Genomic DNA, 55,832 nt, shown 5'->3' on the forward strand with positions numbered 1-55,832 from the left:
AGGCCTGCCCACGACGCCACGCCATCGAAGCCTCCAGCCCAAGCTGGACACCTACGAATCACACCACCTCGCGCCGCAGCCAATCACAAGCCGATTCCAGCCAGGGCTACTCGGGTCTAGAGCAGATCGCGGGAGGCCGTGAACGACCGGATGCGTGAATCTGCTCTGCCATCAAGGAACTACAGCGGATTGGCGTTCAAGTTTGAACGCAATCCGCTGTAGAGCGGATCGCCGGTGGCCGTGAACGACCGAAGGCGTGAATCTGCTCGGAAAATAAGGAGCACCAGCGGATGGGCGTTCAGACAGGAACGCAATCCGCTGAAGCCCTCCCGTGGCCCCGGCCATCCGATACATCCGGGGCGAGGTCACTCGCCTCGCCGCACAGGAGGGGGCGGGCTAGCCCAGCCGCCGCCTGGCCTCGGTCGCCAGCCGGTCCGCCCGTTCGTTCATCGGGTCGCCGGCATGGCCGCGGACCCAGCGCCACTCCACCTGATGCGGCTTGGCCGCGGCCAGCAGGCGCTGCCACAGCTCCATGTTCGCGACTGGGTCCTTCGCGGCGTTGCGCCAGTTGTTGCGGACCCAGCCATTGATCCAGCGGCTGATGCCGTTGCGGACATATTCGCTGTCCGTGTGCAGCACCACCTTGCAGGGCCGCTTCAGCGCCTCCAGCGCGCTGATCGCCGCCATCAGCTCCATCCGGTTGTTGGTGGTCGCCGGATCGCCGCCCGAAAGCTCCTTCTCGACATCGCCGTATTTCAGGACCGCGGCCCAGCCGCCCGGCCCGGGATTCGGCTTGCAGCCGCCATCCGTCCAGATCTCGACCATCTGCGTCGTCTCAGAGGCCAAGGGAGGCAGGCCCCTCGGCGCGGGCGAAGAAGCGCAGCTTGCGCAAGTATTCCAACGGGTCCTTGCGCGTCACCAGCGCGCCGGCCGGCGTCGCGGTCCAGTCATACAGCCGGGTCAGCAGGAAGCGGATCGAAGCACCCCGGCAGAGCACCGGCAGGGCCTTCCGTTCGGCCTCGGAGAGGGGGCGGAGGCGCTGATAGGCCGAGAGCAGCGCATGCGCCTTGGTCACGTTGTAGGACCCGTCCGGTTCGAAGCACCAGGCATTCAGGCAGACCGCGATGTCATAGGCCAGCAGGTCGGTGCAGGCGAAGTAGAAGTCGATGAGGCCGGAGACGCGCGGCTTCCCCTCCGGCCCGTCCAGGAAGAAGACGTTGTCGGGGAAAAGGTCGGCATGGATCTGGCCGGTGGGCAGCGCGCCGGGCACCGGCCAGGTGGCGAGAATGCCGGCCAGCGCCCCGTCCAGTTCCGCGACCAGGCCGGGCTGCACCGCATCGCCGCCCGGTCGGCACCGGTCCAGCAGCGGCCCCCAGGCGGCCGGGCCCAGCCCGTTCGGCCGGACCTCATGGAAATCCGCGCCCGCCAGATGCAGCCGCGCCAGCGCGGCACCGAGCGGCGCGCAATGCTCCGGCCGCACCCGGCGTGGCCAGACGCCGGCCAGGAAGGTGCAGATCGCCGCCGGCCGGCCGGCGAGCGTCCGCAGCGCCTGCCCGTCCCGCGCCTTGACGGGCAGCGGGCAGTCGATGCCGCGTGCCGCGAGGTGCTCCATCAGGCCGAGGAACCAGGGCAGCTCGCGCGGATCGACCCGCTTCTCATAGAGGGTCAGGATGAAATCGCCGGCCTCGGTCTGCAGCGCGTAGTTGGAATTCTCCACGCCCTCGGCGATGCCGCGGAAGGCCCGCAGCGCGCCGAGCGGATAGGCGGCGAGGAAGGCGCGCAGCGCCTCATCCGTGACTTCGGTATAGACGGCCATGCGGGGCTTCTAACGCGGTCCGGCGCGCTCGCCCATGGGTTGCCTCGGCCCGCCGGCCAATGGCCGGGCCCATGGTCTCCCCGGCGCACTCAGGCCTGCAGCCCCGCCGGCAGCTTGAAGGTGATCCGCTCCTCGGCGACGATCACTTCCTCGATCGCCACTTCGAAGCGCTCACGCAGCCGGGCCAGCACCTCCTCCACCAGCACCTCCGGCGCGCTGGCGCCGGCGGTGATGCCGATGGTGGACAGGCCGGTGGCCAGGGCGAGATCGAGGTCGCGGCCGCGCTGGACCATCACCGCCTTCGGGCAGCCGGCGCGCTCCGCCACCTCCACCAGCCGCAGGGAGTTGGAGGAGTTGGGCGCGCCCACCACCACCATCAGCTCCGCCCGCGGGGCGATGGCCTTCACCGCCGCCTGGCGGTTGGTGGTGGCGTAGCAGATATCCTCCTTCGCCGGCGCGTGGATGTCCGGGAAGCGCTCGCGCAGCGCCGCCACGATGCCGGCGGTGTCGTCCACCGAGAGGGTGGTCTGGGTGATGAAGGCGAGCGGCACGCCCTCCGGCACCGGCACGGTGCGGGCATGCGCCTCGTCCTCCACCAGGGTGACGGTGCCCGCGGGCAACTGGCCCATGGTGCCGACCACCTCCGGATGGCCCGCATGGCCGATCAGCAGGATGTGGCGGCCGCGGCCGAAATGCTGCTCGGCCTCCCGGTGCACCTTGCTGACCAGGGGGCAGGTGGCATCCAGGTAGAAGAGCTTGCGGCGGGTTGCCTCGGCCGGGACGGATTTCGGCACCCCATGGGCGCTGAACACCACCGGCGCGTCGTCCGGCACCTCGTCCAGTTCCTCGACGAAGACCGCGCCCTGCCGTTCCAGGCTTTCGACGACGAAGCGGTTGTGCACGATCTCATGCCGGACATACACAGGCGCGCCATAGCGGCGAATCGCCTCCTCGACGATCTTGATGGCGCGGTCCACGCCCGCGCAGAAGCCGCGGGGGCCGGCCATCAGGACATTCAGGCGGGGCTTGCCGCTGCCGGCTGCGCTGGGGCGGACGGGGGTGATCTGGTCCATGGGTCGGGTTCGCTCGCGGGCCGCGGGTTGCCGTGCCGTGAGGCCGGCGGGCAGGGTGCCCCAGGGGTGTATACCTGGGGGGCACACTAGCCGCCGGGGCTTTGGGCTCAAGGGGGAAGATAGGGATGGGTTGGAGGTTTGTCCTGGCCGCGCTGCCGCTGCTCACGCTCATGGGTTGCGGCAACACTGGCGATACGCGGCTGCCGGTTGCCTGCCCGCGCCCCAGCCTGCTGGCGGAGGGGGCCGACCTGACCCGCTATCGCCCCGGCCCGGTGCGGGACCTGACCGCGCTGGAATGGGATGCGCGCCTCACCGGCATCAGCGGCGGCTGCAATCCCGGCCGCGGCAACCGCAGCATCGATGTCACGCTCTCGGCCGCCTTCACGGTGGAGCGCGGGGCGGGCGCGGAGGGGCGGGTGGTGGACCTGCCCTGGTTCGTCGCGGTGGTGGATGCGGAGAGCGAGCGCATCCTGGCCCGGCAGAATTTCGTCGAGCGCGTGACCTTCGCGCGCAACGAGATGCGCGTGACGGTCGACAGCGTGCCGGTCAGCCTGTCCCTGCCGGTCGGGGAGACCCGGCGCGCCGGCGACTACCGGATCTTCGTCTCCTTCCAACTGGATGAGGAGGACCTCGCGCTCAACCGCCGGCGCGGGCCGCGCTGAGACCCTTCCCAGGAAGGGCCGACCTGCGGCCGGGTCTGGCGGGTGCTGCCCCGCAGCAGTTGCATGGGCGGGCCGGTCCGGGCTAGACGGGGATACCCGCTGATCCCGCGCGGGAGAGAGGGGCTGCCCTGGCGACAGGCCGGCCTCCGCCGAAGGCGCAACCGGCCCCCGGAAACGCTCAGGCAGAAGGGCCGCGCGGGGAAGGGGCCTCTGGAAAGCCCACCGGCCTTTGCGGTTGCCGCAAGGCCCTGGCACCGACGGAGTAAGGCCCCGGCGACCGGGCGCCGAATCTCTCAGGTCACCGGACAGAGGGGGGCCACGGACTAGCAACTCGCGCCGCGGCATCGCGGCTGGGGGACCCGTGGCCGAATCCGAATCGCTTCTCGAAACCCCGCTCGGGGCCCTGCATCGCAGCCTCGGCGGGCGCATGGTGCCCTTCGCCGGCTATGCCATGCCGGTGCAGTACCCGGCCGGCATCATGGCCGAGCACCTGCACTGCCGCAGCGCGGCAGCACTCTTCGACGTCTCCCATATGGGACAGGCGGAGATCCTGGGCGCCGAGGGGGCGGAGGATGCCGCGGCGGCGCTGGAGCGCGTCACGCCCGCCGATATCCGCGCGCTGAAGCCCGGCCGGCAGCGCTACGGCCTGCTGATGACGCCCGAGGGCGGCATCTTCGACGACTTCATGGTGGCCAATCTCGGCGACCGGCTGTTCCTGGTGGTGAATGCCAGCCGCAAGCACCTGGACTTCCCGCTGATCGAGGCCGCCCTGCCGGCCGGCGTCACGCTGCGCCCGCTGCCGGACCGGGCGCTGCTGGCGCTGCAGGGCCCGGGCGTCGAGGCGGCGATCGCCCCGCTCGCCCCGGCGCTCGCGGCGCTCTCCTTCATGGGCGTGGCGCGGGCCGAGATCGCCGGCATCCCGGTGCTTGCCTCCCGCTCCGGCTACACCGGGGAGGACGGGTTCGAGATCAGCGTCGCCGCCGAACAGGCCGAGGCGCTGGCGAAGGCCCTGCTGGCCCTGCCGGGCGTGCAGCCCGCCGGGCTCGGCGCGCGCGATTCGCTGCGGCTGGAGGCGGGGCTCTGCCTCTACGGCCAGGACATCGACGAGACGACGAGCCCGGTCGAGGCGGCGCTCACCTGGGCCATCGGCAAGCGCCGTCGCATGGACTGGGACTTCCCCGGCGCCGGGCGGGTGCGGGAGGAGCTGGCGAACGGACCGAAGCGGCTGCGCGTCGGCCTGAAGCCGGAAGGCCGCCAGCCCGCCCGCGCCCATACCCCGATCCAGGCCGCCGACGGCACGCCGATCGGCGAGGTCACCTCCGGCGGCTTCGGCCCCTCCCTCAATGGCCCCATGGCCATGGGCTATGTCGCCCGCCCCCATGCCGGGGACGGCACGGCGCTGGAACTGCTGGTGCGCGGCAAGGCGCTGCCGGCCCGCGTCGCCGCCACCCCCTTCGTCCCCCACCGCTACAAGCGCTGACCCAGGAGCCGCTCCCATGCCCGAGCTGAGGTTCACCAAGGATCATGAGTGGGTCCGCCAGGACGGCGATGCCGCGGTGATCGGCATCACCGACCATGCGCAGAACGCGCTGGGCGACGTGGTCTTCGTCGACCTGCCGGAGGTCGGCCGGGAGGTCGCGGCCGGCGAGGCCTGCGCCGTGGTGGAGAGCGTGAAGGCCGCCTCCGACGTCTATGCCCCGATTGCGGGCCGGATCGTCGAGGTGAACAGCGCCCTCACGGAGGATCCCGGCCTGATCAACCGCGAGCCGAGCGGCGAGGGCTGGTTCTTCAAGTTGGAGCCGAAGGACCCGGCCGAGATCGCCGCGCTCATGGACGACGCGGCCTATGCCCGCTTCGTGGAGAGCCAGGCATGAGCGCGTCCGATCACGGAGGTGCAGGGGACCGGAGCCTGAATCGGCCGCGCCCGGACGGCGCCCTTGCCGAGCTTGCGGCGCTGGAGGACCACGCGGAATTCGCCCGCCGGCATATCGGGCCGGGCCCGGACGACATCGCCGAGATGCTGAAGGTGGTGGGCGCCGAGAGCCTTGAGGCCATGGCGGCGCGCACCGTGCCTGCGGCCATCGCGGGGGCCGACCTCTCGGCCCTGCCGCCGCCGGCGACCGAGGCGGAGGTCATCGCCGAATTGCGCGCGCTGTCCGAGAGGAACATCCGGAAGAAGTCGCTCATCGGCCTCGGCTATCACGGCACCCACACGCCGCCGGTCATCCTGCGCAACGTGCTGGAGAATCCGGGCTGGTACACCGCCTACACGCCCTATCAGGCGGAGATCGCCCAGGGACGGCTGGAGGCGCTGGTCAACTTCCAGACCATGGTGAGCGAGCTGGCCGGCCTGGCGGTCGCCAATGCCTCGCTGCTCGATGAGGGCACCGCGGCGGCCGAGGCCGTCGCGCTGGCGCATGCCGCGCACAAGGCCAAGGGCGACACGCTGCTGGTCGCGGCCGACCTGCATCCGCAGACGCTGGCCGTGGTGCGGGTGCGGGCCGAGCCCGTCGGCATCAAGGTCCTGGTCGTTCCGCCGACAGAGATCGCGGCGCGGGCCGGCGCGGAGAAACCCTTCGCCGTGCTGCTGCAATATCCGGGCACGACCGGCGAGGTGCGCGACCTCGCGCCCGAGATCGCGGCGGCGCATGCCGCCGGCGCCCTCGCCATCGTCGCGGCCGACCCTCTCAGCCTCTGCCTGCTGACCCCGCCGGGCGAGATGGGCGCCGATGTGGTGGTGGGCTCCACCCAGCGCTTCGGCGTGCCGCTCGGCTATGGCGGCCCGCATGCCGGCTACATCGCGGTGAAGGACGCGCTGAAGCGACTGCTGCCGGGGCGTCTGGTCGGCGTCTCGGTCGATGCGGCGGGCAGCCCGGCCATGCGCCTCGCCCTGCAGACGCGCGAGCAGCATATCCGGCGGGAGAAGGCGACCTCCAACATCTGCACCGCGCAGGTGCTGCTGGCCGTCATGGCCAGCATGTACGCCGTGTGGCATGGGCCGGAGGGGCTGCGGCGCATCGCCCGGCGCGTCTCGCTGCAGGCGCGGCTGCTGGCGGCGGCGGCGAAGCGCGGCGGCTTCGCGCTGCGGCACGAGGCCTTCTTCGACACCATAGCGATCGAGGCGGGCGACCGGGCCGAGGCGCTGGTGGAGCGCGCCCTGGCCCGCGGCTTCAACCTGCGGCGCGAGGCCGGGCTGGTCTGCATCGCGCTCGATGAGACCGTCACGCGGGACGACCTGGCTTCCCTCGCCAGCCTGCTGGGCGGCGGTGCGCTGGACGGGCTGGCACCGGCGGGCGGCCCGCCCGAGGCGCTGGCGCGGACGAGCCCCTTCTGCACGGCCGAGGTGTTCAACAGCCACCACAGCGAGCACGCCATGCTCCGCTACCTGAGGCGGCTGGAGGACAAGGACGTCGCGCTGAACCGCAGCATGATCCCGCTGGGGTCCTGCACGATGAAGCTGAACGCGACGGCGGAGATGATCCCCGTCACCTTCCCGGGCTTCGCGGACATCCACCCCTTCGCGCCGGCGGACCAGGCGACCGGCTACCTGGAGATGATCAAGCGTCTTGAGGGCTGGCTCTGCGCCGTCACCGGCTTCGCCGCCGTCTCCCTGCAGCCCAATGCCGGCAGCCAGGGCGAGTATGCCGGGCTGCTGGCGATCCGCGCCTTCCACCGCGCGCGGGGCGAGGGGCATCGCGACATCTGCCTGATCCCGTCCTCGGCGCATGGCACCAACCCGGCCAGCGCGGTGATGGCGGGGATGAAGGTGGTGGTCGTCGGCTGCGACCGCGACGGCAATGTGGACCTGGCGGACCTGAAGGCGAAGGCGGAGCAGGTCTCGGGCAGGCTGGCGGCGCTGATGGTCACCTACCCCAGCACGCATGGCGTGTTCGAGGAGGAGATCCGCGAGATCTGCGGAACGATCCATGCGCATGGCGGCCAGGTCTATATGGACGGCGCCAACATGAACGCGCAGGTCGGCCTGACCAGCCCGGCCGCGATCGGCGCCGATGTCTGCCACCTGAACCTGCACAAGACCTTCTGCATCCCGCATGGCGGCGGCGGCCCGGGCGTCGGTCCGATCGGCGTCGCCGCCCACCTGGCGCCGCACCTGCCGAACCACCCGCTGCACCCCGAGGCCGGGCCGGCGACGGGCTATGGCCCGGTCTCGGCCGCGCCCTTCGGCAGCGCCGCCATCCTGCCCATCTCCTATGCCTATATCCGCATGATGGGCGCGGAGGGCCTGACGCGGGCGACCCAGGTGGCGATCCTCAACGCCAACTACGTGGCGAAGCGGCTGGAGGCGCACTACCCCGTGCTGTATCGCGGCGCGCGCGGCATGGTGGCGCATGAATGCATCCTCGACTGCCGCGGCTTCCAGCAGGGCGGCGGCGTGCTGGTCGAGGACATCGCCAAGCGGCTGCAGGACTACGGCTACCACGCCCCCACCATGTCCTGGCCGGTGGCGGGCACGCTGATGGTGGAGCCGACCGAGAGCGAGCCGAAGGAGGAGCTGGACCGCTTCTGCGACGCCATGATCGCCATCCGCGCCGAGATCCGGGCGGTGGAGCAGGGCCGCGCCGACAAGGCGGACAACCCGCTGAAGAACGCCCCGCACACCGCGGCCGAGGTGATGGCGGCGGAGTGGAAGCACCCCTACAGCCGGGAGGAAGCCGCCTTCCCGCTGCCCTTCGTCCGCGCGCACAAATACTGGCCGCCGGTCAAGCGCGTGGACAATGTCCATGGCGACCGCAACCTGGTCTGCACCTGCGCGCCGCTGGAGGAATATGCGGAGCGGATGCAGCTTCAGGCGGCGGAGTGACCGGAGCAGGATCGCCCGAGGCCGCCCCGGCCGAAGGGCGTGAATCCTGCGATCAGACATCAGCAGGATCGCCCGAGGCCGCCCCGGCCGAAGGGCGAGACTCCTGCGATCAGACATCAGCAGGATCGCCCGGGGCCGCTCCGGCCGAAGGGCGAGACTCCTGCGATCAGACATCCTGGCCGCGGGGTCCGCTGCCCGAGGGGGAGAGGCCCTGGAAGGTCCTCTCCCGCCGCGAGGTGGTGCGCAACCGCCACCTGAACCTGGATGCCGAAGTGGTCGAGACGCGCAGCGGCGCGGTGCTCGACCCCTACTGGGTCATGTCCTATCCGGACTGGGTGCTGGTGGTGGCGCTGACGCCGGATGACCGGCTGGTGCTGGTCCGGCAATGGCGCCAGGGCGCCAGGACCTGGGTGCTGGAGCCACCCGGCGGCGTGATGGACGAGGGCGAGGCCGATCCCTGCGCCACCGCGGAACGCGAACTGCGGGAGGAGACCGGCTATGTCGCCGCGACGCTGCGGTTGGTCGGCTCCATCTGGTCCGACCCGGCGCACAACACCAACCGCATCCATATCGTGCTGGCGGAGGGTGCGACGGATACCGGCGCGCATGACCGCGAGGCGGGGGAGGAGCTGGAAACCGTGATCATGCCCCTCGCCGAGGCGCTGGCGGGGGTCGCGCGCGGTCTCTTCGTCCATGCCATGCATCTCGGCGGCCTGCTGCTGGGGCTGCAGGCCGCCGGCAGGATCCGGTTCTGAGCCGCTACTCCGCCGCCGCGGCGGCGGCGCGTTCCGGCGCCAGCCGGAAGCCCTCATAGCCCCTGGCCGCGATCTCGTCGCACCTCTCGCGGTAGGCGCCGACGCCGCCGATATAGGGCATGAAGACCCGCGGCTTGCCCGGGATGTTGGCGCCCATGTACCAGGAGGCGGCGGTGGGGTAGAGCGTGCGCTGCGCGACCTCGCTGCCATGCGCCACCCAGGCTTCCTGTGCCTCCTCGGTCGCCTCGACGCAGCCCTGGCCGCGCGCCTTCATGTGGCCCAGCAGGTCGCTGATCCAGTCCACATGCTGCTCGATCGAGACGATCATGTTCGACAGCACGGAGGGGCTGCCGGGCCCGGTGATCATGAACAGGTTGGGGAAGCCGGCAACCATCAGGCCGAGATAGCTGCGCGGCCCGTGCTCCCATTCCTGCGACAGCCTGCGCCCGTCGCGGCCCTGGAAGTCGATCTTCAGCAGGGCGCCGGTCATGGCGTCGAAGCCGGTGGCGAAGACGATGGCGTCGAACTCATGCTCGGCGTCGCTGGTGCGGATGCCGGTCGCGGTGATGGTCTCGATCGGCGTCCTGCGCAGGTTGACCAGCGCCACGTTCGGGCGGTTGTAGGTCTCGTAGTAGTCGGTATCGACGCAGATGCGCTTGGTGCCGATCGGGTGGTCCTTCGGCGCCAGTGCCTCGGCCGTCACCGGGTCCTTCACGGTGCTGCGGATCTTGTTGCGCACGAACTCCGCCGCGGTGTCGTTCGAGGCCTTGTTGAGGATCAGGTCGTGATAGGCGCCCATGAAGGCGGTGCCGCCATTCGCCCAGCGCCGCTCGTACTCCGCCAGGCGCTCCGCCTCGCTCACCTCGATCGCGGATTGCGGGTTGATGTCGTAGAGGATGCCGGTGCGCATGCTGCGCGCCTTGAGGCGCTTGGCGCGGTAGTCCGACTTCCAGGACTGCTCATAGGCTTCGTCCATCGGCGCGTTGCGCGACGGGATGGAGAAATTCGGCGTGCGCTGGAAGACGGTGACCTGCGCGGCCTCCGCCGCGATCACCGGGATGGCCTGGATCGCCGAGGACCCCGTGCCGATCACCGCGACGCGCTTGCCCGAGAAATCCACCTTGTGATGCGGCCAGTAGCCGGTGTGGTAGGTCTCGCCCCGGAAGGCGCTGATGCCCGGGATGTCGGGCAGGCGGGCGGCGGAGAGGCAGCCGGTCGCCATGATGCAGAAGCGGGCGGTGACCACATCGCCCTTGTCGGTGGTCACGGTCCAGCGGTCGGCCGCCTCGTCGTATGCCGCGCTCTCGACGCGGGTCTCGAAATGGATGTCGCGGCGCAGGTCGTAGCGGTCCGCCACATGGTTGGCATAGCGCAGGATTTCCGGCTGGGCGGCGAAGCGCTCGGACCACGTCCACTCCTGCTGCAGCGCCTCGTCGAAGGAGAAGCTGTACTGCATGCTCTCCACGTCGCAGCGCGCGCCGGGATAGCGGTTCCAGTACCAGGTGCCCCCCACGCCGTCCGCGGCCTCGATGATCCGGGCCGAGAGGCCGAGGCCCCGCAGCCGGTGCAGCATGTACATGCCACCGAAGCCGGCGCCGACGATGATGGCATCCAGGCTGGCGGGCAGCGTCTTGGTCTCGGGCATTCCTGGCCTCCGGGCCGCTTTGGGCCTTTGATTGATTGCAAGCTATCTATATCCGCACATGGGCAGGGGGCGGCTGTCAATGCCGATCTGGGTCGTTCGACCGCCCTCCGCCGGGGGCGCGCCGTGCGGAACCCGGCCGGGGGGCGCCTGCCTCGCCTGAATCGCCCGGGCGGGCGGCGCGGCGGTGCCGGCGCGCATCCTCCGCACGGCATGGGCGCGCGGAGGACGGATCGCCGGGCGTCCCTGGCGCGCCGGTTCAGATCCCCGGCGCTGGCGCATCCTCAGCCGCCGGACCGCCCCGGCAGGCGCAGCGCCAGTCCCGCCGGGCAGGCGGTTCCAGGTTTGTCCGGCAGGCAAAGATTGCAGTCTTCTTTTGCGGGCCTGAAGATTTTTCCATCTTTCTTGCGGCATGACGCATTTGGTCTTTTTATCGAACCGTTACACCGAATGCTCATTTGCCGGCCGCAGTCCAAATCAGGAGGGTTTGGGCCTCCCATCGAAACAGTTCCGAGATCGGTCCGGCATGCTGAGTTCCTACAGACCCAACCGGGAAGGCCGGCCTTTCACGGCATGGGCCGATAGGGTGCTCTGGCCCGGCCGCAGCCTGGCCTGGTCGCCCCAGGCCTGGCGCTGGCCTCTGCTGGCCATCATCGCCATCCTCTTCCTGCTGGACGTCCGGCCCGGGCAGCCCTGGGATGGCGACGGGGAACTCTTCATCCTCAACGCCCTGAACATCCTCCAGGGCCAGGGTTACGCCGCCACGGGCTATGTGGTGAACCCGTCGAATGCCATCCACCCCGCATCCTACCCCCCTGGCCTGCCGCTCATCCTGGCACCGGTGATCGGGGCGTTCGGCCTTGATTACGCCGCGATCAAGACGGTCCTCGCCGCCTGTTACCTGCTGACGATCGCCCTGGTCGCGGAAGTCTCGGCTGCGCGGCTCGGCGAGGGCTGGGCTCTTGGCGCGGTTGCGATCCTCGGCATGAATCCCTTTGCCTGGCAGTTCAAGGACGTCGTCTTCTCCGAGTTCCCCTTCATGCTGTTCGCCTATTCCGGCCTCTTCGCCTTCGAAAGGCTGGATGCGGCGACCCTGGACGGGCCGTCTGCCCGGCCCGCCCCCTGGTTATGGGCCGCAGCGAGCGGACTCGCGCTCGGCGCGGCCTATGAGGTGCGGGCGATCGGCGTCGTGCTCTTCGCTGCGGTGGGGCTGATCTGCCTCCTGCGATTTTCCCGGCTGCGCTTCTACGGCCTTCTCGTCCTGCTGCTGGCGGCGGCGGAGAGCGCCCTGATCAGCCGGATGTTCCCGGCCGATCTCGGGACCTATGTATCCTATTTCGAACACGCCTCCGGCGATCTGGTCGGCACCATCGCGCGCAGGGTCATCGTGAACTGCCGGGCCTATGCGAGCGCGGCGGCGGAGCTGCTCCGTGGCGGTGGCGGGCATTGGACGCCTGTCCAGGTCCTGCTCGTCGCTGCGGTGCTGGCCTGCTCCGCGCTCGGCGTTGCGCAGGCGCTGCGACGGCGGCCGACAGTGTTCGAAGCCTTCCTCCTGATCTATGTCGGCACGCTGCTGCTCTATCCCATCTCCCTGGAGCCGGCGCGCTATGCCTTGCCGGTCCTGCCGCTGGTCGTGGTCTATTTCCTGCTGGGCGTGCAGGGCTGGGCACGGCCGCGGCTCGGCCTTGCGGTGAAGGCAGCCGCGGTGGCCGCGGCCGTGGTGCTGCTCTACATGCCCCAGTTCCCGGAGCGGAGCCTCGCCTACGCGGCATCGGTGGACGACCCCGAAGCCATGGAGCTGTTCCGGGAGATACGGGATCGGGTGCCGGCCGATGCGCTCGTGCTCGGCTCCAAGCCCACGGTCATCGCCCTCTATGCCCAGAGGCGGGCGACCAATCCGCCGGCGCACCCGACGGAGGAGGCATTCTGGCATTTCGTCCGGCACAGTGGCGCTGCCTGGATGGTGGAGGCGAAGCTGCCGATCTATGACGAGGAGGTGGCGGAGCTGATGCCGCGGCTGCGGGACCGGCTGGAGCAGGTCTTCGAGAACCGGCTCTTCGTGCTGTACCGCATCCCGGAGGAAGGCCGAGGCCAGGGCGGGACGATGCCGCACTGACACGGGAATGCGGCGCCTGAGCGGCTCCGCTCATGCGGTCCCGCAGACATGCTGTTGCATGTCTGCGACGTCCGGCGCCGCCCTCGGCGGGCGTGAGCACCCCGAGGCGGCAGGGCCTGGCCGCGCCGCCAGGCGCTTCCTTCAGCCGGTCCGCAGCCTGTCCAGGATCGGCAGCAGATGCTCGGCAAACAGCGGCGGGTTCTCCGCGAAGGGGAAATGGCCGATGCCCGGCATCATGGCGAAGCGCGCGCCGGGGATGCGCGCCGCGGTCGCGGCGGAATGCTCGGCGGTGCAGGAATAATCGTATTCGCCGGTCAGCATGAACAGCGGGCAGCGCGCGATGTCGATGCGGTGCACCCGGTCCCGCGCATCCCATTCGCCCGAGTAGAAATCGATGTCGCGGGCGAAGGTGGCGTGGCCGCCCTGGCTGTAGTGCCACCAGACATCGGTGGCGCAGGCGGCCGGGGAGTGCGGGGCCATCAGCCCCTCGATCCATTCGGGGACGAAGATCGCCTGGTTCACCTGCGGGTGGTCGGCCCAGGGAGTCTTGCGGCCCTCGATATGCTCGCTCGCCTCGCAGGCGACGATGCCGCGGAAGGCTTCGGGGTGGCGGAGCGCGAGTTCCAGGCAGATCTCGCCGGACATGGAGGCGCCGAGGACGACCGGCCGCCGCAGCCCGGCGGCGCGGACGACGCCCATGATGAGCTGGACATAGCGCTCCGTGGTCAGCCGCCAGTCGCCGGGCGTCGCGCCGGGCGGGGGAGGGGACTTGCCATGCCAGGGCAGGTCGAAGGCGGTCAGCCGCCAGTGTCGGGTGATGCGGCGGTCGGCCATCAGCCGGTGGAACTGCCGGCCGTCCGCCCCGGCGGTGTGCAGGCAGAGCAGGTCCAACCCCTCATCGCCCGCCGGGCCGGCCTGCTCGGCATGGATGCGATAGGCCGTCCCCTCCGCCGCCACCGGCAGGTAGCGGCCGGTGATCGCCGCGGTCTCCGGCTCCTCGAGCGGCGGGCGGAGGCTGTCGGGCACCGGGGCGGCCCTGCCCATGGCCAGCCAGCGGCCGATCTCGAGCACCCGCCGCGCCAGGTGGCAGTGCTGGACGAAGGCCAGCTCCTCCCCCCGCAGGGCGAATTCCGGCACGCGCATGCGCAGGGCGAAGAGGCTGTGATGGTGCCGTGGCGGCAGGGGCTGCAGGGCCCGCGCCCAGACCGCGGCGGGTGCCGAGAGGGTGAAGGCCGCCGTCTCCGGCGCCGGGCCGAAGGCGAAACCCGCGGCCGCCCCGTCGCTCTCGAAGGCGAAGCGCACCGCCGCATGCCACCCCTGGCGGCGCAGCAGCGCATCGCCTTCCGCCGCTGCCCGCCAGGCGGCCAGGAATCCCGCCGCATCGGCCACCGGCCAGCCTTCGCCCATGGCTGTTCCCTTCCCTCATCTGGCACCCATTGAGGCATTCGCGCGCGCGGTGGGCAACCAGGCGTCGCAAAATCGGGCGCGCTATGGCAAGAGGCGCGCGTGTCCGACATCGCTGCCCTCATCCCGCCCCCCGTCCTGTTCTTCGCGCTCGGCTTTGCGGCCGGCGCGGTGCGCTCCGATCTCTCCGTGCCGGAAGCCCTGGCCAAGGCGCTCTCGCTCTATCTGATGGTCGCGATCGGCCTGAAGGGCGGCGCCGCGGTCGCCACGCCCGGCGCGTCGGAGGGGCTGCTGCCCGCGCTCGCCGGCGGCGTGCTGCTCGGCCTGCTGCTGCCCCTGCCGGCCTTCGCCCTGCTGCGCCTGGCGACGCGGCTGGACCGCGACACCGCGGCGGCGGTGTCCGCCCATTACGGCTCGGTCAGCGTGGTCACCTTCGCCGCCGCGGCCGGCGCGCTGACCAGCGCGGGCATCGCCTATGAGGGCTTCATGCCGGCCGTGCTGGCGGCGATGGAGACGCCCGCGATCCTGACCGCGCTGCTGCTGGCGCGCATGGGCAATGGCGTGGACAGGCCGCCGGGTGACGGCGCCGGCGCGATCTATGGTGCCGGGCCACCGGCCGCGCCGGTGTCGCATCTGCTGAAGGACGTCTTCCTCAACGGGTCGGTCGTGCTGCTGCTCGGCAGCTTCCTCATCGGCTGGATCGGCGGGATGCCGGCCAAGGCGCAGCTCTCGGTCTTCACCGAGGGTCTCTTCCCGGGCGCGCTCTGCCTCTTCCTGCTGGAGATGGGGCTGGTGGCGATCCGCCAGCTCCGCGCGGCGGGCCGGGGGCTGGAGCCGGCGCTGATCGGCTTCGGCCTCCTCATGCCGCTGCTCGGCGCCGCGGGCGGGCTGCTGGTGGGGCATCTGGCGGGGCTCTCGCCCGGCGGGCGGGGGCTGATGACGGTGCTCGCGGCCAGCGCCTCCTATATCGCGGTGCCGGCGGCCATGCGCCTGGCCCTGCCGCGGGCGGATGCGGGGGTCTATGTCACCCTCTCGCTTGCCGTGACATTTCCCTTCAACGTGGTGGTCGGCATCCCGCTCTATCTCTGGGCGGCGGGCGCGACGGGGTGAGGGAACAGGACCATGCATGCACGCAAGCGGATCGAGATCGTGGTGGAGGCGGTCCGCGCCGAATCGGTGACGGACCTGCTGGACCGGCTTGGCGCGCCGGGCTGGACCATCCTGCCGGTCACCGCCGGGCGTGGCCGGCAGGGGCTGCGGCGCGGCGGCGATCCGGGCGGCGTGTTCGACAATGTCCTCATCCTCTGCATCGCCTCGGCCGAGGTCGCGGCGCGCGTCGTTGCGGCGCAGCAGGAATTGCTGGGCGCCAAGCCGGCGATCGTCAGCATCTCCGAGACCGAGGTGCTGCGGGCGGAGCATTTCTGACCCCTCGCCCGGGTTGACCCTCCGCACCCCCGGATTACCCTGACCCGATCCAGGACAGGCGCGCGTCAGCGCCGATAACGGGGGAGGGGCGATTGCAGCAGCACCGCAGCACCGGAGATGCGTCCGGCAGGCCGGGACCGGAGCCGCTGCGCGACCCGGCCACGCTCCGGCGGCTGCTCTCGCCGCGCAGCATCGCTGTCATCGGCGTCTCGGCCGAACCCACGCGCTTCGGCGGCCGCACCGTCACCAACCTGGTGAATTTCGCCGGCCCCGTCTGGGGCGTGAACCCGAAATATGCCGGCCAGGCGCTGCATGGCCGGCCCTGCGTCGCCAGCCTGGACGACATCCCGGACTCGCCGGACTGCGTGCTGATCGCCCTGCCGCGCGAGCAATTGCTGCCCGCGGTCGAGGCCTGCATCCGCAAGCGGGCGGGCGGCATCATCGCCTATGCCTCCGGCTATGGCGAGACGGGCCTGCCCGAGCGCATCGCGGAGGAAGCGGCGCTGCGCGACCGCTGCCGGGAAGCGGGGCTGCCGCTGGTGGGCGTGAACTGCCTCGGCATCGTCGATCATGTGCTGAAGGCCGGCGTCACCTTCATGCCGGAATACCCGCGGCTGGTCGCGCCGGCCGGGGGCGTCGCCATCACCAGCCAGTCCGGCGCGCTGGGCTATGCGCTGATGCAGGCGGCCGAGCGCGGCTTCTCCGTCTGCCACATGACGACGGCGGGGAACGCCACCGATCTCGATGTTTGCGACCTCGCGGCCTATCAGCTCTCCATGCCGGAATGCCGCGCCGTGGCGCTGGCGGTGGAGGGCTTGCGCGACGGCCGCCGGCTGATGCTGCTCGGCGAGGCGGCGCGCAAGGCGGGCAAGCCGATCGTCGCGCTGAAGCTCGGCCGCGGCGAGGCGGGGGCGGCGGCGGCCGTCTCCCATACCGGCTCGCTCGCCGGCAGCGCGGCCGCCTGGAGCGCCGCCTTCCGCCGCGCCGGCATGGTGGAGGTGGAGGATTTCGACGCGCTGCTGGAGACCGCCGGCCTCTTCGCCAAGGCGCCGCCGCCGAAGGCGCGCGGGGTTGCCATCATCACCCCCTCGGGCGGCGCGGGCATCATGGCGGCGGACCAGGCGGAGGCGCTCGGCCTCTCCATGCCGCAGCCGCGGCCGGAGACGGAGAAGGTGCTGCGCGCCGCCATCCCGGATTTCGGCGCGCCGCGCAATCCCTGCGACCTGACGGCGCAGGTGGCGAGCAACCCGGCCAGCTACGACGCCTGCATGGAGGCGATGCTGTCCGACCCGCAATATGGCTGCGCGGTGATCCCGGTGGTCTATTCGCACCACGCGACGACGCAGCTGCGGATGGAGGCGCTGCGGCCCTATGCCACGAAATTCGGCAAGCCGCTGCTGATCGCCTGGATCCCGGAGCAGCTGGAGGGGCCGGGCGCCTTCGCCGCCGACAGCGTGCCGGAACTCGTCCTGTTCCGCTCCATGCGGCGGCTGATGAAGGCGGTGCAGCTCTGGCAGGACCACTACGCGCAGCGCGAGGAGGGGGCGGTGGCGAAACCGGCCGGCCTCGCCGGGGCGCTGGCGGCGCTGCCCGCTGGCGACGCTGTCCTGACCGAGGCCGATGCAAAGGCGCTGTTCGCCAGGGTCGGCGTGCCGGTGGTGGAGGAGCGGCGGGCGGCGACGCCGGAGGCAGCGGCGGAGGCCGCCGCCGCGCTCGGCTTCCCGGTGGTGCTGAAGCTGGACAGCCCGGACATCGCGCACAAGACCGAGGTCGGCGGCGTGAAGCTGAACCTCGGCGATGCCGCGGCGGTGCGCGCGGCCTTCGCCGGGATCATGGCTTCCGCGAAGCAGCACGCGCCGCAGGCCCGGCTGGAGGGCGTGCTGGTGCAGCGCATGTCCCGCAAGGGCGTGGAGCTGATCCTGGGTGGGCGGCAGGACGGGCAGTTCGGGCCCATGGTGCTGGTCGGCACCGGCGGCGTGCAGGCCGAGCTGTGGAAGGATGTCGCACTCGACATCGCCCCGGTCTCGCCGGCGCGGGCGGAGCGGATGCTGCGCAGCCTGAAGGGCTTCCCGCTGCTGGACGGCTTCCGCGGCGCACCGAGGGCGGATGTGGCGGCGGTGGCGCAGGCGGTCTCGGCTTTCTCCGTGCTGCTGGCCGAGGCCGGCGCGCGCATCCAGGAGGCCGAGGTGAACCCGCTGATCGCCGGCGACTGGGGCTGCCTTGCCGTGGACGGCTTGGTGCGGTGCGGGGCGGACCCGCAGGCATAGAGGCGGGTGCGGGAGGATACCTCCTCCCGCATTCCTGGGGAGGATGTGATGAAGGACGGGCTCTCATGCCGCGCCGCGGTGCTGCGGGAGGTCGGCCGCCCCATGGCGATCGAGCGCATCGCCATCGGCCCACTGCAGCCCGGCGACGTGCTGGTGACGGTCGAGGCCGCCTCGCTCTGCCACACCGATCTGGAGGTGATCGAGGGCCAGCTCGGCCTGGCGCTGCCGGCGGTGCTGGGGCATGAGACCGCCGGCCGCATCGCGGCGCTGGGGGAGGGCGTCACCTCGCTCGCGGTCGGTGATCCCGTCGTGCTCTCCTGGAATCCGCATTGCGGCCATTGCTTCTACTGCGCGCGGGCGCAGCCGATCCTCTGCGAACCCTATCGCGCGAATGGCCCCAGGGCCGTGCATTTCGATGGCCGGCCGCGGCTGCGCTGCGATGACGGCGGCACGCTGCACCAGCTGATGTATCTCGGCGGCTTCTCCGAATACGTGGTGGTGCCGGCGCAGCAGGCGGTGCGGATGCCGCCCGGCATTCCCGCCGACCGTGCCTGCCTGCTCGGCTGCGCGGTGATGACGGGCTTCGGCGCGGCGACGCATGTCGCCGGCATCGCATGGGGCGCGACGGTGATGGTGATCGGCGCCGGCGCGGTCGGCCTCGCCGCCATCCAGGGCGCGCGGCTGGCCGGGGCAGGGCGGATCATCGCGGTCGATCCCAACCCGGCGCGGCGGGCCATGGCGGAGCGCGCCGGCGCCGCCACGCTGTGTGACCCGAAGGCTGCGGATCCTGCGGCGCTGGCCGCGTCGCTCACCGCCGGCCGCGGCGCCGATGTGGTGATCGAGGCGGCGGGCGTGCCGGCCGCCTTCCGCATGAGCATGGAGGCGGTGCGGCCGGGCGGGCAGGTGGTCTGGCTCGGCAAGGTCGGCGTGCAGGAGGAGGTCGCCTTCCGCTGGGGCGCGCTGATGCAGGAGAAGCGGATTACCCGCAGCAGCTATGGCGGCGCGCGGCCGGCCGAGGATTTCCCGGCCATGGCGCAGGCCTGGCTGGACGGGGCGCTCGACCTGGACAGCCTGATCACCGCCCGCATATCGCTTGAGCAGATCAATGAGGGCTTCGCGGCGCTGAAGCGCGGTGAGGCGATCCGGTCCGTGGTGGTGTTCCCATGAAGATCTATGAGGGCGGGCGCGGCCTTGCGGGCGCGCAGGTGACGGTGGATGGCGCGCCGCTGGACCCGCGCTTCGACGTGAAGTGCTTCTCGCCCATGGGCTTCGAATGGACCTATGAGGGCGACGGGCCGCGCCAGCTTGCCCTCGCGCTGCTCTGCGACCATCTGGGCGATCCGCGACGCGCGCTGGACCTCACCGAGGGCTTCATGCGCTCGGTTGTCGCGGAACTCGACAATGCCTGGATGCTGACGAGCGAGGAGATCGAGGCGGCGTTGCCGCACCAGGCCTGACGGACGATCGGGCCACGCAAGCGAGCCGTGTGGATGCCTTGGCGTCCACCGGACCCCGCCTGCGCGGCCCGTCACCTACCCTCCCCAAACTCGGCTTTTTTCTGCCTTTGCGAGTGATATATCTCTCGCGTCCCAAGAGTGTCCCAAGGCGCTGCCGGCTGTCAATGGATGGTGGTTGCCTGAATCGATTTGAGCCGCGATAGCTGCGCCATGCCCCAATCCCTCTCTGCGCGCCGCCGTGCCGGCCCGCCGCCGCGCCGCCGCCGGGCTGCCCCCGATGCCGATGCGACGCTGACCGAGCAGGCCTATCGCGCCATCGAGGAGGCGATCGTCACTCTCGACCTTGCTCCCGGCGAGGTGGTGAGCGAGGCGCAGCTCTCGCAGCGGCTCGGCTTCGGCCGGACCCCGGTGCGCGAGGCGCTGCAGCGCCTCGCGCGGGAGCGGCTGGTGCGCATCCTGCCGCGGCGGGGCATCGTCGTCGCGGCGGTGGATGTCGGCGAGCAGCTTCGCCTGCTGGAGGTGCGGCGGGAGATCGAGCGGCTGATCGCCCGCACCGCGGCGCGCCGGGCCGATCCGGCGCAGCGGGCGCGCTTCGCTGAGATCGCCGAGGGCATGGAGCAGGCCGCCGCCTCGGAGGATGAGACCGGTTTCCTGCGGCTCGATCGCGCGCTCAACCTGCTGGTCCTGGACGCGGCGCGGAACGAGTTCGCCGCTGCGGCCATGGCGCTGATGCACGGGCTGTCGCGGCGCTTCTGGTTCATCCATTGGCGCCGGGCGGCAGGCCTGCCGCAGGCAGCCGCGGTGCATGCGGCGCTGGCGCGCGCCATTGCGGAAGGCGAGCCGGAGCGCGCTGCCGCCGCCTCCGATGCGCTGATCGACTATATCGAGGCCTTCACGCGGGCGACGCTGGCACCGGAACGCTAGGGCCGATCGCGCGCGGGCGCGATCGGCCGGACGCCTGAAGCCATTTGAGGAAGACGGGGCAGGGCGGATCGGCGTCCGAGCCGCAGGCCATCCGCCGGAGGCGCCTGGTGCTGCGTCCGGCGGTCCGGCCAATGTCCGGGCCGGCAGTTCGCGCCGCCGGGATGCATCCATTCAGGCGAGGTTGGCCCGGGCGCGGATCGCCGAGGAGGCGTGAACGCCCGGGCCCGCGGATCCCGCGAGGGTCACGGCCCGTTGCGCATGGCGTTCGGGAAGGAGCCCCGGGCCGCCGCCTCCGCGCCGCGCCGGCAATGCCGCCTTGACCCCGCTGACGCGCGGCTGATATGTCAGCGCCACGCAAGGGCAGGGAGACGGGCGCCATGGACGGCACCGCGACGAATGCGACGGCCGCGCTGAAGCGGGAGCGCCTCTCCCGCCGGCAACAGGCCTTCCGCGCCGATTTCCGGGCGAAGATCGGCGCGCTCTATCATGGCTGGGCGCATGTCGCGCTGATCTACGCCATCGGCGGCGCCGCCATCTGGTACTGCGCGCGGCAGATCGGCTCCCCCGCCTGGTACGAGTGGCTGGTGGTGCCCGTGGCCTTCGTCACCGCCAACATCTTCGAATGGTGGATCCACAAGTACGTCATGCACCGGCCGCTGAAGGGCCTGATGGGCATCTACAAGCGGCACACCCTGGCGCATCACCAGTTCTTCACGGAGAACGAGTACACCATCGACGACACGCGCGACTTCCGCATCGTGTTCTTCCCGCCCTATGCGCTGATCACCTTCCTTGCGATGTCGCTGGTGCCGGCCTGGCTGCTGAACCTGGCGGGCTTCCCGGATGCCGGCTGGCTGCTGCTGATCACCAATACCGCGCTCTACCTGAACTACGAATTCTTCCATTTCTGCTGCCATGTGAAGGATGACCGGATCGTCCGGCACATTCCCTTCATCAACACCATCCGCCGCCACCATGCCGCGCACCACAATACGGCGATCATGATGGAGCGGAATTTCAACCTGACCTATCCGATCGCCGACTGGCTGTTCGCCACCAGCGACCTGAAGCGCGGGCTGCTCGGCCACCTGCTGAACGGCTATGATTCCCGCTTCGTGCGCGGCGACCTCAAGCGCGTGCGCAACACCCTCGATGATCCGCAGGCCGGTGCGCCGAAGGCGCGCGGGCCGGTCATGGCGGCGGAGTAGCACCCATGGCCGCGCTCACGCCGCTCGATGGCGGCGGCATCAAGACCTCCCGCGCCTCGCTCTTCGGCGGCATCGCGGTGGCGATCGGCGTCTTCGTGCTGTGGGTCGTGCTCGCGCGCGATCTCGGCGCGGCAGGAGTCGCCTCCCTGGCCATTGGCGCGGTGGTCAGCGGATTGATCGGCCTGTGGATCTGGCGCGCCGATCTGTAGCGTTGCGGGCGCATTGGCGGCCCGGTCCACAACCCTACGCTTTCGTCCTGGGGACGTGCTGCACCAGGACTTGTTGAACCGTATGCAATCACGGGATTGCAACCACCCTGTCCTGCCTCCGTTCCCTAAGCAAAGAGAAGCAATCGGGGGAGGCGGCAGGTGGACGAGGAGGCAGGGCTGCACCCAAGGGGCGCGTGGCGGGAAGCGCCGGCGCAGGATCCCGTGCAGGGCTCGGCCGGCTTGCTGCGGGCGCTGCCCGAAGGCTGGGCGATGCTGGGCCGCTGCCGCACCGGTGCCGCGGGGCCGGCAAGCTACCCGACCGGCTGCTACGCGCTTGCGCATCCGACGACCGGAATCGCCCTGGTGGATGTGGCGCCGGACGTCACGCCGAATGCCGAGGCGAGGCTGCGGCGCGCCCTGGGCGCGGCGAATTTCTGGCCGGCCTTCCCGGGCTATCTCCCGGTCTGGCATGGCCGGATCGAACTGGCCGCCTGGCGATCGCTGCCGGGCATCATGGCCGAGGGCTTTTCCGAACTGCCGCCGCTGACGGTGCCGGGCAGGGGCGCCTGGATCGCCGCCGCGCGCTCGGCGCTGGCCGAGGACGGGGCCTGGGAGGTGCCGGGTGCCGCCCCACGCGGGCCCAGACCACTGGTGCCCGTCGCCGTGCCGCTGGATGAGGAGGAGGATGCCGCGCCGCCCCGCCGGCCCTGGCGCGGGCGCCTCGGCCTGGTGCTCGGCTTCGCCGCGACCTTCGCCCTGGGTCTGGCGAGCGGGATGGCGCTGCTCTCGGGCGAGGCGCCACCGTCTGGCCCCGCCTCGGCCGGCCTGGCCACCATGCCGGCGCCGCTGCCGGTTGCCATGCCGACGGCCACGCCGTCACCGCCCGGCGAGGCGATACGGCCGGAACAGGCCATGGCCGCGCCGGAGCCGGCCGTGTCGCCGCCCCCACCCGCGCCCCAGCCGGTCATCGAGGCGGCGGTGCCGCCGCCGGCCGCCGCCCCGGCCAGCGCAGAGGCGCAGGATGCCGCCGGCGCGGACCCGATCGAGCCGGCCGAGGCCGTCCCGGACGAGTTGCCCCTGCCGCCCGAGGCGCCGAAGGCGCCCGTGCAGAGAGCCAGCCAGCCGCGCGAGCGCATCGACCGGGCCTGCAGCCAGGCGCTGTACCGCTACCAGCTGGGGCAGCCCCTGACGGCGGCCGAGGCCGCCTATCTGCGGGATGGCTGCGTGACGCGGCGGTGAGGCCGCGGCGGGCGCCGCCCGCCGCCGGATGGCCGATCCCGGCCCTCCGCGCAGCGGCCGCCACAGCGGATGGCGTTCATGTCTGACCGCCCATCCGCTGCGGCTCTATTGTCTCTCGGGCGGATTCACGCGCCTCGGAGTTCACGCCCCTCCGCGATCCGCTCTAGGCAAAGGCGGCCGAGGTGACGAACTGCACGCCCGCCGCCGTCAGCCGGCGCTTCGCCGCGTCGATGGTGGTGCCGCCCTCCGCCGGCAGGCCGATGCCGCGGCAGGCATCCTCGATGACGAAGACGGCGTAGCCGAGCTTCACCGCATCCTCCGCCGACCAGGCCACGCAGTAATCCGTGGCGAGCCCGGCCAGGAACAGCCGTCTCATCCCGCGCGCCTGCAGCCAGCCATGCAGGCCCGTCGTCGTCCGCCGATCGTTCTCGAAGAAGGTGGAGTAGCTGTCGATCTCGCGGTGGAACCCCTTGCGCACGACCAGTTCGATCCGCGCCTGCGCCAGGTTCTTGTGGAGTTGCGCACTGGGGCTGCCCTGGATGCCGTGGTCCGGCCAGAGCGTCTGCGGGCCATAGGGCATCTCGATCGTCTCGAAGGGCTGCTTCCCGGGATGCGAGGAGGCGAAGGAGGAATGCCCGGCTGGATGCCAGTCCTGCGTCGCGAAGGCATGCAGGAAGGGGCCGGCGAGCAGCCGGTTGATCACCGGCACCACCGCGTCGCCATCCTGCACCGGCAACTCGCCGCCCGGCATGAAGGTGGGCTGGACATCGACGATGCCGAGGATGTCGGTGGCGGGATCGGGGGTGATGCCGGCCATGGTCGGGCTCCGATTCTGCGCATGGGCCTGGGAGAGGAGAGGGGCGGCAACGAGGGCGGCAATCGCCTCGCGGCGGGGCAGGGGATGCGGCACGGGCGGGCTCCTGCAGCGAGCCGGCCGAGGCTATAGCGGATCGCGTCCAGGACCGAAGGCCAATCCGCCGCACGCCCTCGCCGGGCGGAGGCCACGCACCCGTCTTGCGCACCCGGCCGCGCGGCGCGAGGCTCCTGGCGCATCGCAGGGGGGAACCGCATGACCGCAACCGGGTGGCGCAGCCGCGCCGGCACCGTCTTCGCGCCGGAGAAGCACCCCGCCACCGGCAGCCGCGGCATGGTGGTCACCAACCATCCGCTCGCCTCCGCCGCCGGGGCGGAGATGCTGGCCGAGGGCGGCAACGCGGTGGATGCCGGCATCGCCGCGCTCTTCGCCCTGACGGTGGTCGAGCCGATGATGGTGGGCCTGCTCGGCGGCGGCATGGCCCATCTCCGCCTGCCGGACGGCAGGCATACCGTGCTGGACGGGCTTTCCACCGTGCCCGCCGCGGGGCGGCCCGACATGTTCACCCCCGTCAGCCAGGACTGGCCGGCGGCGCTGGAGACGGTGGGGCGGGAGAATGCGGTCGGGCCGAAATCCGTCGCCGTGCCAGGCAACCTGCTGGCCTGGTGCGAGGCGCTGCGGCGCCATGGGCGGCTCTTCCTCGCGGATGTCATGGCGCCCGCCATCCGCCTGGCCAGGCGCGGCTTCGCCGTCACCCCCTACCTCGCCGAATGCATCGCGGAGGCGGCCGGGGACCTGTCGCGCGACCCCGCCATCGCGGCGGTGCTGCTGCCGGGCGGCACGCCGCTCCGCGCGGGCGAGCGGCTGGTGATCCCGGGACAGGCCGAGACGCTGGCCGCCATCGCGCAGGAAGGGCCCGGCGCGCTGCATGGCGGCGCTCTCGGCGCCGCGGTCGCGGCCGACATCGCCCGCCGCGGCGGGCTGCTGGGCGAGGCGGATCTGCGCGACGCGCGGCTGATCGAGCGTGCCCCGGTGCGCGGCACCTACCGGGGCGTCGAGGTGGTGGGGCCGCCACCGCCTTCCTCGGGCGGCGTGCATGTCCTCCAGATGCTGAACATCCTGGAGGGCTTCGACCTGCAGGCGCTCGGCTATGGCACGCCGGAGAGCTGCCACCTGATCGCCGAGGCGCTGAAGATCGCCTTTGCCGACCGCGCGGCCGCGACCGCCGATCCGGATTTCGTCGATGTCCCGGTCGCCCGGCTGCTGTCGGCCTCCTATGCGCAGGAGCGCCGCGCCCTGATCGACCGCGGCCGCGCCAGGGCCTGGCAGGCGGGCGTGCCGGCGGCCGGGGAAAGCCCCAACACCACCCACCTGACCGTCGCGGATGCCGAGGGGCACATCCTCTGCGCCACGCATACCATCAACAGCCTGTTCGGCGCCCGCTTCCTGGTCCCCGAGCTTGGGCTGATCCCGAACAACTACATGGCGCTGTTCGACCCGCGGCCGGGCCATGCGCTCTCCATCGCGCCGGGCAAGCGCATCTCCACCAGCCAGGCGCCCCTGGTCGCGCTGCGGGACGGCAGGCCCATCCTCGCCCTCGGCCTGCCCGGGGGCCTGCGCATCTTCGGTTCCGCCATGCAGGCGCTGATCAACATCCTCGACCACGGGATGAGCCTGCAGGAGGCGGTGGAGGCACCGCGCATCTGGACCCAGGGCCCGGGGGCGCAGGGGCCGCTGGAGGTGGAGGCGGGCCTCTCCGCCGCGACGCGGGACGGGCTGCGCGCGCTTGGCCATGATGTCGTCGCGCTGCCGCATGTGGCGGGCGGGATGTGCGCCATCGGCTTCCACCCGGACGGGCTGCTGGAAGGGGCGGCCTGCTGGCGGGCGGATGGCACGGCGATCGGCCTCGGCGGCGGGCTGGCGCGGGCCGGGGTGCGCTTCTGGCCGGATGCCGCGCGGCAGGGGCCTGCCCGGGGCACATGATGGCGGCGCGGAGGGGCGGCGCCGGCCGGGCCGGCTGAGACCCCATCCTGGCATGTCGCGTGCTAGCCTCCGCGCCAGTCCCCGGATGCGCGGAGCGGAACGATGAAACCCTTCCACCTCGGCTGGTTCCTGCAGGGCTCCTCCGTCCAGGCCTGGGCGGAGCCCTGGACCGGCGCCATCGGCCGCGACTGGATGGTGCCGGACCTGTTCTGCGACATGGCCCGCGCGCTGGAGCGCGCCTGCTTCGACTACATCCTGATCGAGGACAGCTCCTATGTGGGCGAGAGCTTCGGCGGCTCCACCGAGGTCTATCTGAAGCACGGCATCGCCGTGCCACGGCAGGACCCAGCCATCACCGCGACGCTGATGGCGGCCGCGACGACGCGCATCGGCATCGTGCCCACCTTCGCCACCTTCACCCATCCGCCCTATCTGCTGGCGCGGATGATCGCCTCGCTCGACCAGGTCAGCGCCGGCCGCATCGGCTGGAACATGGTGACCGGCAGCTCCGACGTGGCGGCGCGCAATTACGGGCTCGATCGCCTGCCGGAGCACGACCTGCGCTACGACATGGCGGATGAGTACATGCAGGTGGTGAACGGCCTCTGGGATTCCTGGGAGCCGGGGGCGATCCTGGCGGATGAGGCGAGCGGCGTGCTGGTGGACCACACCAGGGTGCATGCCGTCGATTTCGAGGGGCGCTGGTACCGCACCCATGGGCCACTCAATTCCGGCCCCTGCCCGCAGGGCAGGCCGGTGATCGCCCAGGCCGGCGGCAGCCCGCGCGGCAGGCAATTCGCCGCGCAGCATGCCGATACCATCGTCGCCAGCATGAAGGGCACGGCGGCGATGAAGGCCTATCGCGAGGATGTCCGCGCCCGCGCCGCGGCGGCGGGCCGCAACCCGGATCATGTGAAGCTGCTCTACCTGGTCAATCCCTGCCTGGGCGAGACCATGGAGGAAGCACGGGCGCGGCTCGCCGCGCGCAAGGCTCGGGCGGCGCAGCAGGTGCCGCAGCTGCTCGCCTTCTTCGGCAAGATCACCAATATCGACTTCACGAAATACGACCTGGATGCGCCGGTGGATACGCTGGACCTGCGCACCAACGGCCACCAGCAATCTCTGGACGATTTCCGGCGCGTGGCGGGCAAGAAGCCGCTGCGGGAGGCGCTGCTGGCCTATCGCGGCAGCAGCGGCTCCATCGAACTGGTGGGGACGCCGGATGCGGTGGCCGGGCAGATGGCGGAAGCCATGGAGGAGGTGGGCGGCGACGGCTTCCTGATCTCCATGTCCGATGTCAGCCGGCGCACCATCGCCGAGGTGGCCGACGGGCTGGTGCCGGCGCTGCAGCGCCGGGGCCTTGCGCGCCGGGCCTATGCGCATGCGCAGTTCCGCGACAACCTGCTGGAGTTCTGAGCGCGGGCCGGTTCATGCCAGCGGCCCGGCTGCGTGACCGCATCCGGGCAGGAGCGCCGCACTGGCGGCGGGCCACAGCCGAGGCCCCAACGAAGCGGAGCTTCGTCGGGTGCCCGGAGCGGCCCCGGCGCGGGCGCCAGCCCGCGCTGCCGGCGCCGATGATCGGAGCCTTTGGTATCATGCTTGGCGCATGACGTCCCGGCCTGCGGCCCGCGGAGCGGGCCGGGCGCGCGACTGCGCGCCGCGGCCGATGCCGCGAAGCCAAGGCCCGGAGGGCCGCCGGCGTTCGAGGCAGGACATGCGTCAGCATGTCCTGAGCCAGGTATCAGAAGGCCGGCTCCAGCCCGCCTTCCGCGAAGGTCGCGCGATGGGCCGGGGCGGCGAGGAAGGCCAGCAGCGCCCGCGCCGCCTCCGGCTGCCGCGCGCCGGCGAGGACGCCGCCCGAGAAGGTGGTGATGCCGGCAATTTCGGCCGGCAGCCGGCCGAGGATGTCGATCCCCGGCACCGCCATCAGCTCGCTCACCTGCTGCACCGCCAGCTCCGCCTCGCCGCGGGCGACGAGCGCGCCGGTGAGGCCTTCCGGGATGATGACCGCCTTGGCGTTCACCGCCGCCTCGATCCCGAGGCGGCGGATGAGGTCGGCGAAGAAGATGCCGCTGGCACCGGCCCGCGAATAGGCGATCGATCGCGCCGCCAGCAGCGTCCGGGTGACGGCGGCGGCCGAGCCGATATCCGGCCGCGGCGCGCCCGCGCGGACCGCGATCCCGACGAAGGAGCGCGCCAGATCCACGCGGCTGCCGGGCAGCAGCAGGCCGCGCGCCATCAGCGCCTCGATGGCCGTCTCGGTGAGGATGGCGAGATCCGCCGTCTCGCCTGCTGCCATGCGGCCGAGAAGGCTCTGGGTCGGGGCGAAATCGGCCGCGATGCGCAGCCCGGTCTCCTGCTCGAAGCGCGGCGCCAGCGCCCGCAGCGCTTCCATCACGCCGAGGGTGGAGAGCACCGTCAGCCCGGCTTCGGCGGGGGAATCGGCTATGCGCTTGGCGTCTTCCGTGGCGGCTGTCCGGGCCAGCGGTAGCCCGTGCCGCCGCGCGGCGGAAGCCCCGGCCGACCGGCGCCGGTCTTGACGGCCCCGGCGCTTCCCGCAGCATCGCCGCACGAGCCCCGGAGGAAACGAGCATGGCGCCCCGCATCCTGATGATGGACAATCCGCTCTCCGCGATGGAGATCGCGCGCGAGCTCGCGCCCCGCGGCATGGAGCTGGTCATCGCGCCGCTCGGCAGCCCGGAATTCCGGGCGGCGGCACCCAGGGCGGATTTCCTGGTCGGCTTCGGCAACCGCGCCATCGACGCCGAATTCTACCGCGCCGCGCCTGGGCTGAAGCTCTACCAGCTTCTCTCGGCCGGCTATGACACGGTGGATATCGCGGCGGCGCGGGCGGCCGGCATCCCCGTCTGCAACAATGGCGGCGCCAATTCCACGGCCGTGGCGGAACACGCGATCATGCTCATGCTCGCCACCTGCCGCCGCCTCGTCTGGCAGCATGCGAGCGTCGCCGCCGGCCGCTGGCGCGGCAATGACTTGGCGGGGACCAGGCTGTATGAGCTGCGCGACAAGACGCTCGGCATCGTCGGGCTGGGCGCCATCGGGAAGAAGGTGGCGCGGCTGGCCAATGCCTTCGGCATGCGGGTGCAGTACTACGACATCCGCCGCGTCTCGGAGGCCGAGGAGGATGCGCTCTCCATCCGCTTCCGGCTGCTGGGCGAGATCCTGCGCAGCTCCGACATCGTCTCCCTGCATGTGCCGCTGACGCCCGCCTCCCGCCACATGATCGGGGCGCCCGAGCTCGCGCAGATGAAGCCGACCGCCTATCTCATCAATACCTGCCGCGGCCCGGTGGTGGAGGAGGCCGCGCTGGTCGCGGCGCTGGCGGATGGCAGGATCGCCGGCGCCGGCCTCGATGTCTTCGACCAGGAGCCGCCGGCGGCGGACAACCCGCTCTTCCGCCTGCCGAATGTGGTGCTGACGCCGCATTTCGCCGGGCCCACCTGGGACAACCAGCAGGCGCGCTTCCGCAATGCCTTCGACAATTGCCAGCGCGTGGCGCGGGGCGAGAAGCCGCTCTGGGTGATCCCCGAACTCGCGGATTGAGGCGGGTTGCGGGAGGGGAGCTGCGATGCCCTCCCGCGCTCCGTGCCGCCGGCCGGGCCGGGGAATGCCGTGCCGGGCATGGCCATGGTGGCGGGAGCGCCGCCCGAGCCTCTCCCTCGAGGCGCAACCGCGGCGCCGCGTGACCACCGGCACAGCCTGACGCCCGTGCCGCTGCCAGAAACGCCTGGCAGGATTGCCACACTTGCCTTGTTGCTGCCCCATTTCAGCCGCATTTGAGTTGCGGCCTCACGTAGACGTGTATACTGCCTCCCATTCCAGGGCAACCGTTTGGGGAGTGTCGAATTTGGCCAGCGACCATCCGGACCGCTCCCCGCAGAGCTCACCCCCGAAGCCCCGGCAAGGCGCCCTCCGCCGCACCCTCCGCATGGCGCGCGGCTGGTACGGCTCCGAGGAGCGGCGCCTCGCCTGGGGCCTCACCGCCCTGGTGCTGGTGCTGACGCTGGCGCAGATCGGCACCGCGCTCCGGGTCAATGCCTGGCACGGCGACTTCTTCTCGTCCCTGGAGAAGCGTGACCAGGCGGTCATGGCCGTGCAGGCCTGGATCTTCCCGGCGCTCGCCCTGCTCACCATGGCGCTCGCGGTCGCCCAGCTCTGGGCGCGGCAGATACTGGCGCTCTCCTGGCGGCGCTGGCTGGTGCAGGACCTGCAGGGGCGCTGGGCCCGCGATGCCCGCAACTACCATATGGGCCTGCTGGCCGGCGCGGCCGACAACCCGGACCAGCGCATCAGCGAGAACACCCGCTGGGCCACGGCGATCGCGGTCGAACTCGGCACCAGCCTGCTCTACGCCGTGCTCAACCTGGTCTCCTTCGTCGGGCTGCTCTGGGCGCTCTCCTCGGCGGTCTCGGTCGGCGGGCTGGCGCTGCCGGGCGGCATGGTCGGCCTCGCCGTGCTCTATGCCGCCGGCGGCACGCTCCTGACCTGGCTCATCGGCCGGCCGCTGGTCGGCATCCACATGGCCCGCAACCAGGCCGAGGCGGATCACCGCTTCGCCCTTCTGCGCCTGCGCGAGAATGCCGAGGCGGTCGCCATGATCGGCGGCGGCGCGGATGAGGCGCGCGGGCTGAACGGCGCCTTCGGCCAGGTGGTCGGGGCGATGCACCGGATGCTGCGGCGCGAGCGGCACCTGATGTGGATCGGCTCCGGCTACGGCATGGTCGCCGCCGCCGTGCCGCTGCTGCTGGCCAGCCCGAGCTTCTTCGCCGGCGCCATCGGCCTCGGCGTGCTGGTCCAACTCGGCCAGGCCTTCGCCGAGGTGGTGAAGGCGCTGTCCTGGCTGCAGGAGCACTGGCCGCAGATCGCGGACTGGCGCAGCCATGTCGAGCGGATCGTGGCGCTGGAGGACAGCCTGGAGGACGCCGCCACGCTCGGCCGGCAGGGCGGCATCACCTTGGAGACGGGGGCGGAGGCGCTGGTGCTCGAGGGCATCACGCTGCGCAACCCCGCCGGCCGCATCCTGCTGGACCAGGCGAGCGCCAGGATCGGCGCGGGCGAGCGCGTGCTGATCCAGGGCGCGAGCGGCTGCGGCAAGAGCACGCTGTTCCGCGCCGCCGCCGGCCTCTGGCCCTGGGGCGAGGGCCGCATCGCCATGCCGGCGCGGGAGGAGACCATGCTGCTGCCGCAGCGGCCCTACCTGCCGCTCGGCACGCTGCGCGCCGCGGTCTGCTACCCGGCGGAGGCCGGGCGGTTCGGGGATGCGGCCATCGCGGCGGCGCTCACGCGCTGCGGCCTGCCGGCGCTTGCCGGACGGCTGGAGGAGGTGGGGCGCTGGGATCGCACCCTCTCGCTCGGGGAGCAGCAGCGCCTCGGCTTCGCCCGGCTGCTGCTGCACAGCCCGCGCTGGGTGCTGCTGGACGAGGCGACCTCGGCGCTGGACGAGGCGGCGGAGGCGAGCCTCATGCGGCTTTTCGAGCAGGAGATGGCGGGGGCGACGCTGGTCTCGATCGGCCACCGGCCGGGCCTCGCCCGCTGGCATGACCGGGTGCTGCGGCTGGAGGGCGGGCGGCTGTTATCGAGCAGCCTGCCGCCCCTGCCGGCGCCGGGCCGGGTGCGCGTGGCGCATGCCCATGCGGTGCCGGAGCAGCGGGTGGTGGCGCGGCCGGAGCGGGCCCGCGGCCTCGGGACCGTGCAGCCGGCCCGCTGACCCGGGCCGGTCCAGGCCGGGCTCCGGCCCGGACCGGGGGCAGCGGAGGGTATCCCCCCGCCGCCGCGCTCAGAGCTCGACCTTCCCCGTATGCAGCCGCATGCGCATGTGGTCCGGCACCTCCTGCCCCGCATCGGTGAAGGCCTTGCGCAGCGCGTTCATGCTCGGGCCGAAGATGCCGCTGCGATTCTCGCTGCACCATTCGCGGCTCTGCAGCGGCATGGTGAGCGAGCCCTAGAAGCGCGGCATGACCCAGCGGGCAAACAGCTCGTAGGACCGCAGCGTGTCCTCCCGGTTCGCCCATTCATGGGCGCGGAACAGCACCGCGCCGGCGCCGCCTTCCGTGTATTCCAGCAGCCGCTCGATGCCCCGTGCGATGGTATCGGGCGATCCCACCAGGGTGGTGCCCGCCTTCAGCCCGTCGCCCAGCGGGTCCTCGCTCCGCATCGGCGGGCGGCCCAGTGTCTCGCTGAAATAGGACAGCGTCTCCCGCCGCTCCCCATGCTTCACCTCGCGGAAGGCGCGCTCATCCTCCTCAGCGCAGTGCATGTTGACCACCAGGCGCCAGCCATCGCGCGGGATGGTCTTGCCGTGCTTCTCCGCCTCGCGCTCGCCCATGCGCCAGTGCTCGGCCAGCTTGGCATTGCCGCCCGGCAGCCCGGCGCCGAGCGACAGCAGGCCGACGCCGTGCTTGCCAGCGGTCAGCACGCCGGAGGGCGTGGTCGCCGAGGCGACGGCGATGTCGAAGCGCGGATAGGTGTAGGGGGCGAGGTGGAGGCGCGCCTCCTTCAGCTCGAACCAGTCGGTCTTCATGGTGACCGGCTCCTCGCAGGCGAGGAGCTGCATGATGGCGCCGAGGCTCTCATCCATCATGCGCCGCTGGTCCTCGGCCTTGATGCCCATCATGTAGGCATCCGAGACCAGCGCGCCCGGGCCGCAGCCCAGCATGGCGCGGCCGCGGGACATGTGGTCGAGCTGCACGAAGCGCTGCGCGACCAGGAAGGGGTGGTGGTAGGGCAGGCTGGTGACGCCCGAGCCCAGCCTGATGTGCCTGGTGCGCTCGAAGGCCGCGCCCATGAAGATCTCGGGGGAGGCGATGATCTCCCAGCCCGCCGAGTGGTGCTCGCCGATCCAGGCTTCGTCATAGCCCAGATGGTCCAACCACTGGATCAGCTCCATGTCGCGGCCGAGCGCCAGCGTCGGGTTGTCCCCGACCCGGTGGAAGGGCGCGAGGAAGATGCCGAAACGCAAGCCGCGATGGGCCATGACGATATGCCTTTCCTGGACCGTGATGGTGTTTCCGTTAGCAGGCTAAGGAGTGGGGCGGGCTTCGGTCAACCGGACGACTGACCACGCGCCCGGGGCAGGGGGGCGGCGGTTCGCCCCCAAGGGGCTCCTACCGCCCCGCCCGCTGCACGATGCCGAGCGCGGCCGAGCCGCCCGAGACCCTGAGGCGCGGCCCGCCCTCCGAGAGCCGGCCATCCTCGCCGACGCGCAGGACGGAGATGTCCTTCTCCACCATGTTGCCGACGAAGAGGGTCCGCCCATCCGGCGCGAAGGCGGCCCCCTGCGCCCAGGCGCCGACCCTTGCCTCCGAGACCATGGTCAGGCGCATCTGCTCCACCCGCAGCAGGCGCACCAGGCCGGGGCCGTGGAAGGGCGAGTCCTTCGGCTTGTTGGAGCCGTTCATCACCGTCACCGCCACATGCCGCCCGTCCGGGCTGGCCGTGACCCCTTCCGGCGTCTGGCCGACGCTGATCGTGTCCACCACGCGATAGGGCTCGCGCGTCAGGTCCACTAGGCTGACCGTATCGGCATCGCCGGTGCCGCGGCCGAGATTGGCGACGACCGCCCAGCGGCCATCGGGCGCGACCGAGAGGCCATAGGGCCGGACGCCCGTGGTGATCTCCCGGTCCAGCTTCACCACCCGCTCGCCATCGATCTGCAGCACGTTCAGCATGTGGTCGCCGTTGCGGGTGACGAGCGCATGGCGCCCGTCCGGGGCGAAGGCGACATGGCTCACTTCGGCCGAGACCGGGCCGATATCGACCTTGCCATGCGGCGTCACCTGGCCATGGTGGATGCGGAAGATGCTGACCGTGCCCTCCGCCCGGTTGGCGACGAGGGCCATGCTGCCGGCGCGGTTGATGGAGACGCCGGCGGGGCCTGCGCCGGTCGGCAGCGTGGCGAGGATGCGCGGCGGCGCGGCGGCGAGGTCGATGACCGCCATGGTGTTGCCGGGGACGAGGCGGCCCGGTTCGGCCGGGTTGGGCCGCTGGTTCGCGGTGACGAGCGCGAGGCGCTCATCCGGCGTGATGGCGACGGAATTGGGCGGGCCGACCACGCTGGCCGGCACCGCGATCTCTGCCCGCAGCGCGGGCGGGCTGGCCGAGAGGTCGAAGATCGAGAGGGTGTCGGGCTGCGGCTCCCGCAGGATCCGGACCACGCCGTTCTCCAGCACCACCTTGTTGTCGTTGGCGGAGAGCAGGAGGTGCGCCTGGCCAGGGGGCGCAGGGATGGCCGCGAGGGCGAACGCGGCGATGCCAGCGAGCAGCAGGCGTTTCATCCGTGGCAGCCTCCCAGGATCATTTCAGGGAGTGTCGGGTGTGGCGGGCGAGGTGTCCAGCGCCCGGCGCCGCCGCCGCATCCGCCTCGAGCATTGCGCGCCTCCGGCGTTTGGCGCAGATCGTCGCGATGATCGGCATCGACTGGGGCACCACCTCCTTCCGCGCCTACCGCCTCGATGCGCAGGGCGCCGTCCTCGACAGCCTGGACCGCGAGGGCGGGATCCTCACCGTCCCGTCCGGCGGCTTCCCCGAGGCGCTGCGCGCCGCCATCGGCCCCTGGCTGGCGGCGGGGGAGACCCGCGTGCTGCTCTGCGGCATGGTCGGCAGCCGCCAGGGCTGGCAGGAGGCACCCTACCTGCCCTGTCCCGCCGGCCCGGCCGAGATCGCCGCCGCCGTCGTGCCGCTGGCCTTCGAAGGCGCCACCTGCCGCCTCGTCCCAGGGCTCACCGCCCGCGACGCGGCCGGCGTGCCGGATGTGATGCGGGGCGAGGAGACCAAGCTGGTCGGCCTGCTGGCCGTGCTGGGCGGGGCGGAGGCGCTGGTCTGCCTGCCCGGCACGCACAGCAAATGGGCGCGGCTCGCGGGCGGCCGCATCGCCGGCTTCGCCACCCAGTTCACCGGAGAGACGCGCGCCGTGCTGCTGCAGCACAGCATCCTCGGCCGCCTCGCCGAGCCGGGGCCGGCCTCGGACGCGGCCTTCCTGCGCGGCGTCCGGCGCGCGCGGGAGCCGGGCGGGCTGCTCCACCACCTCTTCGGCACCCGTGCCCTCGGGCTCCTGGGCGATCTCGCGCCGGCCGATACGGCCAGCTACCTCTCCGGCCTGCTGATCGGGCACGAGTTGCAGGCGGTGCTGGCGGAGGGCGCGCCGGCCGGGCCCATCCACCTCGCCGGCAGCGAAACCCTGGCCCGGGCCTATGCGCTGGCCTTCGCGGAACACGGCCTCGGCTACCGTCGCCATGCCGATGACATCGTGGCGCGCGGCCTCGCCCTCATCGCGGAGACGATCCCATGGCCCTGACGCTGACCGATTGGCTCGCCCGCTGCCCGCTGGTTGCCATCCTGCGCGGCGTGACGCCGGCGGAGGCGGTGCCGGTGGGGGAGGCGCTGGTGAAGGCCGGCATCGCCGTGCTGGAAGTGCCGCTGAACTCGCCCGAGCCGATCGAGAGCATCCGCCGCCTGGCGCATCACTTCGGCGACCGGGCACTGGTCGGCGCCGGCACGGTGATGACCGCGGCGCAGGTCAGCGAGATCTGCTCGGCCGGCGGCCAGCTGATGGTGACGCCGCATGCCGATCCGGAACTGGTGCGGGTGGCGAAGGCCCACCGGCTGCTGGCGGTGCCCGGCTTCTTCACCCCGGACGAGGCCTTCTCGCTGCTCGCGGCCGGCGCCGATGCGCTGAAGCTCTTCCCGGCCGAGGCCGCTTCGCCCGCCGTGCTGCGGGCGCTGCTGGCGGTGCTGCCGAAGGGCACGGCGGTGCTGCCCGTGGGCGGCATGGCGGCCGAGACCATCGGGCCCTGGTGCGCGGCGGGCGCGGCCGGATTCGGCATCGGCTCCTCGCTCTACAAGCCGGGCGATACCGCCGCCGCCGTCGCGGAGAAGGCGAAGGCCCTCGTCAAGGTCCTGCACGGCGGCTGAACCGGTCTCGCGCCGGGGGCAGCGGGGCGCGGCCGTCATCCCCGGTGGCGGCTGCGGCCGCTGCGCCGCTTCCGGGGGCCGGAGCTTCAGCGGATTGCGTTCCTGTCTGAACGCCGGTCCGCTGGCGTTCCTTGATGTCGAGCAGCTTCACGCTTCCGGACGTTCACGCCCATCCGCGATCTGCTCTACCGCGCCGCCGTGACCGCCGCCTCGCCGAGCGCCGCGCGCAGCCTGGCCTGGCCGGCCGCATCCATGTGCAGGCCGAGCCTGGAGCGCCGCCACAGCACATCCTCCGCCGTCCGGGCCCATTCGCGCTCCACCAGCCAGGCCAGCTCGCGCCCGGTGAGGCCGGCGCCGAAGGCCTCGCCCAGGCCGGCGAGGGAGGTCGCGCCGTCCAGCACCGCGTCGAGCTCCGACCCATAGGCCCGCACCATGCGCCGCAGCATGGCGGGCGGCAGCCAGGGATGCCGGCGCGCCGCCTCTGCCTCGAAGCCCGGCAGGTCGCAGCCGCCGAATTCCCCGCCCGGCAGCGGCGCCGTCCCGGTCCAGGGCGTGCCGGCGCGGCCGAGCGCGGCGCCGATCCGCCCCACCGCCTCCTCCGCCAGCCGCCGGTAGGTGGTGATCTTGCCGCCATAGACGGTCAGCAGCGGCGCCGCGCCGGGTGGCGCATCGGCCTTCAGCACATAGTCGCGGGTGACCGCGGAGGGGTTGTCGGCGCCGTCGTCATGCAGCGGCCGGACGCCGGAATAGGTCCAGACGACCTCGGACGGGTCGGGCGCGCGGCGGAATTGCCGCCCGACCGCGGCGCAGAGATAGGCGGCCTCCTCCGGGCTGCAGCGCGCCTCCCGCGCATCGCCCGCATGCGGGACGTCCGTGGTGCCGATGAGGGAGAAGCGCCCCTCATAGGGGATGACGAAGACCACGCGGCGGTCATCGTTCTGCAGGATATAGGCTTGCTCGCCCTGGTAGAGCGCGGGCAGGACGATATGGCTGCCGCGGACCAGCCGTACCCGGTCCCTCGCCGTCGCCCGGGCGGCGGCCTGCGCCTGCATCACCCAGGGGCCGGCGGCATTGACCAGGGCGCGGGCCCGCACTTGGCGCTCCCCGCCCGCGGCGTCGCGCAGCCGGCAGGTCCAACCCCCGGCATCCCGCTCGGCCCCGAGGAATTCCGTGCGCACCAGCACCGCCGCCCCGCGCGCCGCCGCGTCGCGGGCATTGAGGACGACCAGCCGGCTGTCCTCCACCCAGCAATCGGAATAGGCGAAGGCGTCGGTGATCTCCTCCCGCAGCGGCGCGCCATAGGGGTGGCGGCGCAGCGCGATGCCCTCCGCCCCCGGCAGGCTGACGCGCCGCGCCAGGTGGTCGTAGAGGAAGAGCCCGGCGCGGATCATCCAGCGCGGCCGCATCTCCGGCCGGTGCGGCAGGACGAAGCGCATCGGCCAGACGATGTGCGGCGCGATGCGCAGCAGCACCTCGCGCTCCGCCAGCGCCTCCCGCACCAGGCGGAACTCGTACTGCTCGAGATAGCGCAGCCCGCCATGGATCAGCTTGGAGGAGGCGGAGGAGGTGGCGCCGCCCAGGTCGCCCCGCTCCACCAGGCAGGTCGAGAGGCCACGGCCCTGGGCGTCGCGCGCGATGCCCGCGCCGTTGATGCCGCCGCCGATGACGAGGAGGTCGAAGCGGTCCTGCATGCCGGATCAGCGCCGGGCGGAGAGGGCGGGCGCGATGCGCCGTCCGGTGCCGATGGCATCCGGCCCCCGTGCCGCCCCGCGCCGCAGGGTGGCGGCGAAGCGCGCCAGTGCGGCAAGCGCGTCCTGCCCGCGACGGGAGGGCGCCGGACGCGCCGCGCCACGGGCCGGGGCGGCCCCGGCCGCCACGCGGCGGGTGGTGACACGGCAGGGCCGCGCGGCGCGGTCGCCCCGGACCGTCGCGGCCGGGCGTGCGGCCCCGCGCTGCCCGCAATCGGCATCGCGTCCGGCCGGATGGTGGCGGTGGCGCTGCGCCCTGGCCGGCGCGCCTTCGGTCCTGCGGGGCATGGCCGGACCATGCCACAACCCGCTCCCGGTTGTCAGGCACGGCTCCGCGCTCACGCCCCGCTCGCGGCATGTGGCGCAGGCCCCTCTTCCGGCATGGCCGCCCGGCGCGCCACACTGGCGCCATGGGGAACGGATGGTCTCGCCGGCGGGCCGGCAGGTGAGGGGCGGCGCGTTGTGGCGGCTTCTGCTGGTCGGCTTCGGCACGCTGGTCGTGCCGCTCGACACCGCGCTCAACATCGCCTTCCCGCCGATCACCCGGCATTTCGGCCTGGCATTGCCGGAGATCCAGTGGGTCGTCGTCTGCTATGTGCTGACCTATGGCAGCCTGATGCTGGGCATCGGCCGGCTGGGTGACATCTTCGGCCATGCGCTGGTCTTCCGCCTGGGGCTGGCCGGCAGCGCGGTCTCCCTGCTGCTCTGCGCCGCCTCGCCGAGCTACGGGTGGCTGCTGGGCTTCCGGGTGGCGCAGGGGGTGGCGGCGGCGCTGGTCATCAGCTGCGGCCCGGCCCTGGTCACCGCCCTGTTCCCGGAGGCGCAGCGCGGCCGGGTGCTCGGCCTCTATGCGCTGATGTTCGCCGCCGGCGGGGTGCTCGGCCCCTTGCTCGGCGGGGCGCTGGTGGCGGCCTGGGGCTGGCCGGCGGTGTTCTGGTTCCGCGCCCCGATCGCCCTGCTCGCCCTGTTGCTGCTGCGCGGACTGCCGGCTCCGCCGCCTGCCGGGGCGCGCGAGCCCTTCGACCTGCCGGGTGCCGTGCTGCTGGCGCTTGCGATCGGCAGCCTGCTGCTGGCGGTGAACCAGGCGCGCCATCTGGGGCAGGGCGGCGTCGCGGCCCTGCCGCTGGCGGCACTGTTCCTCGCGGCGCTGGCCGGCTTCCTGCGGCGCAGCCGCAGCGCGCCCCGCCCGATCATCGCTCTCTCGCATTTCCGCCGTCCCGGCTTCGCCCGGGTGAATGCCGGCAATGCGCTGGTGAACCTGGCCGGTTTCGCCGTGCTGCTGCTCGTGCCCTACTACCTCGCGGGCGTCGCCGGGCTGCCGACGGCGCTGGCCGGGCTGGTGCTGGCGGCCTCGCCCGGCGGCACGATGCTCGCCGCCGCGCCGGCCGGCTGGCTGCTGGCGCGCATGCCGGCCTGGCGGATGGTGCAGCTCGGCGTCGCGCTCAGCGGCGCGGGGCTTGGCCTGGTCGCGCTCTGGGGGCCGGGCAGCCCGCCGGCGCTGCTCCTGCTCTCCCTGCTGCTGCACGGTGCCGGCCAGGGGCTGGTGCAGGTGGGCTATACCGAGATCGTCACCGCCACCCTGCCGCGGCAGGACCGCGGCGTGGCGGGCAGCCTGGCCATGATGACCCGGACCCTTGGCGTCGTCAGCGCGGCCTCCCTCCTCACCCTCTGGTTCGAGGTCTGGCAGGCGGCCGCCCGCGCCGGGGGCGCGGGACCGGCGGAGGCCTTCCTGCATGGCTTCGGCGCCGCCTTCGCCCTGGCGGCGGCCCTGTGCGGCCTGGTGCTGGCGCTGCTGCTGCCGCGGCCCGCCTCGGGGGAGGTCCGGCAGCCGTGGGGATAGCGCTGCCCGGGCGGGCTCTACCGCCAGATCGCGTGCCGCCAGCGCCAGGCGATCGCGGCGGTCGCCAGCAGCCCGAAGCCGGCATAGAGCGTAGCGGTGGCGGCGAAGCCCAGCCGCGCGATGCCCGGGCCCGCCAGCAGCAGCCCGACCGGCATGCCGTAGATCGCCAGTATCCGCAGCCCCATCATCCGGCCGCGGAAGGCGGCGGCGGTGATGCGCAGGATCAGCACCGACATCGGCACCATGCAGAGACTCTGGGCGAAGCCGGCCAGCAGCAACAGCGCCATGCCCGCCGGCGCCGTCTCCACCCGGGCGAAGGCCAGCAGCAGGCCGAACCAGGCCCCGGCCGCCAGCAGCATCACCCGTGCCGGCCGCTCCCCCACCCCGCGCAGGCTGAGCAGCAGGGAACCGAGCAGCGCGCCGCCGGCGAAGCAGGCGACGAGCGTGCCGAGCCCGGTGCGGTCGAGCCCGTAGACATCCCGCGCCACATGCGGCAGCAGCCCGCCGGAGAGCGGGTAGGCGGCGAAATTCGCCAGGAAGGCCAGCCAGAGCGCCGCCAGCAGCGCCGGCGTCGCGCGGGCATGGGCGAAGCCCTCCCCCAGCTCCCGCCAGGTGGAGAGCAGCGAGGCCGGCAGGCGCGGCCCGTCCATCCGCGGCGGCTCCCGCGTGCCGAGGGTGAGCAGCAGGCTGGCGAGGTAGAGCCCGGCCACCGCGAGATAGGCCGGCCCCAGGCCGAGCAGGGTCACGAGGCCGGCGCCGGCGAGGGCGCCGACGATGCGGGCGGAATCCATGCTGACCCGCGCCACTCCCATGGCCCTGGCGAGCAGCGCCGGCGGCATGGTCGCGCCGATCAGCGCGTTGCGCACCCCGATATCGGAGGGCCGCACCAGCCCGGCCAGGGCGGCGATGACGAAGACCGCCGCCGGGTGCAGCCGCCCCGTCAGGGCGAGCGCGGCGAGGCAGGCGGCCAGCAGCAGATAGGCGGCGCGCATGGCGGCCAGCACGGTGCGGTGCCCCAGCCGGTCGCCCGCCACCCCGAAGAGCGGCGAGACCAGCGTGCCGGTGAATTGCAGGGCGCCGAAGGCGGTGAGCCAGAGGACGGATCCCGTCTCGGTCAGCACATACCAGCCGAGCACCAGCGTCTCCATCTCGAAGGCCCAGGAGACGGCGAGGTCGGCGGGCCACTGGAAGCGGAAGCTGCGCTGGGAAAAGGGCGACCGGGCGGCCGCGGGCATGGTCTCGGGATCCGGCCCGCTCATGGCCGCGCCCTGCTGGACATCCGGTTTCCTCCCTCCGCGGGCCTGCCGCCGCGGTGCCTTGCCGGCAGTATGGGCCGGACGGGGCGGGGCGGCGAGGGGCGGCCCGGTTGACAGCGCCCGCGGCCCGGGCAGTCTCCCCCGGCAGGCCCGGCGGAGATCCGGACCGCCCGAGGAGACGTCCATGCGCCGCATCGCCCGCCGCGCCCGCCGCCCGCACCGGGCGGAGCCGCGCATGACCGCGCCCCGCATCGCCCCGGTGCCGGGCGACCCGGGCTGCCTCGGGCCCGGGATCGTTGCGAAGCGGCTGGCCGGGCCGGGAGGAGGCTTCGCCCTCGGGGAGGGCGGCATGGATGACCGGCGGGCCGCTTCACGCCCCCAGGCCGCGCCCTCCGGCGATCGGATCTGTGCCTGGCGGGCCGCTTCACGCCTCCGGGCCGTGCCCTCCGACGATCGGATTTGTGCCTGGCGGCCCGATTCACGCCTCCGGGCCGTGCCCTCCGGCGATCGGGCCGCGCCGTGATGCTGCCTATCATCGACGCCCACCACCACATCTGGGACCTGGCGGCGAACCGGCACCCCTGGTTGCAGGAAGAGCCGCCGATCCCTTTCCGCTACGGCGATACCCGCGCGCTGCGGCGGAACTACCTGCCGGCGGATCTCCGGCGCGATGCGGCGCGGCAGAATGTCATCGCCACGGTCTATATGGAGGCCGAGCACGACCCGGCCGACCCGCTGCGCGAGACCCGCTGGGTGCATGAGGTCGCGGCGCGGGAGGGCCTGCCAAATGCGATGGCCGGCGCCGCCTTCCTCGACCGCGCCGATGCCGCGGAGGTGATCCGCGCCCAGGCCGCCATGCCGCTGGTCCGCAGCCTGCGGCACAAGCCGAAGAGCGTGGCGCGGGCAGGGGATTACGACCCGGCGCACCGCATCCCCGGCTCCCTCCGCTGCCCCGCCTGGCGCGCGGGCTACCGCCATCTCGCGGATAGCGGCCTGCATTTCGAGTTGCAGACGCCCTGGTGGCATCTGCCGGATGCGCTGGAACTGGCGCGGGACTTTCCCGGCACGCTGATCATCCTCAACCATCTCGGCCTGCCGGCCGATCGCAGCGCGGAGGGCCTTGCCGCCTGGCGCGAGGCGATGGCGCGGCTGGCCAAGGCGCCGAATCTCCGTGTGAAGCTCTCCGGCTGCTGCGTGCCGGGCCGGCGCTGGACGCCGGAGTTGCAGGCGCCGGTGGTGCTGGAGGCGATCCGGCTCTTCGGCGCCGAACGCTGCATGGTCGCCAGCAACTTCCCGGTGGACGGGCTGCTGGCCAGCTATGACGAGATCATGGACGGGATGCGGGCGATCATCGCCGGCCTGCCGGAGGCCGACCAGCGCCGCATCCTCGCCGGCACCGCGGCGGAGACCTACCGGATTGCCCTCTGATCCCGGACGGCATGGATCGTGACGCACAGCCACCATCGGCGGCTGAGGCCGCGTGAAGGCGCCAGCATTCATGCGGGACGGATTGATCCCGGACGCGCGGCGGGGGGCCGGAGCCGCGCCTGCGGCCGGATGGCCGGTGGCACCGGCCTTCAGGCCTGGGCGCGCTCCGCCGTTGCGGCGGCAGTGGCCCCGCCTCGCGCCTCGGCCAGGGGCCGCAGCGCCGCCCGCCCCGGCAGCGCCAGCAGGGCTGCCAGCGGCAGCAGCCAGGCGATCCGCGCCTGGTAGCGGTCATGCGGGCCGGAGAGCGCCCCGGTCGCCGCCGCATTGGCGGTGATCCCGACCAGGACGCAGAGCACGAGGCCGAGCCGGCGCCCATCGCCCACCGCGGCGGCCCGGCGCCAGGCCAGCAGCGCCCCCGCGGCGCCGAGCAGCAGCGCGGCCGGGTGCAGCGCCAGGAAGACACCCGCCACCGCTGGCAGCAGGCCGCGCGCCTGCAGGCCGGCGGCGAAGCGCGCCTGCTCCGCCGGCGGGAAGCCGAGCGCGAGCTGCCGCGCCACCGAGGCCTGCAGATTCTCCGGCCCCAGCGTGTCGCCGACCCGCGCCATCCCGAGCTGCCGCAGCGTGTTGCGGGCCGCTGCCGCCAGCACGCCGAGCGGCTCCCGCCGTAGGGTCTCGCGCAGGATCGCGCCGGCCTCGGGCGCCAGGGAGATCGGCCCGCCCGGCCGGGCGCCATCGGTTCGCGCGGCCCAGACCGGCCCCTCGCCGGGCCAGAGGAAATCGTCGCTGTCGGTGGGCAGCCGTCCGGCCCAGCGGCAGAGATGCCAGCCCGGCCCGGGAGTCTCGGCCGGGGGGCAGCGCGCCGCGATGGTGCGCGCCGCCGGGCCATCCGCCACCAGCCGCGCCAGGGCGAAGACCGCACCATAGGGCGAGAGGGCGAGCCGCCCATGCGCCCAGGCATTGGTCGCCAGCAGCAGGAGGAGGGCGCCCAGCAAGGGCAGCGCACAGCGCAGCGCCGGCCTCCAGGCGCGCCGCAGCGCCACCACCAGCAGCACCAGGGCGGCGGCGATCGGCAAGTGGGAGAGATGCGCGGCGCAGGCCAGGATGCCGAGCAGCACCAGCCCGGCCCGCTCCGCCCGGCCCAGCGCCCCCCAGCCGAAGCCCAGCAGGAACAGCGCCAGCACCAGCGCCGGCGCCAGCCAGTCCGGCATCAGCAGCGCCGCGAACCAGGGCGCCGCGGTCGCCGCCGCCAGCCCGGCGCAGAGCAGCAGGTGCCGGCCCGGCATGGCCTTGCCCAGCACCCGCTGCGCCAGCCAGAGCAGCCAGGAGAGCGCCAGGCCCTGCGCCGCCATGGGCAGCCAGAGCGTCGCCCGCCCGTGGAAGGCATGCAATGCCGGCCCGTAGATGAAGGGCTTGTCCCAGACCGGCCAGGCCTGGATGGTCTGCGCCAGGAAGGCGCCGGTATCGCTGAAGACCAGCGGGTAGCCGTTCAGCGCCGCCGGCCAGAGCAGCAGCGCGGCGCCGGCGAGGATGGCGAGGCCCGGCCTCACGCCGCGGCGAAGAGCTCGATGACGTTGCCCTCGGGATCGGCCACGCGCAGCAGGCGCGGCGGCGTGCCAGCGGGGCCCGGGGCGTCCAGCACCGCGACCCGGGCGGTCAGCATCCGGCGGTGCCAGCGCTCCAGCTCGGCATCCGCCACCGGGAAGGCGAGCAGCGTGCCTGCCTCGCCGCCGCGGGCGGAGGCGAAGAGCGCATCGCCGCGCGGCCGCAGCACCAGCTCCACGCCGCCCAGTTCGAAGCGCAGGGCATTGCCCGGCTCGGCCGGGGAGAGGCCGAGGATGCGGCTGAAGAATTCCCGCTGGCGGTGGGGGTCGCGGCAGGCCAGCTCGACCCGCGCGAGCGGGCCAGGGCTCAAGGCGCGCCGCCCCAGCGCGCGGCGGCCAGGTCGTCCTCCGCCTTCGCTTCCACCCAGCGCTCGGCGCCGTCGGCGAATTCCTCGCGCTTCCAGAAGGGCGCCCCGGTCTTCAGCCAGTCGATCAGGAAGGCGCAGCTCTCCAGCGCGGCGGCGCGGTGGGAGGAGGCGGTGAGCACCAGCACGATCGGCGCCCCCGGCTCCAGCCTGCCGTGGCGGTGGATGACGGTGCAGCCGGTGAGCGGCCAGCGGGCGCAGGCCTGCTCGGCGATGCGGGTGATCGCCCGCTCCGTCATGCCGGGATAGTGCTCCAGCACCAGGGCGGAGAGCCCGTCATCGGCGCGGCAGAGGCCGACGAAGCTGGCGAGGCCGCCGACATCCACCCGGCCGGCGGTGAGGGCGGCGCTCTCGGCGGCCGGATCGAAGGGGGCTTCCTGGACCCGGACGGTGGGGGATACCGGCATGCTCAGCCGCCCGTCACCGGCGGGAAGAAGGCGATCTCGTCGCCGGCGCGGACCGGCGCCTCGGGCCCGGCGAACTCCTGGTTCACCGCGGCGCGGATCTGCCTCGCCTGCGCGAAGGCGGCGGCATGGCCGGGACTGCGCGCGGAGAGCCAGGCGACCAGCCCGGCCAGGTCCCGCACCTCGGGCGGGGGGGAGACCTCCTCCTCCGCCACGCCCACCCGCTGCCTGACCCAGGCGAAATAGAGGACCCGCATGACCGCGCTCAGCGCCGCGTCGGGACGGTCTGCACCTGGCCGCCGGGCCCGATCAGCGTCGTCGTGTTGCCATCGATCACGGCGGTGCCGGTGCCGCCGCCCGGCGTGATGTAGCTCTGCACGCGGTCATTGCCGCCGGTGGTGATGGCGGGGCCGGAGGGGGTGGTGATCACCCGGCCATCGGCGCGGCGCGGCGGCGGGGCGTTCTGGTCCGGCAGCGGCGGGGCGACGGCCTGCGGCTGCGGCACGTCGATCCCGCGGTTCGACTGCGGCGGCGGCGAGGAGCTGCCGCGCAGGCCCGGCGGCAGCGGCGCCGGATCGGTCGGCTGCCATTGCGAGCGTGGAGCCGGGCCCGAGGGGCGGTCGAGCTCGCCGGGCCGGTAGTTCGGGATGCCGCGCATGGCCGCATCCGGATTGGCCAGGGTGGCGCGCGGCGCCTCCGGCACCGGCCAGACATCGCCGGCTTCCGGCGTCACGGCCGTGACCTCCACCGGCGTGCCGGTGATGCGGGCGGCAGTGATGCTCTGCTCCGGCGTCGTGGCGCGCATCTGGCCCCAGGGGGCGCCGATCCGGTCCCCGGCGCGGGTCATGCTGTCGGCGACATTCGCTGTTCCGTTGTTGAAGGCGGTGCAGCCGCCCAGCAGCACCGCGATGCCCAGCACGGCTGTCCTGGCCGCCGTTCCGCCGACTCGTCCCATGACCAACTCCTGTCGCCCCGGGGACGGGGCCCTGTCTGGAAGATGCGCTGGCCCGGGGCCGGCCTCAAGGCCGGACGAGAGGTTCCGGCCGGGGGGGCTTGGGCTGCTCCTTCACCTTTGCACGCGGATCCGTTTCCGCATGGCGAAGGCCGGCGATCAGGTAGTCCCGCCCGGTGACCAGCGTCAGCGCCGCGGCGGTCCAGAGCATCGCCTCGCCGATCAGGGAGACCGGCAGGAAGGAGAGGTGCAGGGCGCGGGCCGCGGTGTCCCCGGCCAGCAGCGTGCCGAGCGCGCCCATCTGGAAGCCGGTCTTCCACTTGGCGAGGCGCGAGACGGGCAGGCCGATCTGCAGCTCCGCCAGGTATTCGCGCAGGCCGGAGACCAGGATCTCCCGCAGCAGGATGATGATGGCGGGGTAGAGCGTCCAGCCGGTCAGCCGCTCATGCCCGGCCAGCACCATCAGGGCGGCGCCGACCAGCAGCTTGTCCGCGATCGGGTCCAGCATCCGGCCGAAGCCGGAGACGATCTGCCGCTGCCGGGCGATCTTGCCGTCGAAATAGTCGGTGATGGCGGCGGCGGAGAAGACCACGCAGGCCGCGACATCCCCCCAGGGATCGCGCAGCGCGACCAGCGCCACCAGCAGCGGGATGGCGGCGATCCGGGACAGGGTCAGCAGGTTGGGCAGGTCGGTCGGCATGCGGCCCGCAGTCATGGCGGAGCCCCCGCCGCGGGGCAAGCCCGCCGCAGTCCGAAGAGGGGCAGGGGGATTACGAAGCTGTCAGCTCGAGGCGCCTCGGCGGGTGCGGGCGGCCCGGGCCGGCGAGGCGGGGCCGCCTTGCCGGGCTGCCCCTGCGCCGGAAGGACGATCCGGCTTGCATGGCCACAAGGCGTGCGGGAAAGCCCTGCCCATGCTGCGGGACAATCGCCGGGCCGTCCCGGTCCCGGGCGGAACAGGAGGACAGCGTGAAGGCACGTGACCTGATGACGACCAGCCTCGTCGTGGTGCCGCCGGAGACGCCGGTCGCCGGGCTGGCGCAATTGCTGGCCAGCCGCGGCATCTCCGCCGTGCCGGTGGCGGATCCGGAGGGAAAGCTGCTGGGCCTGGTGACCGAGGGCGACCTGATCCGCCGGCTGGCGGAGGAGAAGCGCGGCCCGCTCGGCTGGTTCCTCGGGCTCTTCGCGGATTCCCGGAAGCTGGCGGACCGTTTCGCCAAGGCGCATGGCGCCCGGGCGGAGGATGTGATGACCCGCGACCTGGTGACCGTGACCGAGGAGACCGGCATCGACGGGATCGCCCGGCTGATGGAGCGGCACCAGATCCGCCGCGTGCCGGTGCTGCGGGAGGGGAAGCTTGTCGGCATCGTCAGCCGCGCCGACCTGCTGCGCGCGGTGCTGGCGCCGCCCGCCGCGCCGGCCGCGGAGGAGACGACGGATGCCGCCCTGCTGCGGAAGGTGATCGCCGCCATGCGGGAGCAGCCCTGGGTGGACACCTTCCATGTCTTCCCGACGGTGCAGGACGGAGTCGTCAGCTTCTACGGCTTCCACCGCTCGCCGGAGGTGCGGCGCGCGCTGGTGGTGCTGGCGCAGGCGGTGCCGGGGGTGAAGGCGGTCGAGGACCGGACCCGGCCGCTGCTCTTTCTCCTGCGCGCCACCCCGTAGCGGGCCAGGGCGGCAGGCCATGGATCATGGAGCGGAGGCAGGCTTCCGGGCGGCGGGGCCCCGTTCACGCCCGCCCGCGATCTGCTCCAGGGCGGATTGGCGTTCAGACCTGAACGCCAATCCGCTGTAGCCCCTTTTTCCGAGCAGATTCACGCCTTCGGTCGTTCACGGCCTCCGGCGATCTGCTCTAGCCATCCGCCATGCCGGGGTGGAAATGCTCGTAGATCTTGCGGGCGACCGCCGGGCCGATGCCGGGGGCGTTCTCGAGGTCCGGCAGGGCCGCGTTGCGCACCCCGCGGGCGCTGCCGAAATGGTTCAGCAGCTTGCGCTTGAGCGCCGAGCCGACGCCCGGGATCTCGTCCAGCTCGCTCTTCACCAGGGATTTCGAGCGTCCCGCGCGGTGGGTGGTGATGGCGAAGCGGTGCGCCTCGTCCCGCAGCCGCTGGAGGTAGTAGAGGACCGGGTCGCGCGGCGGCAGCTGGAAGGGGGCGCAGCCCGTCCGGTGGAACCACTCCCGCCCCGCATCGCGGTCCGGGCCCTTGGCGACGGCCACCAGCGGCACGTCATGCACGCCCATCTCGGCCAGGACCTCCCGCGCCGCGTTGAGCTGGCCGAGCCCGCCATCGATCAGCACCAGGTCGGGCCAGGTGCCGCTCTCGCGCTCAGGGTCCTCCTTCAGGGCGCGGCCGAAGCGGCGCTCGAAGACCTCCCGCATCATGCCGAAATCGTCGCCGGGCTTCACATCCGACCGGATGGAGAATTTGCGGTAGGCCTGCTTCAGGAAGCCGGAGGGGCCGGCGGCGATCATCACGCCATAGGCGTTGGTGCCCATGATGTGGCTGTTGTCATAGACCTCGATGCGCTCGGGCGTGGAGGGCAGGTCGAAGATGCGCGCCACGCCCTGCAGCAGCGCCTCCTGCGCCGTGCCTTCGGCCAGCTTGCGCTCGAGCGCTTCCCGCGCATTGGTCTCGGCATGCTCGACGGCGGCGCGCTTGTCGCCGCGCTGCGGCCGGTGCAGCTCGACGCGGCGGGCCGCCTTGATCGAGAGCGCCTCGGCGATCAGCGCCTGCTCGGGCGGCGCGTGGCTCAGCAGCACGAGCGGCGGCGGCGGCAGGTCGTCATAGAGCTGGGCGAGGAAGGCGCCCATCACCTCCTCCGCGCCCTGGTCGCCCTTGCTCAGGAAATAGGGCCGGTTGCCGTTGTTGCGGCCGCCGCGGAAGAAGAAGACCTGCACGCAGGTCTGGCCGGCCGCCTGGTGCAGCGCCACCACATCGGCATCGCCGATGCCCTCCATGTTGATCCGGTCCCGGCCCTGCACATGGGTCAGGCCGCGGATGCGGTCGCGGATGGCGGCGGCGCGCTCGAATTCCAGGCGCTCGGCTGCCTCCTCCATCTCCTTCGCCAGGTTCCTCTGGATGGAAGGCGTCTCGCCGGAGAGGAACTGCTTCGCCTGGGCGACCAGCCCGGCATAGTCCTCCCGGCTGATGCGGTCGACGCAGGGCGCCGAGCAGCGGCGGATCTGATACAGCAGGCAGGGACGGTCGCGGCTGTCGAAGACCGTGTCGCGGCAGGAGCGCAGCAGGAAGACGCGCTGCAGCGCGGTCAGGGTCTGGTTCACCGCCCAGGCGCTGGCGAAGGGGCCCCAGTAGCTCGCGCCCTTGCGCCGTTCCCCGCGATGCTTGGTGATCTGCGGATAAGGGTGGTCCTCGGTCAGGACCAGCCAGGGATAGGACTTGTCGTCGCGGAGGACGATGTTGTAGCGCGGCCGCAGCCGCTTGATCAGATTGGCCTCGAGCAGCAGCGCCTCGGCCTCCGAGGCGGTGGTGATGACCTCCAGGCTGCGCGTCTCATGCACCATGCGGCGCAGGCGCTCGGGCAGCCGGGCGATCTGGGTATAGGCGTAGACGCGCTTCCGCAGCGCCCGGGCCTTGCCGACATAGAGGGCATCGCCCTTGGCATCCAGCATGCGGTAGACGCCGGGCGAGAGCGGCAGGGTGGCCAGCGCGGTCTCGATGACCCGCACGCCCTCCATCACCGGGCCTTCAACCGCGGGTTCGATGCCTTCGGAATCGACTTGACTCATGCGCTTCGATTAGGGCGCGGCGGACTTCCGCGGCAAGCCGCAGTTCTCCACCGAAGCTGTGGATAACCCTGTGGACTCAAGCCCGTGAGCACGCGAAAAACCGCGGTCACAGGCCGTTTATATCGGTCTGCTCAACAATTTGGCAGTTTTCTAAGATGCTGATTTAAAACGGTTTCCTCACATCGCTATGATGGGGAATGGGTCAATGGTAACAATCAGAGGCGAAAGCTCTTGTTTCTGTTGCTTTCGCGAGGTCAGTGGACAGTTTTCGTGAGGGAAGCGTCATCCAGCCCGGACGCGCTCAACCGCCACGCCCACCGATGCGGCATCGGGAAAGGCATCCGGCTTCTCGACCGTGACCCGGGCGCGCAGCACGCGCGCATCCGACAGGGCGGCCTCGGCGATCCGCTCCGCCAGCGTCTCCACCAGCAGGGTATGGCCGGCGGCGGCGGTGGCGCGCGCCGCTTTCACGACGCGTTCATAGTCCACCACCCGCCGCATGTCATCCACCCCGACCGAGGCGGGGGCGTCCTCGTCCTCCACCGCCAGTTCGATGCTGATGACCACGCGCTGCGGCGCCGCCTTCTCATGCGGGTGCACGCCGAGCCGGGCCTGCACCGCCAGGCCGCGCACGAAGACCAGCCGGGTCCGCCGCCCGGCATCCGGGGCGAAGCTCACTCCTCCGGCTCCGCGGCGGGGGCGGAGGGCGCCCATTGCAGGTGCTGCCCGCCATCCAGGGCGATCATCTGCCCCGTCATCGCCGGCAGGGCGAGGATGGCGAGGGCGGCGCGGCCGATCTCCTCCGGGCTGGTGCCGCGGCGGAGCGGCGTGCTGCCCGCCTGGCGGTCGAACTGCGCCTGGGTCTGGCGCGGGCTGGGCAGGGCGGGGCCGGGGCCGATGCCGTTGACCCGGATGCGCGGCGCCAGCGCCAGGGCCATGGTCTGGGTCAGCGCCCAGAGCCCGGCCTTGGAGACGGAGTAGGAGACGAAATGCGGCGTCAAGGACCAGACCCGTTGATCAAGCATGTTGAGGATGACGCCCTCCGCCCCTTCGGGCAGGGCGCGGGCAAAGGCCTGCATCAGGACGAAGGGCGCGCGCAGATTCGGCTCGAGGTGCAGGTCCCAGCTCTGCCGCGTGGCGTCGTGCCACTCGTCCCGCTCGAAGGTGCTGGCATTGTTGACCAGCACGCCGAGCGGGCCGAGCGCCGCGGCCGCGGCCGGCAGCAGCGCCTGCGCCTCCGCCTCCTGCCCCAGTTCGGCCCGCAGCGTCACGGCGCGGCGGCCGAGGGCGCGCACGGCCGCGGCCGTCCCCTCCGCCTCGGCGGCGCTGCCGGCATAGTGGATGGCGATGTCGAAGCCGGACCCGGCCAGGGCGAGCGCGATGGCGCGGCCGAGGCGCTTCGCGCCGCCGGTGACCAGCGCGGCGCGGGGAATGGTCGGGGAGATGGGAAGGGTCATGCGCCGCATCTCTGTAGCAGCGGCGCCGGCGCAAGGGGAGCGGCGGCGGCGAAGATCGCCATCGCGTCGGAGCGGATCGCGGCAGGGCGGAACCGCCCGGCGGCGCGGATCCGCGCCGCCAGCCAGGGCATCGGGCCCTGCCACGCTGCCTGCGCAGCGCGGCAGGGCCCCGGCGGAATCAGCGGGTGAGGGCGCCTACGGCCGCGCCACCGGCGCCGCCGATCAGCGCGCCGGTCACGGCCGAACCGCCGGTGATGGCGCCGAGCGCCGCGCCGCCCGCGGCGCCGAGGGCGCCGCCGGTCAGCGTACGCTGCTGGGTGCGGTTCAGGCCCTCGCAGCCGGCCAGGGTGAGGACCAGCAGGGCGGCGGCGGTCAGGCGGGAGGCAAAGTTCATGATGACATTCCCTTTCGAATGGAATGTCATTCTGAGATAGGCGCTTCCAGATTGTTAAGCGCCAGCGGCCGCCAGGCGGACCTCCTCACGGATTTCTGCCATCAGCCGGGCCTTGAGCGCGCCGGAAGGCTCATCCTGCAGCAGGATCTCCAGGGCGCTGGCCTGCGCGCGGGCCAGGGCACGGCGCTGCTGCCTGCCGCCGGAGAGCTGGCGCGGCCAGTGGTCCTCGAAGCCGCGGAGGCCGATGCGCCTGATGATGCGGGCGGCGACGGCCCGTGCGCATAGGCACCTGCCTCCCCCCGGTCTTGCGAAGGGGGGGCCGGGGCGGGGCGGCTCAGATATCCGGGTTCAGCGTCGCGCTGCTGCCGAAGGGGCGGCTATCCGCCAGGTCGTCCGCACCGCGCGGCGTGTCCCGGCCCCCCGCTTCCATGCCGCCCTGCTCGCAGCATGCCTTGATGCTGCCGAGGGTGCGCTCCAGCGCCAGCCGCATGCCGTGGTCGACATTGCCGTGCTCCCGCTGCAGGCGCTCGGCCACCTCGGGCTTCGGGGTGAGGCTGAGGCGCAGCTCGACCGCGGCGCCGCCCGAGGCGTCCTTCACCTCCAGCATGCCCTCGTAATCCTGCAGGCTGTGCGAGCCCCAGCGCATCCGGCGCGCCTCGGGCTCGGCCTTCATCCAGCCGTCATTGCGGTACGGCTTGCCCTCGGCCTCGCCTTCCACCGCGACATCGTCATGGTCGTCGTGGTGGCCCTGCGGGCCGACATGCGTCACCGTCGGCAGGTAGCTGGGCATGTTGCGGATATCGGACAGGAAGGCGAAGACCTCCGCGGGCGGGCGGGCGATCTCGATGCGGCCGGTATACTCGCCCATGGCGGGTCTCCTATCGGTTCGCGAGGCGAACGCGGAGGTGGGCCGGGGCGTTCCCGGCTACCGCGCCCTGGCCCCCGCCGCGCGACGCCCGCGGCCGCCACGCTTCTCCGGATCATAGCCGCCACCGCCGGGCCCGAGCGGCTTCGGCTTCCAGTCCTGCTTCGCCTTGGGGGCGCGGGCCGTAGGGCTTCTGGGCGTCGCCTCCTGCAGGCTGCGCCCGGCGAGGTTCGGCTCCAGCCCCAGGTCCAGCGCCTCCAGCCGCTTGATCTCGTCGCGCAGCCGCGCCGCCTCCTCGAATTCCAGGTCGGCCGCCGCGGCACGCATGCGCTTCTCCAGCTCGGCGATGGAAGCGCGCAGGTCCTTGCCGACGAACTGCGCCGTGGCGTCGCCCTCCACCGCCTCCACCGTCACGTAGTCCTGCTCGTAGACGGACTGCATGACATCGGCGATCTGCCGCTTGATGGTCTGCGGGGTGATGCCGTGCTCGGCGTTCCAGGCCATCTGCTTGCTGCGGCGGCGCTCCGTCTCCTCCAGCGCGCGGCGCAGGCTGTCGGTCATCCGGTCGGCATAGAGCACCACGCGGCCTTCCGCGTTGCGCGCGGCGCGGCCGATGGTCTGGATCAGGCTGGTGGTGCTGCGCAGGAAGCCTTCCTTGTCGGCATCGAGGATGCCGACAAGGGTGCATTCCGGGATGTCCAGGCCCTCCCGCAGCAGGTTGATGCCGACCAGCACGTCGAAGGCGCCGCGGCGCAGGTCGCGGATGATCTCGATCCGCTCCAGCGTGTCCACGTCGGAATGCAGGTAGCGGACCTTGATCCCCGCTTCCGTCATGTACTCCGTCAGGTCCTCGGCCATCCGCTTGGTGAGCGTGGTCACCAGCACGCGGCCGCCCTTCCTGATCTGGTCCCGGCACTCGGCCATCAGGTCGTCCACCTGGCCCTCCACGGGCCGGATATCCGTGACCGGGTCCACCAGGCCGGTCGGGCGGATGACCTGCTCGGCGAAGACGCCGCCGGTCCGCTCCATCTCCCACGGCCCCGGCGTCGCGCTGACGAAGACGGTGCTGGGGCGATAGGCCTCCCATTCCTCGAATTTCAGCGGGCGGTTGTCCATGCAGGAGGGCAGGCGGAAGCCGAATTCCGCGAGGACGCTCTTCCGCGCGAAGTCGCCCCGGTACATGCCGCCGAGCTGGCCGATGGTCACATGGCTCTCATCCACCACCAGCAGCGCATTCTCCGGCAGGTATTCGAAGAGCGTCGGCGGCGGCTCCCCCGGGCCGCGGCCGGAGAGGTAGCGGGAATAGTTCTCGATCCCCTTGCAGCTGCCGGTGGTCTCCAGCATCTCGATGTCGAATTGCGTGCGCTGCGCCAGGCGCTGCGCCTCCAGCAGCTTGCCCTCGGATTCCAGCCTGGCCAGCGTCTCCTTCAGCTCCTGCTTGATCTGGCCGATGGCCTGGTTCAGCGTCGGTCGCGGGGTGACGTAGTGGCTGTTCGCATAGATGGAGACGCGATCCATCTCCGCCGTGACCTCCCCCGTGAGGGGGTCGAATTCGCGGATGCCATCCACCTCGTCGCCGAACAGGCTGATGCGCCAGGCCCGGTCCTCGAGATGGGAGGGCCAGATATCCACCGTCTCGCCGCGGATGCGGAAGGTCCCCCGCGCGAAGAAGCTGTCGTTGCGGCGGTACTGCTGCTCGACCAGGCCCTTGACCAGCACGTCGCGCTCGATCCGCCCACCGACCTCCAGCTTCACCACCATCCGGGAATAGGTCTCGACCGAGCCGATGCCGTAGATGCAGGAGACGGAGGCGACGATCACCACGTCGTTGCGCTCGAGCAGCGCCTGCGTCGCGGAATGGCGCATGCGGTCGATCTGCTCGTTGATCTGCGCGTCCTTTTCTATGTAGGTGTCCGTGCGCGGGACATAGGCCTCCGGCTGGTAGTAGTCGTAGTAGCTGACGAAATACTCGACCGCATTCTCCGGGAAGAAGCTCTTCATCTCGCCATAGAGCTGCGCGGCCAGCGTCTTGTTGGGCGCGAGGATCAGGGTCGGGCGCTGCACCGCCTCGATCACCTTGGCCATGGTGAAGGTCTTGCCGGAGCCGGTGACGCCCAGCAGCACCTGGTCGCGCTCATTCGCCTGCAGGCCCGCCACCAGTTCCCGGATCGCCTGGGGCTGGTCGCCATTGGGCTCGAAGGGGGAGACGACCTTCAGCACCCGCTCGGGCGGCGGGGCCGGGCGCCTGGGGGGGTGGAAGAGGACGGGGGCGATGATGTTCATGCTGCCCCCTATCTTGGTCCGGACGGCGCCGGTGTCGAGCATAGGTTCAGCCGGCGAACCACGCCCCGTGCGCGCCGGCGCCGCGCCAGCGGATCGTGTTCGGGATTGCACGCAATCCGCTATCCGCGCGGCCGGTCGCCCAGGGCCTGCCGCGACCGGCCCTGCAGCCGATTGCGTTCCCATCGGAACGCCAATCCGCTGTAGCTCCTTGTTCTTGCGGGCGGATGCACGCTTCCGGGCGTTCACGCCCGGCCGCAATCCGCCCTAGCGCCGGCCGCCGCGCAGCATGGTGGCGATCAGCCAGGTGGCCGCGACCGCGACGCCGATCGCCACCAGCGGCCGGTTGCGGGTGACATCGCGGAGCTGGTCGGCGACGTCATAGGCCATCTCCCGCCCATGGCGCGCATAGCTGCCGGCGGAATGCGCCGCCTCCGAGGCGGCCGGCCCCAGGCGGCGCTCGACCAGATCCTCCAACTGCGACCAGAGGCGGGACAATTCGCTCCGCGCGTCATCGCCCCGGTCGCGCAGCCGCTCCCCGGCATCGCGCATCCTGCCGGCAGCCCGGTGGCCGTAATCCTCTGCGACATCGCGGGCTTCGCGTGCGCCGGAGCGCCAGCCGGAAAGATAACCGTCGGCCATTGAATCCTCCGTCCCAATCGGTTGCGCGACCTGAACGGGCATCGGGCGGGTGGGTTCACCCGGCGGCATCCCCGCTCGCGCATCGACCATCGGGCGGGTCCAGGCGTCCCGGCCTTCGCCTCCGGAAGCGATCTGCTCTATACGCAGACCGGTCAGGGAACCGCCGCATCCTTCGGCGGGCCGAGGCGCCGGAGGCGGATGACGGCCGATCAGCCGTTGCCGCAGCCTGCCCCCGGAATCTTCCCGGTCAAGGGAGCAGACTCCATGCGTAAACGGGCAGCGGCGCATCTCAAAGGCAATATCTGGCTCTGGATCGCCGGAATTGCCGTGGTCGGGGCATCGGCCATCATGCTCGACTTCGGCACGATCGGCGCCTTCCTCCTCATGATCGTCGGCATCCTCATCATCATGGCCGATGCGCATGTCGATCCCCTCGCCCTGGTCACGGAGGACGCCCTCGACCCCGACGACGAGGATGAGGCGGGGGTGGGCGGCCCGCCCCGGGCCGGCCCGCAGGTGACGTGAGGGAACGGCCAGGGTTCGGCCGCATCCGGTCCGGCCATCCCGGCCCCTGACCCGCCCCTGTAAGTGGGGGCGGGCATGGCGGGCCAACGGCTCTGACCCCGAAGGGGGGCAGGAGCACGCCCTTCGGATCGGACACGGTGCAGAACCCGCGCATGCCGGAGCAGGACACCCAACCCCTTGTCGCCATCATCGGGGCCGGACCGGCCGGGCTGATGGCGGCGGAGGTGCTTGCGCAAGGCGGCGCGGCGGCCATGGTGCTGGACCGCATGCCCTCCCCGGCGCGGAAGCTGCTGATCGCCGGCCGCGGCGGGCTGAACCTGACGCATTCCGAGGTGCTGCCCGAATTCCTCGGCCACTACGGCGCGGCCCGGGACCGGCTCGCGCCCTTCATCGAGGCCTTTCCCCCGGCCGCGCTGATCGCCTGGGCGGAGGGGCTGGGGCAGGCGGTCTTCACCGGCAGTTCCGGCCGGGTGTTCCCGCAGGCCATGAAGGCCTCCCCCCTGCTGCGCGCCTGGCTGGCGCGGCTCGCCGCCCTCGGCGTCACGCTGCGGCCGCGGCATCGCTGGCTGGGCTGGGACGCGGAG

53 protein-coding genes and 2 riboswitches (1 of these 55 running past the window's edge) are annotated in these 55,832 nt (G+C 72.3%); of the genes, 26 read left to right on the forward strand and 27 right to left on the reverse strand.

The genetic code is table 11. The features are described 5' to 3' along the window. Positions 1-396: 396 nt before the first annotated feature. The 3 genes from rnhA to ispH all read right to left on the reverse strand — a co-directional run bounded on the left by rnhA (position 397) and on the right by ispH (position 2,889). Positions 397-846: a ribonuclease HI gene (rnhA, locus tag LHA35_RS18610; protein WP_226610819.1), complete on the reverse strand. Its 450-nt coding sequence runs from the start codon at positions 844-846 to the stop codon at positions 397-399. Next, a complete protein-coding gene (locus tag LHA35_RS18615) occupies positions 836-1,816 on the reverse strand; it encodes a homoserine kinase (RefSeq protein WP_226610821.1) in 981 nt (326 codons plus the stop codon). The genes rnhA and LHA35_RS18615 overlap by 11 nt, the downstream gene beginning before the upstream one ends. A gap of 89 nt (positions 1,817-1,905) precedes the next feature. Then, positions 1,906-2,889, reverse strand: a complete 984-nt coding sequence (ispH, locus tag LHA35_RS18620) for a 4-hydroxy-3-methylbut-2-enyl diphosphate reductase (RefSeq protein ID WP_226610823.1) — start codon at positions 2,887-2,889, stop codon at positions 1,906-1,908. 125 nt (positions 2,890-3,014) lie between these two features. Between ispH and LHA35_RS18625 the strand changes: the two genes are divergently transcribed. The 5 genes from LHA35_RS18625 (at position 3,015) to LHA35_RS18645 (ending at position 9,128) form a co-directional block, all read left to right on the forward strand. After that, entirely contained in the window at positions 3,015-3,551 is a 537-nt protein-coding gene (locus LHA35_RS18625; RefSeq protein ID WP_226610825.1) for a hypothetical protein, read from the forward strand. A 100-nt stretch (positions 3,552-3,651) separates the two neighbouring features. After that, positions 3,652-3,755: riboswitch (glycine riboswitch) on the forward strand. A 3-nt stretch (positions 3,756-3,758) separates the two neighbouring features. Beyond that, positions 3,759-3,863, forward strand: a riboswitch (glycine riboswitch). 49 nt (positions 3,864-3,912) lie between these two features. Beyond that, entirely contained in the window at positions 3,913-5,031 is a 1,119-nt protein-coding gene (gene gcvT / locus LHA35_RS18630; protein ID WP_226610827.1) for a glycine cleavage system aminomethyltransferase GcvT, read from the forward strand. A 16-nt stretch (positions 5,032-5,047) separates the two neighbouring features. After that, on the forward strand, positions 5,048-5,425 hold the full coding sequence (gcvH, locus tag LHA35_RS18635; RefSeq protein WP_226610830.1) for a glycine cleavage system protein GcvH: 378 nt from the start codon (positions 5,048-5,050) through the stop codon (positions 5,423-5,425). Then, on the forward strand, positions 5,422-8,373 hold the full coding sequence (gene gcvP, locus LHA35_RS18640; protein WP_226610833.1) for an aminomethyl-transferring glycine dehydrogenase: 2,952 nt from the start codon (positions 5,422-5,424) through the stop codon (positions 8,371-8,373). The genes gcvH and gcvP overlap by 4 nt, the downstream gene beginning before the upstream one ends. Before the next feature lie 239 nt (positions 8,374-8,612). Next, positions 8,613-9,128, forward strand: coding sequence for an NUDIX hydrolase (locus tag LHA35_RS18645; RefSeq protein WP_226610835.1), 516 nt, complete (start codon positions 8,613-8,615; stop codon positions 9,126-9,128). A 4-nt stretch (positions 9,129-9,132) separates the two neighbouring features. Here LHA35_RS18645 and LHA35_RS18650 read toward each other — a convergent pair whose 3' ends face one another. Next, a complete protein-coding gene (locus LHA35_RS18650; protein ID WP_226610838.1) occupies positions 9,133-10,773 on the reverse strand; it encodes a flavin-containing monooxygenase in 1,641 nt (546 codons plus the stop codon). A 583-nt stretch (positions 10,774-11,356) separates the two neighbouring features. Between LHA35_RS18650 and LHA35_RS18655 the strand changes: the two genes are divergently transcribed. Beyond that, a complete protein-coding gene (locus LHA35_RS18655; protein WP_226610841.1) occupies positions 11,357-12,886 on the forward strand; it encodes a hypothetical protein in 1,530 nt (509 codons plus the stop codon). A 141-nt stretch (positions 12,887-13,027) separates the two neighbouring features. Here LHA35_RS18655 and LHA35_RS18660 read toward each other — a convergent pair whose 3' ends face one another. Further along, the gene (locus tag LHA35_RS18660; protein ID WP_226610843.1) at positions 13,028-14,293 is read right to left on the reverse strand and encodes an alpha/beta fold hydrolase; all 1,266 of its coding nucleotides are present in this window, start codon (positions 14,291-14,293) and stop codon (positions 13,028-13,030) included. 99 nt (positions 14,294-14,392) lie between these two features. Here LHA35_RS18660 and LHA35_RS18665 point away from each other — a divergent pair, with 99 nt between their 5' ends. From LHA35_RS18665 to LHA35_RS18705, 9 genes are all read left to right on the forward strand, one after another. Then, positions 14,393-15,400, forward strand: a complete 1,008-nt coding sequence (locus LHA35_RS18665) for a sodium-dependent bicarbonate transport family permease (protein WP_226610846.1) — start codon at positions 14,393-14,395, stop codon at positions 15,398-15,400. A 12-nt stretch (positions 15,401-15,412) separates the two neighbouring features. Beyond that, positions 15,413-15,715 carry a P-II family nitrogen regulator gene (locus tag LHA35_RS18670; RefSeq protein WP_226610848.1) on the forward strand — a complete coding sequence of 101 codons (303 nt, stop codon included), beginning with the start codon at positions 15,413-15,415 and terminating at the stop codon, positions 15,713-15,715. A gap of 92 nt (positions 15,716-15,807) precedes the next feature. Beyond that, entirely contained in the window at positions 15,808-17,982 is a 2,175-nt protein-coding gene (locus LHA35_RS18675; protein ID WP_226610851.1) for an acetate--CoA ligase family protein, read from the forward strand. A 48-nt stretch (positions 17,983-18,030) separates the two neighbouring features. Then, positions 18,031-19,149 (forward strand): Zn-dependent alcohol dehydrogenase, encoded by a 1,119-nt coding sequence (locus tag LHA35_RS18680; protein WP_226610853.1) that lies wholly within the window; start codon positions 18,031-18,033, stop codon positions 19,147-19,149. Next, complete coding sequence (locus tag LHA35_RS18685; RefSeq protein ID WP_226610856.1) at positions 19,146-19,439, forward strand: DUF6166 domain-containing protein; 294 nt, start codon at positions 19,146-19,148, stop codon at positions 19,437-19,439. Before LHA35_RS18680 ends, LHA35_RS18685 begins: the two co-directional genes overlap by 4 nt. Before the next feature lie 210 nt (positions 19,440-19,649). Continuing rightward, entirely contained in the window at positions 19,650-20,363 is a 714-nt protein-coding gene (locus LHA35_RS18690; protein WP_226610858.1) for a GntR family transcriptional regulator, read from the forward strand. Between the two features lie 341 nt (positions 20,364-20,704). Next, on the forward strand, positions 20,705-21,571 hold the full coding sequence (locus tag LHA35_RS18695; RefSeq protein ID WP_226610860.1) for a sterol desaturase family protein: 867 nt from the start codon (positions 20,705-20,707) through the stop codon (positions 21,569-21,571). A 5-nt stretch (positions 21,572-21,576) separates the two neighbouring features. Beyond that, positions 21,577-21,780 (forward strand): hypothetical protein, encoded by a 204-nt coding sequence (locus LHA35_RS18700; protein ID WP_226610863.1) that lies wholly within the window; start codon positions 21,577-21,579, stop codon positions 21,778-21,780. Positions 21,781-21,939: 159 nt separating this feature from the next. Continuing rightward, positions 21,940-23,019, forward strand: a complete 1,080-nt coding sequence (locus LHA35_RS18705) for a hypothetical protein (RefSeq protein ID WP_226610865.1) — start codon at positions 21,940-21,942, stop codon at positions 23,017-23,019. A gap of 163 nt (positions 23,020-23,182) precedes the next feature. On the opposite strand, the gene pncA is transcribed toward LHA35_RS18705, so the two are convergent. Beyond that, a complete protein-coding gene (gene pncA, locus LHA35_RS18710; RefSeq protein WP_338050922.1) occupies positions 23,183-23,929 on the reverse strand; it encodes a bifunctional nicotinamidase/pyrazinamidase in 747 nt (248 codons plus the stop codon). Positions 23,930-24,088: 159 nt separating this feature from the next. Here pncA and ggt point away from each other — a divergent pair, with 159 nt between their 5' ends. After that, positions 24,089-25,816 carry a gamma-glutamyltransferase gene (ggt, locus tag LHA35_RS18715; protein ID WP_226610867.1) on the forward strand — a complete coding sequence of 576 codons (1,728 nt, stop codon included), beginning with the start codon at positions 24,089-24,091 and terminating at the stop codon, positions 25,814-25,816. A 102-nt stretch (positions 25,817-25,918) separates the two neighbouring features. After that, positions 25,919-27,232 (forward strand): NtaA/DmoA family FMN-dependent monooxygenase, encoded by a 1,314-nt coding sequence (locus tag LHA35_RS18720; protein ID WP_226610869.1) that lies wholly within the window; start codon positions 25,919-25,921, stop codon positions 27,230-27,232. Positions 27,233-27,557: 325 nt separating this feature from the next. Here LHA35_RS18720 and LHA35_RS18725 read toward each other — a convergent pair whose 3' ends face one another. Next, positions 27,558-28,232 (reverse strand): substrate-binding domain-containing protein, encoded by a 675-nt coding sequence (locus tag LHA35_RS18725; RefSeq protein WP_338050923.1) that lies wholly within the window; start codon positions 28,230-28,232, stop codon positions 27,558-27,560. A gap of 176 nt (positions 28,233-28,408) precedes the next feature. On the opposite strand from LHA35_RS18725, the gene LHA35_RS18730 reads away from it, so the two are divergent. Together LHA35_RS18730 and LHA35_RS18735 are read left to right on the forward strand one after the other, a co-directional pair. Beyond that, complete coding sequence (locus tag LHA35_RS18730) at positions 28,409-29,380, forward strand: 2-hydroxyacid dehydrogenase (protein WP_226610874.1); 972 nt, start codon at positions 28,409-28,411, stop codon at positions 29,378-29,380. A 385-nt stretch (positions 29,381-29,765) separates the two neighbouring features. After that, the gene (locus LHA35_RS18735) at positions 29,766-31,544 is read left to right on the forward strand and encodes an ABC transporter ATP-binding protein/permease (RefSeq protein WP_226610876.1); all 1,779 of its coding nucleotides are present in this window, start codon (positions 29,766-29,768) and stop codon (positions 31,542-31,544) included. Between the two features lie 69 nt (positions 31,545-31,613). Here LHA35_RS18735 and LHA35_RS18740 read toward each other — a convergent pair whose 3' ends face one another. The 3 genes from LHA35_RS18740 to LHA35_RS18750 all read right to left on the reverse strand — a co-directional run bounded on the left by LHA35_RS18740 (position 31,614) and on the right by LHA35_RS18750 (position 34,110). Beyond that, the gene (locus tag LHA35_RS18740) at positions 31,614-31,766 is read right to left on the reverse strand and encodes a hypothetical protein (protein WP_226610878.1); all 153 of its coding nucleotides are present in this window, start codon (positions 31,764-31,766) and stop codon (positions 31,614-31,616) included. Positions 31,767-31,778: 12 nt separating this feature from the next. Further along, positions 31,779-32,810 carry an LLM class flavin-dependent oxidoreductase gene (locus LHA35_RS18745; RefSeq protein ID WP_226610880.1) on the reverse strand — a complete coding sequence of 344 codons (1,032 nt, stop codon included), beginning with the start codon at positions 32,808-32,810 and terminating at the stop codon, positions 31,779-31,781. A gap of 130 nt (positions 32,811-32,940) precedes the next feature. After that, the gene (locus LHA35_RS18750) at positions 32,941-34,110 is read right to left on the reverse strand and encodes a YncE family protein (RefSeq protein WP_226610882.1); all 1,170 of its coding nucleotides are present in this window, start codon (positions 34,108-34,110) and stop codon (positions 32,941-32,943) included. Positions 34,111-34,238: 128 nt separating this feature from the next. On the opposite strand from LHA35_RS18750, the gene LHA35_RS18755 reads away from it, so the two are divergent. Both LHA35_RS18755 and LHA35_RS18760 read left to right on the forward strand, forming a co-directional pair. After that, positions 34,239-35,129: a 2-dehydro-3-deoxygalactonokinase gene (locus LHA35_RS18755; RefSeq protein WP_226610884.1), complete on the forward strand. Its 891-nt coding sequence runs from the start codon at positions 34,239-34,241 to the stop codon at positions 35,127-35,129. Continuing rightward, positions 35,120-35,746: a 2-dehydro-3-deoxy-6-phosphogalactonate aldolase gene (locus LHA35_RS18760; RefSeq protein ID WP_226610886.1), complete on the forward strand. Its 627-nt coding sequence runs from the start codon at positions 35,120-35,122 to the stop codon at positions 35,744-35,746. Before LHA35_RS18755 ends, LHA35_RS18760 begins: the two co-directional genes overlap by 10 nt. 185 nt (positions 35,747-35,931) lie before the next feature. On the opposite strand, the gene glpD is transcribed toward LHA35_RS18760, so the two are convergent. Beyond that, a complete protein-coding gene (gene glpD / locus LHA35_RS18765) occupies positions 35,932-37,437 on the reverse strand; it encodes a glycerol-3-phosphate dehydrogenase (protein WP_226610888.1) in 1,506 nt (501 codons plus the stop codon). 6 nt (positions 37,438-37,443) lie between these two features. Next, entirely contained in the window at positions 37,444-37,782 is a 339-nt protein-coding gene (locus LHA35_RS18770) for a hypothetical protein (protein ID WP_226610890.1), read from the reverse strand. A gap of 172 nt (positions 37,783-37,954) precedes the next feature. Here LHA35_RS18770 and LHA35_RS18775 point away from each other — a divergent pair, with 172 nt between their 5' ends. Continuing rightward, positions 37,955-39,334: an MFS transporter gene (locus tag LHA35_RS18775; protein ID WP_226610892.1), complete on the forward strand. Its 1,380-nt coding sequence runs from the start codon at positions 37,955-37,957 to the stop codon at positions 39,332-39,334. Between the two features lie 17 nt (positions 39,335-39,351). Here the strand turns inward: LHA35_RS18775 and LHA35_RS18780 are convergent, their stop codons facing one another. Continuing rightward, the gene (locus LHA35_RS18780) at positions 39,352-40,593 is read right to left on the reverse strand and encodes an MFS transporter (RefSeq protein WP_226610894.1); all 1,242 of its coding nucleotides are present in this window, start codon (positions 40,591-40,593) and stop codon (positions 39,352-39,354) included. A gap of 519 nt (positions 40,594-41,112) precedes the next feature. Here LHA35_RS18780 and LHA35_RS18785 point away from each other — a divergent pair. Continuing rightward, on the forward strand, positions 41,113-42,018 hold the full coding sequence (locus tag LHA35_RS18785) for an amidohydrolase family protein (RefSeq protein ID WP_226610896.1): 906 nt from the start codon (positions 41,113-41,115) through the stop codon (positions 42,016-42,018). Positions 42,019-42,167: 149 nt separating this feature from the next. Here the strand turns inward: LHA35_RS18785 and LHA35_RS18790 are convergent, their stop codons facing one another. From LHA35_RS18790 to pgsA, 6 genes are all read right to left on the reverse strand, one after another. Next, a complete protein-coding gene (locus LHA35_RS18790; RefSeq protein WP_226610899.1) occupies positions 42,168-43,565 on the reverse strand; it encodes a hypothetical protein in 1,398 nt (465 codons plus the stop codon). Beyond that, positions 43,562-43,930, reverse strand: coding sequence for a VOC family protein (locus tag LHA35_RS18795; protein ID WP_226610901.1), 369 nt, complete (start codon positions 43,928-43,930; stop codon positions 43,562-43,564). The genes LHA35_RS18790 and LHA35_RS18795 overlap by 4 nt, the downstream gene beginning before the upstream one ends. After that, on the reverse strand, positions 43,927-44,391 hold the full coding sequence (locus LHA35_RS18800; protein WP_226610904.1) for a molybdenum cofactor biosynthesis protein MoaE: 465 nt from the start codon (positions 44,389-44,391) through the stop codon (positions 43,927-43,929). The genes LHA35_RS18795 and LHA35_RS18800 overlap by 4 nt, the downstream gene beginning before the upstream one ends. 2 nt (positions 44,392-44,393) lie before the next feature. Continuing rightward, positions 44,394-44,645, reverse strand: coding sequence for a molybdopterin converting factor subunit 1 (gene moaD / locus LHA35_RS18805; RefSeq protein WP_226610906.1), 252 nt, complete (start codon positions 44,643-44,645; stop codon positions 44,394-44,396). A gap of 8 nt (positions 44,646-44,653) precedes the next feature. Continuing rightward, positions 44,654-45,343: a hypothetical protein gene (locus tag LHA35_RS18810; RefSeq protein ID WP_226610909.1), complete on the reverse strand. Its 690-nt coding sequence runs from the start codon at positions 45,341-45,343 to the stop codon at positions 44,654-44,656. Positions 45,344-45,407: 64 nt separating this feature from the next. Next, entirely contained in the window at positions 45,408-46,040 is a 633-nt protein-coding gene (pgsA, locus tag LHA35_RS18815) for a CDP-diacylglycerol--glycerol-3-phosphate 3-phosphatidyltransferase (protein WP_226610962.1), read from the reverse strand. Between the two features lie 266 nt (positions 46,041-46,306). On the opposite strand from pgsA, the gene LHA35_RS18820 reads away from it, so the two are divergent. Continuing rightward, positions 46,307-47,002: a CBS domain-containing protein gene (locus tag LHA35_RS18820; protein ID WP_226610912.1), complete on the forward strand. Its 696-nt coding sequence runs from the start codon at positions 46,307-46,309 to the stop codon at positions 47,000-47,002. A gap of 187 nt (positions 47,003-47,189) precedes the next feature. On the opposite strand, the gene uvrC is transcribed toward LHA35_RS18820, so the two are convergent. The 8 genes from uvrC to LHA35_RS18860 all read right to left on the reverse strand — a co-directional run bounded on the left by uvrC (position 47,190) and on the right by LHA35_RS18860 (position 54,723). Then, positions 47,190-49,085, reverse strand: coding sequence for an excinuclease ABC subunit UvrC (gene uvrC, locus LHA35_RS18825; protein ID WP_226610914.1), 1,896 nt, complete (start codon positions 49,083-49,085; stop codon positions 47,190-47,192). 282 nt (positions 49,086-49,367) lie between these two features. Further along, the gene (gene folB, locus LHA35_RS18830; protein WP_226610917.1) at positions 49,368-49,763 is read right to left on the reverse strand and encodes a dihydroneopterin aldolase; all 396 of its coding nucleotides are present in this window, start codon (positions 49,761-49,763) and stop codon (positions 49,368-49,370) included. After that, on the reverse strand, positions 49,760-50,551 hold the full coding sequence (locus LHA35_RS18835) for an SDR family oxidoreductase (RefSeq protein WP_408902357.1): 792 nt from the start codon (positions 50,549-50,551) through the stop codon (positions 49,760-49,762). Before LHA35_RS18835 ends, folB begins: the two co-directional genes overlap by 4 nt. Positions 50,552-50,720: 169 nt before the next feature. Next, a complete protein-coding gene (locus LHA35_RS18840) occupies positions 50,721-50,936 on the reverse strand; it encodes a YMGG-like glycine zipper-containing protein (RefSeq protein WP_226610922.1) in 216 nt (71 codons plus the stop codon). 54 nt (positions 50,937-50,990) lie between these two features. After that, the gene (locus LHA35_RS29005; RefSeq protein ID WP_226610964.1) at positions 50,991-51,278 is read right to left on the reverse strand and encodes an ATP-binding cassette domain-containing protein; all 288 of its coding nucleotides are present in this window, start codon (positions 51,276-51,278) and stop codon (positions 50,991-50,993) included. Then, positions 51,271-51,804, reverse strand: coding sequence for an SRPBCC family protein (locus LHA35_RS18850; protein WP_226610924.1), 534 nt, complete (start codon positions 51,802-51,804; stop codon positions 51,271-51,273). The genes LHA35_RS29005 and LHA35_RS18850 overlap by 8 nt, the downstream gene beginning before the upstream one ends. 57 nt (positions 51,805-51,861) lie before the next feature. After that, positions 51,862-54,084, reverse strand: a complete 2,223-nt coding sequence (uvrB, locus tag LHA35_RS18855) for an excinuclease ABC subunit UvrB (RefSeq protein ID WP_226610926.1) — start codon at positions 54,082-54,084, stop codon at positions 51,862-51,864. Between the two features lie 264 nt (positions 54,085-54,348). Continuing rightward, positions 54,349-54,723: a hypothetical protein gene (locus LHA35_RS18860; protein ID WP_226610929.1), complete on the reverse strand. Its 375-nt coding sequence runs from the start codon at positions 54,721-54,723 to the stop codon at positions 54,349-54,351. A 264-nt stretch (positions 54,724-54,987) separates the two neighbouring features. Here LHA35_RS18860 and LHA35_RS18865 point away from each other — a divergent pair, with 264 nt between their 5' ends. Further along, a complete protein-coding gene (locus LHA35_RS18865; protein ID WP_226610932.1) occupies positions 54,988-55,248 on the forward strand; it encodes a hypothetical protein in 261 nt (86 codons plus the stop codon). Between the two features lie 152 nt (positions 55,249-55,400). Beyond that, on the forward strand, positions 55,401-55,832 hold the start of the coding sequence (locus LHA35_RS18870; protein WP_226610966.1) for a BaiN/RdsA family NAD(P)/FAD-dependent oxidoreductase. Its footprint extends 768 nt past the window's final position; 432 of the gene's 1,200 nt are visible here — the first part of the coding sequence; its start codon is at positions 55,401-55,403; its stop codon lies off the right edge, out of view.

Source organism: Roseicella aerolata (assembly GCF_020523605.1).
Classification (GTDB): Bacteria; Pseudomonadota; Alphaproteobacteria; order Acetobacterales; family Acetobacteraceae; genus Paracraurococcus; species Paracraurococcus aerolatus.

Coding starts and splice junctions, on each gene's coding strand:
- LHA35_RS18615 (WP_226610821.1), bottom strand. CDS start 1,816: ATGGCCGTCTATACCGAAGTCACGGATGAGGCGCTGCGCGCCTTCCTC.
- ispH (WP_226610823.1), bottom strand. CDS start 2,889: ATGGACCAGATCACCCCCGTCCGCCCCAGCGCAGCCGGCAGCGGCAAG.
- LHA35_RS18625 (WP_226610825.1), top strand. CDS start 3,015: ATGGGTTGGAGGTTTGTCCTGGCCGCGCTGCCGCTGCTCACGCTCATG.
- gcvH (WP_226610830.1), top strand. CDS start 5,048: ATGCCCGAGCTGAGGTTCACCAAGGATCATGAGTGGGTCCGCCAGGAC.
- gcvP (WP_226610833.1), top strand. CDS start 5,422: ATGAGCGCGTCCGATCACGGAGGTGCAGGGGACCGGAGCCTGAATCGG.
- LHA35_RS18650 (WP_226610838.1), bottom strand. CDS start 10,773: ATGCCCGAGACCAAGACGCTGCCCGCCAGCCTGGATGCCATCATCGTC.
- LHA35_RS18660 (WP_226610843.1), bottom strand. CDS start 14,293: ATGGGCGAAGGCTGGCCGGTGGCCGATGCGGCGGGATTCCTGGCCGCC.
- LHA35_RS18670 (WP_226610848.1), top strand. CDS start 15,413: ATGCATGCACGCAAGCGGATCGAGATCGTGGTGGAGGCGGTCCGCGCC.
- LHA35_RS18680 (WP_226610853.1), top strand. CDS start 18,031: ATGAAGGACGGGCTCTCATGCCGCGCCGCGGTGCTGCGGGAGGTCGGC.
- LHA35_RS18685 (WP_226610856.1), top strand. CDS start 19,146: ATGAAGATCTATGAGGGCGGGCGCGGCCTTGCGGGCGCGCAGGTGACG.
- LHA35_RS18690 (WP_226610858.1), top strand. CDS start 19,650: ATGCCCCAATCCCTCTCTGCGCGCCGCCGTGCCGGCCCGCCGCCGCGC.
- LHA35_RS18695 (WP_226610860.1), top strand. CDS start 20,705: ATGTCAGCGCCACGCAAGGGCAGGGAGACGGGCGCCATGGACGGCACC.
- LHA35_RS18700 (WP_226610863.1), top strand. CDS start 21,577: ATGGCCGCGCTCACGCCGCTCGATGGCGGCGGCATCAAGACCTCCCGC.
- ggt (WP_226610867.1), top strand. CDS start 24,089: ATGACCGCAACCGGGTGGCGCAGCCGCGCCGGCACCGTCTTCGCGCCG.
- LHA35_RS18720 (WP_226610869.1), top strand. CDS start 25,919: ATGAAACCCTTCCACCTCGGCTGGTTCCTGCAGGGCTCCTCCGTCCAG.
- LHA35_RS18730 (WP_226610874.1), top strand. CDS start 28,409: ATGGCGCCCCGCATCCTGATGATGGACAATCCGCTCTCCGCGATGGAG.
- LHA35_RS18735 (WP_226610876.1), top strand. CDS start 29,766: ATGGCGCGCGGCTGGTACGGCTCCGAGGAGCGGCGCCTCGCCTGGGGC.
- LHA35_RS18740 (WP_226610878.1), bottom strand. CDS start 31,766: ATGCCGCTGCAGAGCCGCGAATGGTGCAGCGAGAATCGCAGCGGCATC.
- LHA35_RS18745 (WP_226610880.1), bottom strand. CDS start 32,810: ATGGCCCATCGCGGCTTGCGTTTCGGCATCTTCCTCGCGCCCTTCCAC.
- LHA35_RS18750 (WP_226610882.1), bottom strand. CDS start 34,110: ATGAAACGCCTGCTGCTCGCTGGCATCGCCGCGTTCGCCCTCGCGGCC.
- LHA35_RS18755 (WP_226610884.1), top strand. CDS start 34,239: ATGATCGGCATCGACTGGGGCACCACCTCCTTCCGCGCCTACCGCCTC.
- LHA35_RS18760 (WP_226610886.1), top strand. CDS start 35,120: ATGGCCCTGACGCTGACCGATTGGCTCGCCCGCTGCCCGCTGGTTGCC.
- glpD (WP_226610888.1), bottom strand. CDS start 37,437: ATGCAGGACCGCTTCGACCTCCTCGTCATCGGCGGCGGCATCAACGGC.
- LHA35_RS18770 (WP_226610890.1), bottom strand. CDS start 37,782: ATGCCCCGCAGGACCGAAGGCGCGCCGGCCAGGGCGCAGCGCCACCGC.
- LHA35_RS18780 (WP_226610894.1), bottom strand. CDS start 40,593: ATGAGCGGGCCGGATCCCGAGACCATGCCCGCGGCCGCCCGGTCGCCC.
- LHA35_RS18785 (WP_226610896.1), top strand. CDS start 41,113: ATGCTGCCTATCATCGACGCCCACCACCACATCTGGGACCTGGCGGCG.
- LHA35_RS18800 (WP_226610904.1), bottom strand. CDS start 44,391: ATGCCGGTATCCCCCACCGTCCGGGTCCAGGAAGCCCCCTTCGATCCG.
- moaD (WP_226610906.1), bottom strand. CDS start 44,645: ATGCGGGTCCTCTATTTCGCCTGGGTCAGGCAGCGGGTGGGCGTGGCG.
- LHA35_RS18810 (WP_226610909.1), bottom strand. CDS start 45,343: ATGGGACGAGTCGGCGGAACGGCGGCCAGGACAGCCGTGCTGGGCATC.
- pgsA (WP_226610962.1), bottom strand. CDS start 46,040: ATGCCGACCGACCTGCCCAACCTGCTGACCCTGTCCCGGATCGCCGCC.
- uvrC (WP_226610914.1), bottom strand. CDS start 49,085: ATGAGTCAAGTCGATTCCGAAGGCATCGAACCCGCGGTTGAAGGCCCG.
- LHA35_RS18835 (WP_408902357.1), bottom strand. CDS start 50,551: ATGCGGCGCATGACCCTTCCCATCTCCCCGACCATTCCCCGCGCCGCG.
- LHA35_RS18840 (WP_226610922.1), bottom strand. CDS start 50,936: ATGAACTTTGCCTCCCGCCTGACCGCCGCCGCCCTGCTGGTCCTCACC.
- LHA35_RS18850 (WP_226610924.1), bottom strand. CDS start 51,804: ATGGGCGAGTATACCGGCCGCATCGAGATCGCCCGCCCGCCCGCGGAG.
- uvrB (WP_226610926.1), bottom strand. CDS start 54,084: ATGAACATCATCGCCCCCGTCCTCTTCCACCCCCCCAGGCGCCCGGCC.
- LHA35_RS18860 (WP_226610929.1), bottom strand. CDS start 54,723: ATGGCCGACGGTTATCTTTCCGGCTGGCGCTCCGGCGCACGCGAAGCC.
- LHA35_RS18865 (WP_226610932.1), top strand. CDS start 54,988: ATGCGTAAACGGGCAGCGGCGCATCTCAAAGGCAATATCTGGCTCTGG.